Origin of the sequence: Noviherbaspirillum album (assembly GCF_035916955.1) — a bacterium.
GTDB classification, from domain to species: Bacteria; Pseudomonadota; Gammaproteobacteria; order Burkholderiales; family Burkholderiaceae_D; genus Noviherbaspirillum; species Noviherbaspirillum album.
On record NZ_JAWIIV010000043.1, the window covers coordinates 612 to 46829 of the forward strand.

The following is a 46218-nucleotide window of genomic DNA, read 5'->3' on the forward strand; positions in this document are numbered from 1 at the left end:
GGCGACCGTACACCCATTCGCAAGCCGCTCTAAATGCTTGGCGCTGCGGTTTACCTTAAAGACGCTTTCCCTCAGGAAAGCGTAATGAACATGCAAGCCGGCGAAGGCATTGCCGCACTCGCGGGAGCACTCCCGTCGTCAGGAATTCACCGCCACGCCGGGAAAGAAGGTTTCCGCCAGCTCCCTGAGCACTATCGCGTTGTCATCGCCGTCGATGGCGGCATGGGCTGCCTGCAAATAGTCCTGCACCTTGCGCCGCGCGCTGCGCACGCCGATGCGGGCAACGATATTGGTGCCGTCGTCGCCCGCATCCTTGATGTCGTCGAGCATCTGGAACGCCAGGCCGAGATTGGTCGTGAATCGCATCACCTTGTCTTCCTGCTCCGGCGATGCATGGCTGACCAGGCAGCCGGCCTTCGCCGCGGCCTGGAACAGGATGCCGGTCTTGAGCTGATGCATGTCGGCGATGGCGGCCGGATTGGGTATGTCGCCCTTGGATTTCAGGTCGATGTACTGGCCCAGCGACAGCCCATTGGGGCCGACCGTGGTGCACAGCAGCTGGATCAGCTTGAGCCTGAGTTCTCCCGCCAGCCTGTCCTGCGAGGCAACGATGCACTGGCTCTGCGTCAGCAGCGATACCGCCGCCAATATCGTCAGGCTCTCGCCGAATTCGATATGGGTGCAGAGGCGGCTGCGTCGCTCGCGGTCGTCATCCATGCATGGAAGATCGTCGAGGATGAGCGAGGCGCAATGGATCATTTCAATCGAGCAGGCGATCGGCATCGCGTCCTCATGCGCTCCGCCCAGGAAGTCGGCCACGGCCAGCGTCAGCAATGGCCGGATGCGTTTGCCCGGAGCGAGCACGCTGTAGCGCATCGCGGCATTGACCGGCGACGGATGCGCGGACCCAAGGAGTTCATCAAGACGTGAGTTGATCAGCAACCGGGACTCCGTCACCCAGTCATGTCCGGCGCTGACAGGCAGATCGTTGGCTAACATAGATGCAGGGACTGCTTATCGAAGTTGGGCATGTCGGTTTTCCTCCTGTCATCCATGCTGAAACTGATACTAATGGGCACGGGTTCCATGGTTTGCTTCTGTTTTGCCTCTGTTGCAAAGATCCGCAAAGAACCCGATCTACGGTCGGCGCCTGCGAGGCGCATCTGCAGCGGACGGTGCCTTGTCCGTAGCGCGGAAGCCGGGGCGAGCGTCAGCGGCTGTAGTCGCCTGCGGCGCCAAGATCGTTCGGATCGCCGCCGCGGCTGGCATCGCGGTTCTTTTCAACCTCGACGGCATGGGCCGGATCGACGAAACCGGTGGCATTGCCGGTACCTGTGCCGCGCCCGGTGGATTCCTGTTCCGGAACCGCGGGCGTATCGATCATCGGTTGTTTCGCATCCTGCTTCTGCTGGCTTTTGTCGGTTTGCATCTGGTATTCCTCATGTTCATTTGCATGTATCAGGGTATTGCGGCGAACTGCTCTCGCAACCCGGACTGTTAGTCGCCCGCCGGTTCGCGCGACGGAGGCATCGTGGCCATTGCTGTCCAGATACCGCATATCGCTGCATGCGCCACAGGACATATGCGATTTAGACATCAAGGATGAAAAAGGTTTGTTGTTCAGGACAAATCATGAACAAATTTGCGCGAAAAGGACTGACGGCAATCAAGTTTATTTCTCCGGACCTGAACAAAAACTCCTCTGCTTAACTATAATCCCCCGCTGAACCGCACTCCCGATCCAAGTCATACAAGCCCAGCCCCGCTCCTTGACCATGCCCGCGATAGCGGCCTTGCCGGATCCGTTCAAATTTCAGTAAGAAGAACAATGCATTGCGACACTTGCAATATTTCTTGATTACATTGCAAGACTGTGGTTTTTCGATCAAAATCGCTTCACTTAATGCAAGACAACACTGCTGATGACGACTGACGACCGTACGAAGCTCATCTCCCAGCTGCTGGCCCTGGAATCGCCGGAAACGAGGGCTCCGGACGCCGTCGAAGAGCGCTCCGTCTGGCTTTGGGATAGATTAGCTAATCACTTAACACCGCTTATCGGACAGATGGGGTTTGAATCCTTGTATGCTCGCGCTGTTCATTTTTCGCAATCCGAATGCCAAGGTCTGTCCGCCTTCACCCTTGGACAAGAAACTGACTTTCTTCAGAAACTCAGGGAGGATATTCGGGGTCTGGAACATGACACTGCTGAACGGTGCACCACGATTTTGCTTAACAAATTCATCGAACTGGTGACTGCAATGATCGGTGAGGCGTTGATGGGGCATATCCTGCGGTCCGCCTGGGACGAATACAGCGCCCGGTACGGCACGAGGGGAGTTTCAGAATGACTAAAAAAGTAGCGCTTGAAAAATTGCCCACCGGCGTTCCCGGCCTGGATATCCTGCTGGCGGGCGGAATCGCCAAGTATTCATTCAATGTGATTACCGGCGCCCCGGGCAGCGGCAAGACGACGCTGGCGCACCAGATGATGTTTGCGCTGGCCAATTCAAAGCGCAAGGCCCTGTTCTTCACCGTCATGGGTGAGCCGCCGTTGAAGATGCTGCGCTACCAGCAGCAATATTCGTTCTTCGATCTTGAAAAGGTCGGTCCGTCCATTCGCTATTTCAATCTGGCCGAGGACTTGCAGCGAGAAGGATTCGACGGCGTGCTGGAGCGCATTCTCAAGGAAGTGCGCGACTTCGAGCCGGAACTGATCTTTGTCGATTCCTTCAAGTCGGTGGTGCAGGCAACCAAGGAAAGCGTGCAAAGCACGGCCAGCCTTCAGTATTTCGTGCAGCGCCTCGGCGTGCACCTAGCCACCTGGCAGGCAACCACTTTTCTGCTCGGTGAATATGCCGATGCGGCGCAGGAAGAAAATCCCATCTTCACCGTTGCCGACGGCATCATCCACCTGTGCCAGGCTTTTGAGCAGGACGAAATGGTGCGCAAGATAAGCGTGGTCAAGATGCGCGGCATCGCGCATCAGACCGGCCTGCACCGGTTCCGGATGAGCGGCGATGGCCTGCGCGTGTTTCCGCGCCTGCTCGGCGGCATCGTTGCAAGCAAGCATGACCCGCAAGGCATGCGCGGCCGTTCCCACCGGCCCACGGTGCGCCTGTCCACCGGCTGCAGCGGCCTGGACGCCATGCTGGACGGCGGACTGCCCGAGGGCTATTCCTCGATCGTCATGGGTCCGCCAGGCTGCGGCAAGACAGTTCTGGGGACCTCGTTCCTGGCTGCAGGCGCCCGGATCGGCGAGCACGGCATCATCGTGTCGTTCGAGCATACCTTGTCGCCGTCTTTCAACGCTCCGCTGGATGCGCTGATCGAACAGGGCAGCGTCACCGAAGTCAGCCTGACCGCAATCGACCTCACCGTCGAAGAACTGGTCGCTGCCCTCCTCGACGAGGTGGAACGCACCGGAGCGAAGCGCATCGTGATCGACTCGCTGTCCGCGCTGGAACTGGTGATCGCGCCGCAGTACAGGCCGCACATGCTGGAATCGCTGTACCGGATGCTGACCCACCTGCACGCGCGCGGCATTACCGTCATGATGATCAGGCATTTGGCGAACATGTCGGAATCCCTGTTTTCATCAGGTGATTTCATCGTCGACGCCATCATTGCCATGCGCTATACCGAAATCGACTACAAGCTGGTCAAGCTGATTTCCGTACCCAAGCTGCGCGGCAGCCGCCACAGTGCGGACGTGCGCAAATTCACGACCAACGAGGACGGCATCGAATTGGGGGATAGCCTCTGACATTGCAACAAAGCGCAGCGCCGTAACGGAATTTCGCAACAGGAAGCCGCACCGTGGACAAGCAATGAAAAAAGAAACGCATTCCAGCTCGCAGGACGATGTGCGGGTCAGGCAGGCAATTGACAGGGTAGTGGAAGCCGTTCGCGGCGGGCATAGCGGCAGTGAGGAAATACAGGACCTGCTGTCGCTGGTATCGCAATTGCGGGAAGCGAATCAGAACCTGGTGCTCGCCGCGGTGAAGGCGCAAGTGCTGCAGGAGACCGCCGAAACACGCAACCGCCAGCAGAACGAATTCCTGGCGATGCTCGCGCATGAACTGCGCAATCCTATCGCGCCCATCAGCAATGCCGCCAGCCTGCTGGAAAAGATGACGTCCGCCCATCCGCTGCTGCCGAAGATCCAGGGCGTCATCAGCCGCCAGGTCACCCATATGGCGCGGCTGATCGACGACCTGCTGGACGCGTCGCGCATCACCAGCGGCAAGGTCAGCCTCGAAAGATCCAGGATCACGGTGAATGACATCCTGAACCGGGCGCTGGAAGTCGTGCGTTCCACCATCGACCAGCGGCACCAGCAGCTGCTGGCCGAGCCGCTGGAAAACGATGTGATGGTCGAAGGCGACCTGATCCGCCTCGCGCAGGCGATGAGCAACATCCTCGTCAATGCCTCCAAGTTCACGCCGGAAGGGGGCAAGGTCACCGTGCTGCTGAAGCGGCATGGCGATGCCGTGCATTTCGTGGTCCGCGACAGCGGAATCGGCATTGAATCGGAACTGCTGCCGCATATCTTCGAACTGTTCAGGCAGGGACCGCGCACGCTGGCCCGCAGCGAAGGCGGGCTAGGCATCGGGCTGTCGGTGACCAAGGCACTGGTCGAGATGCATGGCGGCAGGATCGCCGCGCACAGCATGGGCCGCGACATGGGCAGCGAGTTCGAGATTGTGCTGCCCGTCGCGCAGGATGCGCCGCAGGGAACTGCTGGAGAAGACCCCGCACCGCTCGCCGCACCGGCTGCCTGCTGCCGCATCCTCCTGATCGAGGACAACCCCGACACCAGCGCCACGCTGCAGCTGCTGCTGGAGCTCAGCGGGCATCGCGTCACCGTCGCACCCGACGGGCTCAGCGGCGTGTCGCTGGCGAAGACCAACACCTACGATGTCATCCTCTGCGATATCGGACTGCCCGGCCTGAACGGCTATGGCGTGATCAGGCAGGTCAGGCAGCTTGAGGCAACACATCAGCCCTATGCGATTGCCATTTCCGGATACGGCCAGCCGGAAGACCGCGCCCGCGCCATCGGCGCCGGTTTCAATGAATACCTGGTCAAGCCGGTGAAGACGGACACCGTGCTCGGGCTGATTGCCACGCAAGGCGCGGCAGCCTGAAGCGGCACCGCGGACAAACAACTGCCGTCCCGATTGCGTTTCATCCATTCCATGAATGACGCTCTACATCTGCTCGGCCTTGCTTAACCGCGGCTGTTTGCGGCCATGGCAAGGAAAAAGCATTGCCGACGCGTGCTTAGAACCTGGCTCGCGCTCAGCCCTCGGCTATCGGGCCGCTATGGCGGGTCGCAAGCGTATCGTTGGCCTTCGGACTACCGGATAAATTTTCATCATCAATAAAGAGTTGACAAATCCAGGTGTTGTTTGTTTCAATACTTCAGCCTCTCAAAGGGAGTAGCTGACACAATTGCCCAAGTTCGCATTGTGTTGCGGTGCCGTCATTACGACGTTGGTGGGTTGGCAGCCATCGGCGTTCGGTGCCGTGTCTCGGGTTAAGAAAATGACCCGGGCAGCCAGACTGGCGAGGATCCCCGACAATTTGTTGCCCAAACGTTGCCGGTTTGGGTTGAGAGGCTCGTCACGATGACTTCCATCGGCACCCCCCTGTTGTGGACGCTCTTTACAGTGTTCGTACTGATCGCTCTCGCGATCGATTTTCTGGCGCTTAACCGTCAAGGCTCGCATACCGTCGGCATGCGGGAGGCAACCATCTGGTCGATACTCTGGGTGGCTGTGTCATTCCTGTTTGTCGGCTGGTTGTGGTGGTATCTCGGCGGTACCGCTCCCGATCCCCTTTCGCGGGATCTTGCAAACGCCAAGGCACTTGAATTCATTACCGGCTACCTGGTGGAGAAAGCGCTCGCGGTCGACAATATCTTTGTTTTCCTGATGATATTCACCTATTTCGCAGTACCGGCAGCATTCCAGAAGCGGGTTTTGATGATCGGCATTTTGGGCGCCCTGGTCCTGCGCGCAATCATGATTCTGATCGGCGCATGGTTGATCACCCAGTTCCACTGGATCATGTATGTATTCGGCGCCTTCTTGCTGTTCACCGGGATCAAGATGTGGTGGGCGGCGGGTCAGGAACCCGATCTCGGAAACAATCCTGCGCTGCGCTGGATTAACAGGCACATGAAGATCTCCCCGAACTACGACGGTGAAAAGTTCTTCACGATCGACAACGGCGTAAAAATGGCCACCCCGCTATTCGTGGTGATTCTTCTCATCGGCATCGTGGACGTGGTGTTCGCGGTGGATTCAATTCCCGCGATCTTTGCCATTACGACCGATCCGTTCATTGTTCTGACGTCGAACGTCTTTGCAATTCTCGGCCTGAGGGCGATGTATTTTCTATTGGCGGGCATGCATGAGCGCTTCCATCTGCTTTCGTACGGACTCGCGATCATCCTGGGCTTTATCGGCATCAAGATGCTGCTCATCGACATCTACAAGATTCCGATCGCCTGGTCCCTGGGCTTCACGATTACTACGCTCGTGGTCACCATGCTGCTGTCGCTGAAGATACCGCCAAGGCACGGCAAGACGGGAACAGCGTTTCCGTTTGCTCCCAAGCCGGAAGGCGGATCTGCCGGAGAAAGGTAAGGAAGATAAGAAAGGGAACGCAGTCCTTGGTGGTTCCGCATGCGGGACCACCAAGACTGAAGGAGTGACAGTTCTTTCGCGGCTCTTTCAGTTGTCCATCAATCTTAGAAAGTCGGCCGCCGCATTGCTCCAGGGCCGGCATGCCTTGGAGCGCTGTTCAAGGAATTCCCCCCATTCCGGGCGACTTTCAGCGCGGATAGGAGAAGCCGGTTCGAATATCCATCGGTACCAGGCGGCTGCCCTCGCGCACCATTAACCGCTGGGGCGGTTCGTCGCCTGCCAGTGCGCGCGGCGTGACGGGCAGTCCCTCGCCCTTGCGCAACAGTGGATCGCAGCGTTCGTAAACGTTGCGGCAGCCCGTGGCATTAAGGAGCGCCTGCACGACAGGCACCTTCCACAGGTCAACGCCTCCGGCATTGAACTGGCAAACCAGATAGCCTTGGATGCCGCCATAGCTGTGCACCAGGAGACCGGGCAAGCCGTCCTTTTCGCCGTCGATCAGCTGGACCAGCGCCTGCGGATCGGCGTTGCGCAGCGCATCGGCGCGGCGCAGCACGCCAGCCTTTACGCGCCGCTTTATCATCGCGTGGTCAACCGGCTCATCCTCGCGCAACGTCCAGACGCGGGCGGCAATTTGCGATTTGGCGTTATAGGCTGCGCGAGCCAGAAACAGGTGAGCCGACGATTGCACGATCGCCGTGGCGCCAGGTTTGTTGCGCTCCTGGGGCTTGCCGTCGACCTTTTCGATGGCGGAGACGTAAATCCACGGGTCGCCGGAAAGCAAACCTTTTTCCTTGCCCTGTTTGATGGTGATGATAAGCATGTGCGGCTTTCGTTTTCAGGAACGGGATGATACAGCAAGCCGCCGGCGCCTCGGGGCGCGAATCGCACCAGCTGCGTCCGCGAGCTATCGCTGGTAATTCAAATTCAATGCTCTAAAGCAGGCCCTCAGATCGAGGCAAGGATTGGTATTAGACATCAAGCATGCCCCGTGCTGCCAGCGCCTGAGCCTGTTCGATCAATGCACGCATCTTTGGCTGCGCTTGTGTTCGAACCGGAAAGTACAAGTACAAGCCGGTCGTCTTGGGCACGGAAGCGTCAAGCACCCGTACGAGACGGCCTTGGGCCAGGTCGGCCTCGATTTCGATATCGGGAAGATAGGCGCAGCCGAGTCCCTGGCGCGCAAATTCAGCGATCGCCGCGGTATCGTTGGCGATCAGGGCAGTATCGGTTTCGAGTTCATAAGCGCCGTCCGGGCTGGAGAACCGCCATGCATGCAGAAGACCGGAGCTGTTGAATCGGTATCGGATCGTCCGATGGCTTAGCAAGTCCTGCGGCACGCCGGGCACACCATGCCTTTCGAGATACTGCGGCGCTGCAACGACCGACCAGGTCATTTCCCGACTCAGGCGTACCGTGACCATGTCCTGCTCAATCGACTGCCCCAAACGAATGCCGGCGTCGTATCCCTCCGCCACCAAATCGATAACGCCATCGTTGAGCGACAAGTCGAGTGACACGTCCGGATAGTTCGTGCGCATGCTCGGCACCAATAACCGCGCAACCCGCAAGCCGAGTGCTCGCGGGGCGGTAATGCGAAGACGTCCTGCCGGGCGCTCACGGAATGGCTCGAGTGCGGCGAATGCCTCCTCGATCTGATCAACTGCCGGCTTGAGCGTGGCGAGCAGGCTGACACCGGGCTCCGTCAGCGACACGCTGCGCGTGGTGCGCCTGAACAGGACAACGCCATGACGGCGTTCGAGTGCCCGCACTCCCTTGCTGCAAGCGGTCGGGCTGATGGCCAGCTCTTGGGCAGCGAGGGAAAAACTGCGGTGTTTGGCAACAGCCAGGAAGATGCGGATCAGGTCGAGTGAAGTCATTGCATACGATTATGAACCAGAAGTTCATAAGGCATGTAGTCCAGCCCCATTTTTCTCACGAGTTCATCGCTTTAGACTGGCTATTCAACTTCTGGAGACCACAATGACTCATCTTCCTGTACCGATCGCCGCCTATCTCAGGGCCGCAAATGCCAATGACACAACCGCCCTCACCGCCTGCTTCACCGCTGATGCCGTCGTTCATGATGAAGCAAAGGAATATCGCGGTATCGAAGCCATCGTAGCCTGGAAGGCAGAAACCAGCGCCCACTACCGCCCGATCGTAGAAGCCCGGCATATCGAAGGCGCCGACCAGAACTATCGCCTGCGGGCTCTCGTGAGCGGCAATTTTCCGGGCAGTCCCGCCATGCTCTCTTACAACTTTCTACTGCGCGACGACCGGATCGCGGCCCTGGAGATCGGCGTATGAGCACACTGGAATTCCAAGGCAAGCGGGCCCTCGTGACAGGCGGAACCAAAGGCATGGGCGAGGCTATCGCACGCCTGCTGGCACAACGCGGCGCAACAGTGATATCCACCGCCCGCCAGTTGCCGGCAAATCCATTGGCCGGCGTCCGCTACCTGCAGGCCGACCTGGCCACCCTTGAAGGGACGAATACCGTCATTGATGCTGTCGAGCGCGAGATTGGCGGCCTGGATTTGCTGGTCAATAACGTAGGCGGTTCATCGGCACCGGGTGGCGGAGCGCTCGCGCTGACCGATGCCCTCTGGGAAGCTACCATCCAGAGCAACCTGATGTCGGCAGTCAGGCTCGACCGCGCTTTTTTGCCCGGAATGCTTGCCCAAGGAAATGGAGCCATCGTTCACATCACGTCCATTCAACGCCGCCTGCCGCTCCACGAGTCGACCGTGGCGTACGCCGCCGCAAAAGCCGCACTCGCGAACTACAGCAAGTCCCTTGCCAATGAATTCGGGCCGCACGGCATACGCGTGAATGCGGTGGCGCCGGGCTTTATCGAAACCACCGCGGCCACCGCACTGATCGAGCGCATGGCGACGCACCGAGACATCAGCTTTGATGAAGCGCGCGACGTGCTGATGGACTCGCTCGGTGGCATCCCGGTCAACCGGCCTGGCAGACCTGAGGAAGTGGCCGAGGTGGTGGCGTTTTTGCTGTCCACGCGCGCGGCGTTCGTTCAGGGTGCGGAATATGTTGTTGATGGAGGTACGCTTCCGAAGGTCTGAAGCGGGAGCGCAGTCCTATTCGGATGCAGGATCACCGCGCGGTGCGCTATGAAGCCAGCCCGCGGAGAAGGCTGCTGTCGCTTGCAATTGGCGCATCGGCCAGCCCCGGCGCCGTCTCGGGAACCGGCGGAAGCTGCGGACTTGTTTCTTGAAGCGCAGGCACTGCGTCTTCCCACTCCTGGCCCCAGCGTGTCGCTGCAATCGCTATGGCCCCGGGGTGGGTGAGTCTGGCTTTGAGTTCGGGGATGCGGCGCTTTCCAATTCGCCTGTCCGCAGCGAGCAAGATGTCCACGATCTGCCACCGGTCGGCGAAAGCGAAGCTGAGCAACTGGTCGGTTGGCGTGTCGATGTACTCGCGCAATAAACTCGATATCGACGATACGTCCGTGTCGTAAGGGTAGTACGTGGCGTTTTCGCTGAAGTCACGCGGGTAATCCCAGATCACGTCCTTGTCCAGCGTGCACCAGTAGCGGGGCAGGTCCGTGCAGCCGCTGGCCGATGCCATGCGGTATGCGCGGCACTGGATCTGCAGACGCAGCCCCTCGGCGAAAAGTTTGCCGACCTCACGCTGGAGTTTGCTCCATGGTTTCACATCCGCCTCCGATTTACCAAGCTGCGAACATGATAACCGCTGGCCTTTGCCACTGTCCTTACGCCAGCCGAAAATCATGCGGCGAGGCGAGGGACCCGCACCCTGACGCGGCTCCCTCGCCTCGCACGCCGTGCATTTACTTGGGCATTACAACCTTGTCGATGACGTGGATTACGCCGTTATCCGCAACGACATCCGTCTTTACGACATTGGCGTTGTTGACCCCGACTTTCCCGCCTTTCATGCTGACCGACAGGGGGCTGCCCTCTACTGTCTTGACGTTGCCGGCCTTTACGTCCGCGGCCATGACCTTGCCCGGTACGACGTGGTAGGTCAGCACCTTGGTCAATGCGGCCTTGTCCTTGAGCAGCGCATCGAGTTTCTCCTTCGGGATACTGGCAAACGCTTCGTCGGTTGGTGCAAACACGGTGAACGGGCCTGGTCCTTTCAGGGTGTCAGCCAATCCCGCAGCCTGTACCGCGGCGATCAGGGTATTGAATGACCCGGCCGACTTGGCAGTGTCCACAATGTCGGCGGCATGTGCGGCGCCAAATGCGAAGGCAATTGCGGTTCCCAACATAAACTGTTTCATTGCTAGCTCCTGTAGAACGTTAAATTAACCCGCCGCGCGGGGCGGCAGAATGGAAAATGCCTGACAAGAACCCGGAAGAATTGAACCGGGCATGCAGCAAATTTATGCTTTAAATAAGCACATGTCCATTGTTTGACCCAGTATAATTAAACATAATCGGTTCAATTACGGTTCATTCCATGAAAAAATCTGTCAGCACCGAAGAAAACACACCCGCTTCCGAAGATGGCCGTGCTGCCTACCGCAGCGGGGTGGCGGCGCGCCTGGCCGGCCTCTCCGCAGAAACTCTGCGCGTCTGGGAGCGCCGGTATGACTTGTCCGATACCGAACGCTCGACGAGCGGCCAACGCCTGTATTCGGCAGAGCAGGTGCGGCGGCTCGGCATGCTCAAGCAACTGGTGGATCAGGGCCATGCGATTGGCGTGCTGGCAAGGCTCTCGATTGAACAATTGCAGGAGTTGGCAGGACCCCGCGACGGGGAACTGCAGGCGGCGGGACCACTGAGAGTGGCGGTCATTGGTGAAGGCCTGGCGAGGCGAATCGCGGCCGGCGGTCGGGAGGGCGCGGGGCTCGAGGTTCAATGCAGCTGCGCCCGGCTTGAGCATGCCGCATCGCTGCCGCGCGATGCGGACGTGGAACTGCTGCTTGTCGAATTGTCCGAACTCGATGAAAGCGCGCTGCCGATGATTGCATCGGCACGCGAGGCATGCGCGGCCGCCGCGGTTGTTGTCCTTTACCGGTTCTGCGCGAGCGCGACCATCCGTGCATTGCGCGAACAAAATTGCCTGGTCGCACGCGTTCCTGCAGAACTGGGCGAACTGGCGCTGCTCTGTCGGGCGGCCCTTGCCGGCGAGCGCCTGCCGCCGCTGGAGCGGACCGATGTACCCGAGGTGCGTTTCAACGAGGATTTCCTGTCATCCATCACGGCAACCGGCAATCAGCTCGCCTGCGAATGCCCGCGCCACCTGGCCGACCTGCTACTGATGGTGGGGAGCTTCGAGCGCTACAGTGCCCAGTGTGCCTCGCGCAACGAGGACGATGCGCAACTGCACCAGGAACTGCGGAACGCCGCCGGCCGCGCACGCGCCATCCTGGAAACCGCCATGGAACGTTTGGCGCGCGCTGAGGGACTGCCGCTGCCGGGACTGCCGCAGGGAATGTAAAAGATCTTTGGTGTTAGCCGGCGGCGCTACGCGAATGACACCTGCGGCGCAAGAGGCTGCACTTCGGAAGGAGGCAGCGGCCTCGACACGAAATAGCCCTGGATCTCATCGCACTCCAGCGACTTGAGCACCCTGGCCTGCCCGATCGACTCCACGCCCTCGGCAACCACCTTCATGCCAAGCGAATGCGCCATGGTGATGATGGCGGTATAAAACACCGTTCCTTCCCGCGACTGTTCAAGCTGGGCAGTGAAGGCGCGGTCGACCTTGAGCACGTCGAAATCCATGCGCTGCAACTGCGACAGCGAGGAATATCCAGTGCCGAAATCATCGACGAGCAGCGTGATGCCCATGTTGCGTATGGCCCGGATTGCCGACGCCACGGTCTCGCTGTCGCCCATCATCGAGGACTCCGTCAATTCGACCTCGATCAGGCCAGGATCGATTCCGTGACGCGCAATGCAGCTTGCCAGCGTCTGTGCCGGGTCGGCATCCTGGAAGTGTAGGGCGGACACATTGACCGAGACAGGCACCACGTGCCGACCGTGCCTGGCCCAGAACGCCAGCTGTGCGCACACCTTGTCGATGACGCGCTCTCCCAGCCTGGCGATCAGACCCGCTTCCTCGGCAAGCGGGATGAATTCGCTCGGTTCGACCAGGCCCCGGGTCGGATGATGCCATCGCACCAGAGCCTCCATGCTGGTGGTGATTCCGTTGGCCATGGAGACGCGCGGCTGATAATGGACAACGAGCTGATCATGCTCGATGGCATATCGCAACTCCATCTCGTACTGATGGCGCGCTCGCAGGCGCTCGGAAAATTCGGCATCGAAAAAGCAATAGTTTCTTTTTCCCGATGTCTTGACCGAGTACATCGCCATGTCCGCATTGTTGAGCAGCACGGTAGCATCCGTGCCATCCTTCGGAAACACGCTGATGCCGATCGACACGCCAACTCCCACCACGCCCTTCGATATCCTGAACGCGGAGCGAAATGCGTTCAGGATGCGCTCCGCGACCTGGGCGGCATCGTCGGCATGCTCAAGCGGTTCAAGGATGACCAGAAACTCGTCGCCGCCTATGCGGGCTACCCTGTCATGCGGGCGCACCGCGTCTTCGAGCCGGCGCGCCACATTGCGCAGGATATCGTCCCCCGCGTCATGGCCCATGGTGTCGTTGACGGTTTTGAATCCGTCGAGATCGAGGAACAGCAAGGCAAGCATCGCCTTGTCCTGAGCCGCGCGTTCGACCGCCGCCGGCAGGAAGGTATTGAGCCAGTGGCGGTTCGGCAGGCCCGTCAGCGCATCTTCATTGCCGCGCTTTTCCAGTTCGGCTACGTGCGCTTTCATCTCGCTGATATCGCGCATGGTGATCGCAAGATCGTTTTCCGGCCGCGAAACGCGGATGTTGAGCCATTGGGGACCGTTCAGGCGCACCCTGTGCAGGTCGATATCGCCTTCAAAGAAACGTTGATTCATGGCCTTGGTCATCATCTTCATCGCCTGCTGTGCCGCTTCGCCCTGGTAGAGCGCGGATATCGTCGCGCCCAGCAAGGTGTTGCGGCGGATCCCTAGAAGCTGGGCGGCCCTGTCGTTGCAGTCAATGACCTGGAAGTCGGACAGCCGCATCCGTTCATCGTGGAGCGGCCGGGCGATGACGAAGCCTTCATTGCCGACTTCGGTTGCGGTCCGGTAGGTAGCCTGGACCATCTCTATCTGGTGCTTGCGCCAGGCAAGGTGCAAAGACACGCCCATGGCGATCAGGGTAATGAGTGCCAAGAGGCCGGTTCCCGCAAGGGCATTGCCAATGACGGCCTTGCGCCAGGCGTGGTACGGCGCCAGTACCGCTTCCTGGTCCAGTCCTGCCATCGTGATCATTCCATAGTCGAAGGTCGCCTGCCACCCGACATATCTGCTGCGGCCATCGACGAACCACTCCTTGCCATCGAGAAGGCGGCCACTCCTCCATTCATTCAGGACGGGCTTCTTCAGCATGGCCTGGCTCTCCTCGTCGGGCAGGAAGATCGTTTCGCCGATCCGTGCCAGCCTGACCTTCTCGTCCGCACTCAGGATGGCGAAGAAGCCGTGCGCTTTCAGTGTGATCTCGTCATAGGCGGACGTGAAGTAGTCAGGGGTGACCGATACCAGGACGATTCCTCTGAAGCTGCCATCTTCTCCCGACAGGCGGCGTGAAAAGGGAACCACCGGCGTCTTCGAAAAGTTGCCGATGCGAGCCGTTCCAATATGAAAGAGGTCTTCCTTTTCCATGTGGACGCGAAAATACGACTCATCAGCGATATTGACGCGCGCAGCGGACGGTATGGTGCTGCTCAGAAGGTTGCCGTTGCGATCGATCAGGCTTACGTAGAAACCCGATTCCGCCGATTGCAGGCGCGGGTGACGGAATTTCGAAGGTCGGAAATTTCCGTTGGAGGTTTCCCATCCATACTTGATGTAGAGCGTGAGCTGGTCGACGGCTTCCAGGCCGCGGAACAAGTGATTGGAATATGCCCTGCTCAGAATGCCGGCTTCATGGACCGCATTCGCTTCGGTCTCCGCGCGCTCCTTTTCGAGGTAACCCGACAGCACGATCCATCCGATCAGTGCGAGCACCAGCGACTTGGTCGGCCAGAACAGCAGCAGCCAGCGCTTGCGTTTCGCGAACCGCAGGTCGCCGAACACACCCTTCATGCGTACGATCGATGAATCCAACAGGTCGGAAAATGCCATGGGCCACTCCACTGGGCCAGAGGCATTACCTTACCAGCGCCTGCAATCCATCATTCCGAATTAGTGGCTTTGCTTGATTTTCCACAGAGCGCCTTATTTTTGCGCTGGCAATGCGAGGCAAGGTTGCCGCCGGAACCGAAGTGCGGAGCAGGAAGCCTGCCGGAACATGTAGCCCGCACCTTCATCTAATCAGTTCAAATTTCTTACCGTCACGATTATGTCTTCCCATCTCGGCCTGGTATGCATTACCCATTCGCAGGAAGTACGTTACCGCACCATCACACGCAAACGTCTGCTGCAACAGTCCTACGCGGTACAGCAGAAGCTGCTGGAGGAAATTTATCGCGACAACATTCAGCGGCTCGATACTGCCCTGCGCTATTGTGTGCAGGAAAGCATACGACTGTATCGAATGCCCTCCTCCCTGTTTCCATTTTCGGACGAGGATGTCGGCCGCGAAGTGCTCACGAAGCTGAGTGGTGTCGTCGGCCGCGTCGGCGAATGGGCAACCCGCAATAATATTCGCCTTGTGATGCACCCCGATCAGTTCGTGGTGCTCAGCTCCGATTCGGCCAACGTGGTGGAAAACAGCATCAAGATTTTGCAGATGCATGCCGACATCATGGATTTGCTGAACCAGCCGCGTTCACCCTGGGCACTGCTTGAGGTCCATGGCGGCAAATCGGCGCGCGCGCAGGCGTTGATCGAGCGCATCGGCCAACTGCCGGAAGCGATACGTTCCCGTCTCGGGCTCGAGAACGATGAATACGCATATGGCGCACAGGAAATCTACGAGATCTGCATGGCGAGCGGGCTGCCGATGGTCTTTGATGCGCACCATCATGTCATCAAGGAAGGCTTGTCGAGTTATGAAGATCCGAGCGTCGAGGAAATGCTGCTCAAGGCGCGCGAAACCTGGGCCGACCCGGCGCAGCAACTGGTACACATCTCCAATGGCCGTACCGCCTTCAATGACCGCAATCATTCCGACCTGATCGAGATACTGCCCTCGTCCTATGCGCAGGCTCCGTGGATAGAGATTGAAGCCAAGTTCAAGGAGCTGGCGATTCAGAAGATCCGGCAAGTGGGTTCGGCACGGCTTTGAAGATGTCCTCGTCCGGATGCCGCCGGGTAGGCGAGAGCCGGGCGTAGGAAGCTATTCCTCCCTGCAAGGTACGCCGGTCCCGGCCCAAGCGCAGTTCCATCGCAGGTTCGGCCTTGGCCAGCGGCACTTCGCTCCCGGTCAACCACAAGCGTTCGGCCAACAACTTCAGCGCGGTGGCTTCCCTGGCTAGATCGCGATGCGACTCCACGCCGAGCGCGCTCAATCTCATGGCATCCGCGCTCAACATGGTCGCAAGCTTTGTCAGGTGCTCGGCAAGGCTCTTCGTGCTAATCGTGTCCATGGCATTGTCCTCCTCATGAGCGGATCATGCCTTATTTCCAGCGACGCAGCGCGCGCCAAGAGCAATCTGCTCAAATTTTGAAAGCCGTTGCGGCAATAGCGCAACAGCTTCAAGCGCAACACTCTTGTCCTGCCTGCTGTGAATAAGGAAGATAGTTTCTTGAACAAACATTCTTAACGACAAGTTAAAAATTAAGCAGACATCTTCAACGAATGAGCGCAGACTGCTTCATTGCAGCAGCCCTTTATCTGCGGAGGAGAAATGGAGACAATCGTTATTCAAAGCAAGCACCGTCCCCCCTCGGATGACTCGCTGTCACGCCTGCTCGCATTGTCCAAGGATATCGACGAAGTGGAAAACCTCACCATGTGGTTTGGAATAGAAAATGAATCGGGCGAGGTATACCGCATAGTCGGAGTAGATGGAGTGGCAGACTATGTGAAGATCTTAAAGCAGCTGCGCGATGCAGGATACTGGATCGAATCCCTCGAGGCGGAAGTGCCGGGAGCCTTGCATGCGGTGGTGAAAGCGAAAGGCAAAATCCAGGCACGGTAAACCTTCATCGCCGCTATCGCCAAAGAAGATATGGCATTTATTCAGCCTTGCTGCCTTAGTCCGGAGGTTCCATGAAACACGGCAATCTTGCAACACTAATCTTCTGTGCGCTTCTGATCATTTCAGCCGTCGTCGGCAAATACCTTTTTCGCATTTGAAGCGATATGCTCGCCAAGTATCCGCGAACCGCTATCGGCGAACCGCTATCGATAAGCCGCTATTCTTCACGGTTACGCATGTTCCATGACAGGCTCGCCAAGCAATCCGGCAATGACACCTAATATCTCCGGATGGTGAACCATGCCGAAGTGGCTGACCCCGTTGACTTCGATGTTCCGATGCTGACCTGATTCCGGTCCGACGCATTTTTCCCAGCTGACAATGCCATCCGTCTGTGAATAAATCGACGTGGAGCGTACCGGCATGCCGGAGGATTCGCTTAGAGAGGATTCCCCCATCAGTCCGAATGGAGTCGCAAGAGTGATCACCTGGCGAATGCGAGACGGATGGCGATGGCCAAGTTCCCGTGCGTATGCTCCGCCGAGGCTCCAGCCGACGATAGAGATCGGCGAATGATGCCGGTCATGCAGTTCTTCGACCTGCCTGCCAAGCATTCGCATCCACCCCTCGAGATCATGTCCATGGCCGCCATTGATGCCGTGCTTCCAGTCATAGACCGCATATCCCAAATCCCTCAAACGTGTACGCAGATCCAGCGTGGCCGCTCCACTGGCGGCGAGCCCCGGAATCACCAGAACCGGATGACCATCACCCTGCATCAGGGAGCCGGAAAAATTCATCTGCCCTGCCAGATAATTGCAAACCGCATGGTACGGCTCCAGCGCAAATAAGAACGGCGAAGCCGAAGTGCCATTATTTGGATAAAACATAGTTGTTCCTGACCAGAGAATTAAATGATTGACTGCCGTCTCCTTTCCAACTGTGCGTTCGGTTCACGCAATAAGGCGGGAGACTTCGGTGAAACGCATTGCGTCGCCGTCTCCTTCAATTCGTTTTTGCGTCACCTGTGTGCTTTTGAAGCGTATTTGTTTTTAAAGCCTGTGGCAGTTCATGCGAATGAAATCGGTGCTCTCATCAGGAGTCGCAGCATGCGCTTGCCGCGACTGGCCGGACGAATTTCAGGGTGTGGATTAGTGCGCCGTTTTAACGATGGTGCCCGGGCTGGCTCGCTCAGCCGGCGGCTTTGTTGCTGTAGCCAGCCTGTCGAGCGCTTCCTTTTGACGTTGTGCGGCTTTTGATGTTTCTTCGTTGGCGCGCTGTTCGACTTCCCTCACCATGGCTTCCGCGGTACGCGCCGATTCAGGAACGTGAGATTCCAGGGTCTTGGCCATGCCAGCCTGGGTTTCGGCAAAAATATTCTGCACATGCTGTTGATAGGCACGGATCTTTTCCGCAGCAGGCTGGGACTGGCCCGCTATGATCGAAAGCGCCTCCGTCGGATTTGCAGCACTCATCAGCTGCCGTGTATTGGACAGGGACTCTTCCATGAGCGTCGCGGCGACCTGAACATTGAGCTCGTTTATTTTTTGCATGCTGTCAAAGACGCGCCTGGACAGATCGCTCATGAAGGAAAACTGCGCATCGATTTGCATTCTTGCTGCGGGAGAGGGAGATTTCTGAATCATGCCAAACATAGTAATTCCTTTGCCTTCGTTATTCTGAATCGGGAGATTGCAGAATTGTTATTACCGGGGTAGGAGTCACTGCGGGAGGACTGCGTTCAATCTATTTGTGCATTGCGTCATTGTATAAAGCTATCAATTCCGGCAGTGACGATATGTGGACCCGTTAGTGGCGATTGGTGGATGAATGATGTCAACCAGGAAGTATGGAACGGTGGCGTGAGCGCTTCCGTTGCAGACTCGCGTACGCGCGCGATGACCTCTACTCCTGCTGCGGGAGCCTTGTTCATGGGCCTTTAGGTAGGGAAGAAGGGGTTCCCGTTTTTTCGGCCATTGCTTCCGACCATTGCTTTGGTTGCCGGAGCGACCGAATCAATTCAATTGAATTTTGCTGCGCCCTACAGGATCAGCACCGTCCATGGAAGCCGGTCCACCCGCATTCCGGTTTGCGCCGTGGCATAGATAAGCGCCGCAAATCAGAAACCGGCGCATCTGGTCGTCGGTAAGCCTTTCGGAAGCATCCGAAAGTGTCTCCGCATACATCGCTGCGACCGCCTGGGGATCAGCGTCCCGCGTCTCGATCCGCATCAGTAAAGACATAATCTGGTACTCGTCCATCACACCCTCCTGAAAGAGCAATTCAAGATTAGATGAGTGGGATTCCTATGGATATGTATGGTTCAAGACAAAAAAATCTGCGCCGAGGCGAGCAATGAGCTGCGGCGCGATGCCGGGGCACTATCAGGCTTCCGCAGCAGGTCCGCACCGAGTGGACGTGCATTGACCAATGATGATGCTTGTCCACCGGCCTAATTCCGGTGCTTTCACGGCTTGCCCATAGTCATTTGGTGATGGATGAATTTCGCAATCAGGAGAATTTGCAAGCCGGTGGCAAGACCCGCTTGCAACAGTTACTGAACGTCAATCAGGCACTGATGACGGTGTATGTGATGAAGGCGGCCTTCAAGGACTTGTGGGAACCCGGCGGCGGCAAGTCGTGGCGCCATGCCTGACGCACCTGGCTGGCCCAGGCACGGGAGAGCGGCATCGAGCCGTTACGTTGATTCGCCGATCGCCTGGCGCCTTAGTGACGCGACATCCTGGCTCGCATGCGCTGGCCCATGCATACCGGCCACCTCGAAGGCATCGATAACCGTCTCAAGGTCATGAAACACATGGCTTACGGATACCGCGACAGCAGCGACTTCTTCCTCAAGATCAAGGCCGCCTTCCCCGGAAATCCGTGAAGAACTTGAAAAAAGGCCGGGTCTGGAGACCCGGCCAATAAACCATGAACTAACTACATTTTTACAACGTGGACTTCATTACAGCTGCGACATCAGGTGCCGATGCGACCGCCGTCATTCTTTGTGATCACGATCGTGGCAGAACGCGGACGCTTGCCTGCGCCGTAACCAGCGTTCGAAGGCCACTGGCTGGTGTACTTTGACGGATCGGCGACATTGGCAGCAGCGGTGTTCTCGCCAGGATGCTGAATGTTGACAAACATCGCTTTGCCATCGGGTGTCTCCGCCAGACCAGTGATCTCCGAACCGACAGGCCCAACCAGGAAGCGCTTGAGCGTATCGGGTGTCGCGGCCTTGCCGACATAAGTGTCCACGGTCAGATTGGAGCCGTTCGAGCGCGGGTAGGTGAGAGTGACTTTCTTGCCATCACCGACCTGTCCCGGAATGCCGGCGACCATCATGCAATTGGTCACATCGGTGTACGCGCCGTCGTCGGTCTGGAACCAGCAGATGCCAGTCGCCGCGCTGAATGCGATGCCGTCCGGGCTGGAGAAGTCCTGATCCTCGGTCAGGCCGGACAGATTCACCGTTGCGGCCGCGGCCTTCGCTTCCGCACCGAACAGATAGACGTCCCAGTTGAACGATGTGGCAGTGCTGCCAGCGGCACCTTCACGCACGCGCAGGATATGGCCATTGACGTTGCCGCGCTGCGTCGAACTGCCCTTCATGTCGGTATAGGCGCGCGGATTGGCCGCGTCAGGAGCGGATTGGCTCGATCCAGACGGCTCTGCAACACGGTTGCTGTTGTTGGTCAGCGCGAAATAGATCTCGCCGTTCGCCGGGTTGGTCGAGCACCACTCGGGGCGATCCATCTTGGTTGCGCCGACGGCGTCTGCCGCAAGGCGGGCGTTGACGAAGACGTCGGCCTGATCAGCGAACTTGTAGCTGGCGTAGCCTGCGATGGCGGGGTTCGTGACCGACAGCTCGATCCACTGGCCGGTACCGTCCGCGTTGAACTTGGCGACATACAGCTTGCCGTTGTCAAGGTACTTGTCGCCAACGGCGAGACGATCGGACGCGGTCGCGTCGGCGGCCGACCATACCGCAGTGGATACAAACTTGAAGATGTACTCATTGCGGGAGTCATCGCCCATGTACACGGCGAGCGGCTGACCGGCCACGACCTTGCCGAACGCCGCGCTCTCATGCGCGAAGCGGCCCAGCGCGGTGCGCTTTTTAGCCAAACGCGTCTTGTCGTAGGCGTCCATCTCGACGATGTAGCCCATGCCGTTCATCTCGTTGCGGTAATCATCGCTGCCATCGGCCGAGGCGCCGGTCTTGCTGATGTCCCAACGCGCATACTTGTCGTCGGAGCCGCCGGTTTCCCAGCCGTGGCGAGTCGTGGCGCCCTGGCTGCGGCCGTAGCGCCTGAGCGAGGCGACGCTCTTGTCGTTGCCGCGCGCAGCGTCATCGGCGCTGCCGCGTGAGAAATATCCCGACCAGTTTTCCTCGCCGGACAGGAAGGTGTTCCACGGAGTCTTGCCAGTGCCGCAGTTGTTCAGCGTGCCACGTGTTTTGGTGCCGTTGGGAGAGTACTTGGTAACCATCAGTGCGTTGCCGCGTGCCGGGCCGCTGATGTCCATCTCGGTCAGCGGGGTGACGCGGCGATTGAACGCTGAATCCTTAATGTATTCCCATTTCGCGCCGTTTCTGCGCACTTCGACCACGGCTAGACCGTGGATGGCGACTTCCTTGTCGATCTCGGCTGCCGGACGGGGTAGCGTCATCGTGCCGCCGTTGGGATGCAGGAAGAACGACGAAAGCTTCTCATCGGTGGTCGCCTCGTGGTTGATCGCCAGCAGTCCGCGGTCGTTGCCGGAGAAAGTGGGCTTTCCGTCGGCGGTGAGACCGAAATACTCCATGCCGTCATGATGGTCACCGGCGCGGTTCTCGAAATCGCTGTCAGTACCGTCGTTTTTAAAAGCTGGCGTTGAACCTGTCAGCGGATCGCCCAATGCGTACAGTACGCTAGCGGTGTAGCCTGCTGGTACCACTACGGCGTCAGCGAGGCTCTTGGCTACTGGATTAAAGCCAAGCAGCTTTTCGGTCGGAGCACCCGGCACGGTCGGAGTGGTAGGCGCGGCGACCACGCCGCCGTCACCTGAACCGCCGCACGCGCTCAAGCCAATCGTGCCCAGCAGCGCGCCCGCAGCCGAGGCCACGCCGCCGCGCAGCAGTGAGCGTCGGCTCAGACGGGCGTTGAGGACCGTGCTGAAATGTTCATTGGAGGAATCGTTCGAGCTGATGTCGTCGTGGTCAATCGCAATGCGGGGAAGGTCAGTCGGCTTGTTCATTGGGCTATGTCCTATTGTCAGTTGGAAAAGACCCGCGAATGATAGGGACGCAGAATGACGTAGGTATGACAGAGTTATTTCATGACGATGACATGCTAGGCGCTGGGAGCCCGGCTTTCCCTGAAATCGGGTCAAAACGACCGCGGCGTCAGTGCAGGGATGGACCGTTGTTCATCCGTAAAAAAATGCCGGCTCGCCGTTTCGTACCTCCATCTGCCCGAAAATCCTCAAGATTGGATTTATGAAGTGGTTCTAATAGAGCGCCGTAGTTTTGGTTGTTTAACGTAAGGCTAGCTATGAATGAAAACGACCTTGATGGTAAAGCGTGAATTAAAATACATTCACAGAACGCTTACTTTTCTGAAGCTGGCAGAAAGTCACATTGCTGAAATGATTGCCTCGTAGAGTTTTCCGGGAAGTAAATTCTCAAGGAAAGCTCCCGTGGCCGAAATCGAAACCGAATCCGAAACCGAATCCGAATTCCGACACTTTTTTCCTAACGTGGCCTACTTTAGCAGCTTTGATGAGTTCGAAGCCTGGTTCACTGCTCAAGCTCAGCTTTATTCGTTGAACCACGCGCCTGCTATTTCGGAGCTTAAGAAGATAAAGCCAATTACGACTGAGACTACTGGCTGATCTCCTCCTGTTCCCGAGCCAGATTAGTAAGCAGTAGTGCAGATCTTGACGAATGTGAACAAGCTTTTAGGGAAAATTTTGTCATGCGAGGCGACGAATGTTTGCAGAAACTTTGCCGAGCTAGAATTTCTCCTTAATTATTAATTTCTCTTAAGGTCTGGTAACTCTCGTTAGTTACGGGAACAAACCGTGTCGCGTCGAGGTTGGAAAGCAATCTGGCTTTCCGCACACTTTCATGACCCAAAAATACATTCGTGATTTTCTGCTTATATAAGTCACAGAGCTGACCACGATATACGAACGGGTCGCGTGGAATAGGATCCGAGCGCCAGATCACCCGTACTTCCCGACTTCTCCCTGAATCCTCAACAGCAGCCGCCAGATTGGTGCTGCCAACGAACGCTGCATCCGCCTGCCCCTCAAGGACTCTGTTAACGGATTGGTCATGGCTTCCCGTGTACCCAATTTGGCTAAAGTGCGTCTCCAATCGCACGCCGAATGTCTTTGCAAATACGTGCTTCGGGATCAAGGCGCCGGATGTGCTTTCGGGATCAACCAACACGAGCCGCTTTCCGCGCAAAGAAGCGATATCGCGTATCTCGCTGTGCGCACGAACAACTAACAACGAAAAATAGAACGCGCCGGCCGGAGTGAATGCATTGGCCTTATGTGCATATGAGGCAAAGGCAGTCACCTGAGGATCGATACGATTTGCCTCCACATACGATGCGGGGCCGAGCCGAGCAATGTGAATTGCACCAGATACCAGCCCTTCAATTACGGCACCATACGAGTGAGGTGTATAGACTTCGACTGGGATACGGAGTGCGGCTCGCAGTTCTTCAAGAAGTGGCTGCAATTCAGCGACATCCCGCTGCACATTTCCCTGCGGGATCAGGGAAAAACGCAATTTTGTCGGTTTCTCGCAGTTGGTCGCATGACCATTCATACATGAGAACGCCAAAACGATGGGGGTCAAGCAGAGGAGGAGTCTTTGAGGCGATAAAATCATGAGGAGCGTTAGACGGTGAGGACCTGCTGTTGAAGCAGTGATTCAATATTTTCGGGCGCGGCCGGTCGATGCAAGTAGAATCCTTGTGCGTGGTTACAGCCAACTGCCTTCAGATGGACTAGCTGGTCCTTGCTCTCCACACCTTCCGCGACGACGATCAACCCCAGGTTATGGGCAAGCGTAATCATGGAGGCCACAATAATGGCGTCATTGGTGTCGTTGCGAAGATCGCGGACGAAAGAACGGTCAATCTTGATCGCACTGATTGGCAGCTGTTTTAGCCAGCTCAGATTGGAGAATCCCGTACCAAAATCGTCAAGGAACACGCGTATGCCAGCATTGGTCAACTGCCGCAGGTTGGCTTGCGCCGCTTCCGTGTCGTCGATGAGGCTACTCTCCGTAACCTCAACTTCAATCATGCATGGAGCGAGGCCATGATTCTCGATCGCGTGGATTAGGTGACGCGGGAGCTGGCTATCGCGCAGATGCTGCGCTGATATGTTGATCGCAACAGGCACTGTAGGGACTCCGTTTGCCCTCCACTTCGCGATCTGAGCACAGACCGCATTAATAACCCAATAGCCAATCGGGATGATGTAGTCATTTTGCTCGGCAAGCGGAATGAAATCGTTAGGGAAAATCAGGCCATGGACGGGATGCTCCCATCGAATCAAAGCTTCAAGACCGCCCAGGCGAAGGCCATCCAGTTCATACTTGGCCTGATAATGCAGACAGAATTCGTTGTCCTGTATTGCGCTCTTGAAGCGGCTCGTCAATTCGGATTCACGCACCGCCAAGGCGTTCAGGGAAGCATCATAAAAATGGAATCGGCCCTGCCCCTTCTTCTTGGCGATGTACATTGCCTGGTCGGCATGAGTAATCAGTTCCTGATAATTTTGACCGTCACGCGGGTAGAGCGCGATACCGATGCTGGGACTCGTCTCGACAAGCTTGCCATCCAAGGTGTACGGCTGCGACAGATCGTTGGCGAGCTTTGCAGCAACCTGATTTACATGTTCTTCGGAGCGCATCTCCGACAGCAGTACTGAGAATTCATCGCCGCCCAGGCGCGCGACCAGGTCGTAATCGCGCAATGAGTCGCGCAATCGTGCCGCGACCGCCTTAAGCAGAAGGTCGCCTACGGCGTGGCCAAGCTCATCGTTGATGCTTTTGAAGCGATCGAGATCAAGGAAAAGAAGCGCATATAGATTTCTGCTGCGCCTTGCACGTTTCAATTCATTGGTAGCAAGTTCGGTAAAGAATCGCCGGTTAGGTATGCCGGTGAGATAGTCATGCGACGCAAGTTCCATAGCGCGCAGCTTCTCTTTTTCCAGCAGGCCTATCAGTTTGACATTTTCCTGCTGGGAGACTGTCATCGCCTCATACAGCCGTTGCTGTCGCTTTAACCCGAATACCGCCCCTGTTGTAATAAGAAATACCAGGAAGGAAACAGCACTGGATGTTGCAACGTAGGTTTTGTGCTGTTCTTCGAGCTTTTTCAGAACGATCTCGGGATCGTAAGACACGGCGACAAGAACTGGATGTCTGTCTAATGTGCGAACCGACGTGAGCGAAAGGTCTGTCACGCCAGCGGAGGGCGCAACCCTCTGGAGAAGCGTTGATCCGGATAAACGCAGGGCAGATAGGGAGGATAGGCTACCGTCCCTTAGCACTGCCAGGACTCGGCCATCCTGGTGCATAATCTCAACACTGCCGCCTGCTCCCAGTTCTACGTCGCGATATTGCGTCAGAAAATAGCCAAGATCGATGATCGCTCCATAGTACCCGGCTGGCGTCTTGCCACTATCGAGCGGCACAAGAATTGGCAAGCGCCATGCATACCGTGCCGATACAGGCGGTTGGCCCACCAACATCCCATGCTTGTCTATGTTTGGTATCTTCATCGCATGCAACACCAAAGATTCGAGCTCGGGTTCCGAAACCTGTTTCGCCGACGAATACGCCAGAGAGCCGTCTGCCCTGAACAGGGCGGCCCGCACATAAGCGCCATCCTCTACAAGCTGCGGATTAAGGTATGGCCGGATTTGTCGATCACCGTCCAGAAGAAAATCAAGCCCGATGGTGGCGTACAAGGATGAGCGGTTAAGCAGTGCAGAGAAATTTGTAGCGATGATATTAACGATATTGTCCGCGCTGCTTTTTGCTGCCTGCAGAGCCACCTTCCTCTCATTCTCAACGCGGGTGGCGTGCATCGCCCACACCGAGAAGAACGCCGCTGCACCAATTATGAGCGCAACATGAACGAAGTGGTCTCGCTTCGATAAAAATTTACACCAGCGTGACGATAAGGAGGACAGGAGTTCGGACGCGAACATAAAGAACGTGGTGAGGCATCACGTGGAAAGTATTTTATTGCGCGATAGTATCAGCTTGAATTGACATTGTTGTGACATGTAGTACAGATAGCACAAACCGGTTTCATCCTCGTACATCCTCGGCGGCACCAGGCGGCCATTAGAGCGTTTTCGGCTTGACTGTACTGACGATGCCGGAACATTTGCCCGCAGTACTGCGTTGTGTCTACTTGCCATGGCCCCGCCATGTCGCGTCACCACGCCTTGTCCTACGGTCAAATCTTCTCGGCCTCGCCTAGTCCGGTCAAGCCGAAAACGCTCTAGTAACGCATGGAGCGCCAGTTCCTTATTCATTCGCGACTGCAGCGGCGAACGGAGAGATGCGTGTACTGGCACGATGCTTTTTGTCTAACCATCCAACGACACGTGTAGCCATTCATACTAGCTGCTGCGGAGACTTCCTGGAGCGCTACGTGGGTAATGAGATGGGCTCTTCGCTGGTCACAAGTCTTGGCCACATGCACCTTGTCGCTTGACCAACTTGCGGGCGTCATCGCCGACACAAGCTGTCCGTGACCGGAAGATCATGCTGGATTAAGCACGCCGCGGAGTTCGCAGCAAAGGAGTGCGTGATGCGCCCGGTGGTAGGAGACGTCACCAGCTTGTGTCAGGCGCCCTTCGGCCCCGGAGGGAAAAATGCGCGGATATCCCCTATTCGGTCCTGTCCCGCCACTTTCTGGTAGGCGGTCAGCAAGGGCCCAGGGTCGAGGTGCGGCACCGGCGTGAAGCGCTTGTCCCCAGCCTTGTTCAGATCCCAGTTCTCGAAGCCGCATAGCAGCGGGTCGACATCCAGGCTGATATAGTTGCGGCACACGAAAGGCCGGTGTTCATAGATCGAACAGGCGTCATCCACTAGGAAGGTACACGGCGTGTCGCGGCCAAAGTCGTGTATGCGCGGCGGCACGTAGTCAGGTCGCAGCTGCACCGCGGGACGGCCGATCGCGTGCCCTATCGCATCCGCCTCTGTCTGCGACATCATTACCCGCTGCTTGCAGCACGCGGAGCATCCCTGCTTGCACGCGGCATGTTCACCGGCGTACGAGCGCACCTCGGACACCAGTGCCTGGATGCGGATGATCTTGTTCCTGCGCGAACCGCTTTCCGCGAGCACGCGCTGCAGCTTTGCCATCAGTGCCGGCTCGGACGGCGCGAAGGCCTGATCTATCTGGCGCGTGACCGCCGGGACGCGCTCTTCCAGCGCAGCCTTGCGCGCATCGATCCGCGCGAATATGTCTTCCATGATTGCCTTCCCGTTTTTCCGGATCATGCCACGAACGCAGCCGCCGGACAATGCGCCGCAAGCGCGCTTGGCGTGTGGTCGTTATCCGAGGCGCCGAGCGGGTCTTCGATTTCATTCCCGCAGCGCGTCCGGCAACGCGTGCTTCGCAAACGAGGTCGGAAACGATCAGCCACGTACGCGGTCGATTTCCAGGTGGGTACCGAGCGTGCTAACTGCCTGTCAAGTGCTGGCGACTTCGATGGACGATTTGGACGTTGGCGAAGTCGGCATGCTGCGGCGCGGCGGCTTCCGGTTCATGCGCCTGAACGGATGGCGTGGGAAAATGGCATGAAGCCTAGGCTGATTGCGGAAAGACTAGATTACGCTATGGTGGCAAACGTTTTCGCAATGAAATTGCACCTTTCGGACCTGGTAGTCCGTGCCTGACCTGAGATTCGGGTCCGATCCCGCAGTGGCTGTTTGGAACACATCTCCGGCCTGAACGAAACAAAGAATAGGATCAGTAATGACGGTGCTCGTATCGGTAAAAATCAATGACGGCGTGGTGATGGCCACGGACAGCGCAAGTTCGTTTGCCAGCGGCATGATCTATAACAGTTCCCGCAAGATCGTGCATCTGCGGCAGGACATTCCGGTTGCCGCCATGGTGACGGGAGCCGGCGGCATTGGCAATGAATCCCTTGCCACCCTGCTCAAGGACCTGGGGCAGCGCTTCACCGGATCGGTGCCAGGATACTCCGATTGGATGATCGATCCCGCCGACTACGATATCGAACGCATTGCCGTGCGGCTCAGGCAATTCCTGTTCGAGGAGAAAGCCGTTCCGCACGGCGCCACTACGTGGACCAAGGTGCGGGTATGCGGTTACTCCTCGGGTCGTCCGCTGGCGGAGATCTGGGAGGTCAACATGATGGGTGAGCACTGTCCGCCCCCGTCGCGCATCCAAAGCGAGGAGGAATTCGGGCTGCGCTGGGACGGCGAATATGAAGCGCTCGACCGGCTGGTTTTCGGGCTGGGCACCAGGTTCAATGAATTTGCCGTCAAGCATGGCATGAATAGCGAAGACGCCGCCAGCCTTAGGGAGAAGGTCGTTCCGGAGCTGTACGAACTGCTGTTCATCGAGGCGATGCCGATGCAGGATGCCATCGAGCTCGCCCGTTACCTGGTCGAGACAACGATAGGCTTCGTCAAATTTTCGGTGTCGCGTCCCAAGGTGGTTGGCGGCCCGATCGAGATTGCCACGATCAGCAAGCACGAAGGATTTCAGTGGATACAGCGCAGGGAGCATTGACCGGCCGCTCAAGCGCAGGCAAGTGCATGGGCAAGTGCGCGGGCAGCATCGGCCCGCCCGGCAAACTCAATAGTCCGTCGTGATTGTCAAATGATGCGGTATCGCTCCGCAGGCGTCGCGATTCTGCCACAGCACGTTGACCATGGCCGGTTCGGATACGCCCAGATGCCGCGCCATCATCTGCATGCCAAGCACCGTCGCCGCGCGTACCGCGCGCTCCTCGGCGCTGCCGCGCAGCAGGAGCACATGGCCATCGATCTTCGCCGCCAGTTCCGCCGAATACCGCAAGACCCTGATCGAGCGCATGACACGCGGCATCTGGTAATTGGCTGCGACGCAGACATCGCATTCGACAGCCCGGCCCTGCTCGCCAAGATAGCTTGCAAGCCACATGACCGCCAGCTGCGCCCGCAGCAAGTAATTATCCTGGCCGAAGGAGACCGGAAACAGGTGGGCAAGCCGCTGCGCCTGGCCGGCACCCAGCGAGCCGCCGGCGGCGGCGTCCAGCAGTTCCGCGGCCGCCTGCTCCAGGCGGTCTTCCGCCAGCACTTCGCGCAGGAAATGGGCCCTGCGCTTGGGCAGTGAAATATCGCCGAAGAGTTCCACGACCGCATCGGGGTCTCCTGCGCCAAGCCGCCTGCGCAAACCCGAGGCGGTCGCTTCCTCGCCCCAGGCGTGATCAAACGCCGCCATCAGGCCGTTTGTGCCGCCTTCGCCGCGCCATTGATAGCGTGCCATGCCTTGCGGCGTCGGCGTCCAGAACATGAAGTTCAGGCTGTTGAACGCGATGCTGTAGGCCGCCGCCCCGGCAGCGGTCTTGCCGGCGGGGCGTTGGGGCAGTCCAATGCTCGTTCGGCCGAAGCGGTCGGCGCGCACCGGCAGGCGCTCGATCGCTTCTGCATCGATGGCGACGAGTTCGGGCTGGTAGTCGAGCCGGGCCTGGGCAATGAGGCATTCTTTCGCGCTGTGGTGGTTTGTCATCCTGGTCCGTAAACGTCAATGAAAAATCAATGAAACATTAACGGGCGGATTGCCCGGCACTACGCGACGCCATTCCTACAGCTTCGCTTCAGCCTTCAATTTCCTCACCTCGCCGACCAGAGCAACGAACGCTTTGGTGCATGGGGTGCCATTGGCCAGCATAGCCTGCGCCTGTTCATACTCGCCGAGATTGATTTGCCGCACCACCTTTTCCAGTTCCGCGTGAAAGGCGGCGTGGGCATCAACGCAGGGTCGGTAATGCTTGAGGAACTGGAAGCGGCGCTCTGCTTCGCCATGCAGCCAATTGCCGAGCAGGCAGGCATCGAGCTTGGCAACACCTTTCACATCCAGTTCATACTTGCCGTTGATGGCGGCCAGAAGCTTGGGCTTCATCTCCGCATCTTTTGCCAAGGCTTCTTCCAGATTCACATCATCCTCCGATGACTATTGGCCGCGATGCGCATTCCGCGTTCCGGCGCTTGTGCCGGACGGCGATGTCATGCATGCAAACCGTGCCGGCGGGTCTTACCGCGCCAGGGCGATTTCAAACAGCGCATCCTGTGCAGCCACGCCGCGGGCGAACGCCGGCGTGCGGACTACGCCGTCCTTTTCGTCGTCGCCTATTTCGAACCATTTGCCGCCGCTTGCTTTCCATTCGTCGTGTTCGTAAGTAGGCTGCACATCGAATGCATACCAGCAGCCGCTGGCGTCCATCGCCATGAAGCGTGCGACAAAATCGCTGGGGAAGTCTATCCCGGTCAGGCCGAGTTCGGCCGCGGTCTTAACGGGGATGGTGAGTGCCTGAGTATCTGCGGATGCCATAAAACTGTCTTTCATTGCTGATCAAATCATTGTGTTTCGCCCGTGCGAAGCCGGCACGACGCGAGCATCGCGGAGGTTATTTCTAACGGGCAATTCGATAATGGCAGATTTGGCGCGCGGATTCAATCCGCGAATGATTATCGCGGCAGGATTATTGCAGGCGGCGCGACACTGCCTGTGGCCTATTGCACGACCGGCAATAGGCAGCGCGGAGGAGGACGGGCGTTACTTGCCCTTTTCGCTTGGCGTCCTGACATGATCGCCGAGTACATCCTGCACATACAGCATGGTGATCAATACCGCGGCAACCGCCGCGAGCGGGGTAGCCAGCGCAACGCCCGCCATGCCGAGCAAGGCTCCCAGCAGTACCTGCGTGGCAATCGTCAATGCCGGCGGCAGCGACACGGTTCTCTTTTCGATCAGCGGCATCAGCAGATAGCCTTCCGCCAGCTGGATCGCCAGGAAGAGCAGCGCGACATAGCCGGCTTGCAGCGGGTCCTGCGTCAATGCAATCAGCACCGCCGGCACGCCGGCCATGATGGGGCCGACATAGGGAATGAAATCGAGCAGCCCGGCGATGATGCCAAGTACCAGCGCGAGCGGGATATCGAGCATCACCAGTCCTGCGGTCGTAACGACGCCGACGACCAGCATGGAGATAGCCTTGCCGGCCAGCCACTGGCCGAGAGTGCGGCCGAGTTCGTCGAATACCTGTCGGACGCGGGCACGCTTGCGCTGCGGCACCAGGGTGACGATTCCGTTGATGTACACGCCCGGCTGATAGGCGAGATAAATACCGACAAAGACAATGATGGCGATGTTGCCGACCACGCCGAGCAGGCCCGAGAAGAATAGGCCGGCACGCGGCAGCAGCGATGCCAGCTTCTCGGCCATCTGATCCGGCGGCGGCAGGCCGTCCATCAGCTGCGCCATCAGCGGTGCCTGCGACATCCGTTCCTGCAGGTTCTTGAGCGCCTGCGGGACCGTATTTGCCAGTTCGCCGGCCTGCTGCGATACCTGCGGCGCCATCAGCCAGCCCGCGCCGGCGAATACCAGCAGCAGCAGCGTCACGACCAGGCTAAGCGCCATCCAGTGCGGAAGATGCAGCCACTGCCGGACGCGGCGGCTTATGTCGAACAGCAGGATGGCAAAGAGAATGCAGGCAAACACCAGCATCAGGACGTCGGCGGCATACCAGACGATGCCGGCGACGGCTACGAACAGCAGGCTGACGGTATCGAACAGCACGGTGCGGTGCATGAAATGCCGGTCTTCGCGGCTGCTGTGGCCCCGCGGTTCTGCCTGCTGATCCGGCTGCGGCTGCGCCAGCTCCGCTGTCGGCGCAGATGACCGGAGTTCGTCGGTGGGTTTTGCGATGATCGCCTCCTTGCTTGGCACGGCTCATGCTGCTGCAGCCCTGCTTCCGCAAGTTTGGACATTGCGCCTCGCAATTGTTTCTCGCTGCAAAGTCAAGCTTTGCATTAGCTCAATTCCCGCACCGGAGCGGTAGAGCGTGAGCCGTTCAGTGGCAGTCCGGCACGTCCTGATCGAGGTACACCTCGAATGCGATGTGCCTGACCGCCTTGGCGACCAGATGATCCGGAAAGCGGCTGGTCGACCAATCCTTGGCGACGCGGGTGAGCGCCGCCGCCGTTTTGGTATCGCTCTTCGGCAAGATAAAGGCCAGCCGTGCGCGGGGTGCCGTGACTGGAAGGCGAGCCGAGAACTTCTTCCATTCCGGCAGCTTGATCAATTCTTCCAGCATGGTGTGATCATGCACGGCGGCATCGCAATCACCGGTGCGCACGGCCAGCAGCGAATCCGCCGGCGCTCGCTTGACGATCTCGACGGCGCCGTACTGCGCGGCCAGCGTACCCACATACAGACCGCCTTCCGACAGGCAGACCTTGCGGCCCTTGAGCTGCGCCCAGTTCTTGATATCGGTATCGGTGCGCATGATGGCCATCGGCGCGACGGCATAATCGAGCGGGATGACGTTCGCCGACCTGTGGACCGGGGCATCGTCGCGCACGGCAGCAAGCACGACATGCGCCTTGCCGGCATCGATCGCGGCCACGGCATTGTCCGGCGCGACGCGTACCGTCGACACCGGCAGGCGCAGGCGCTTGCCCAGCTCCTGCACCAGTGCGCCGTCGATGGCATCGGGCGTGCGGAACTTCATTCCGCCCTTGTATTCCGGCTCCACGTAGCCGATGCCCGCAATGAGCTGCTTGCGCTGCGCTGCCTCATCCATTCCGCTTCCCGCATGCGCCGCATGCATGCAGGCGCCTGCCGCCGCAAGCATGAACAGCTTGCTAAAAAGCTGGCGTGAGTCGTTCATGAAGAGGCGGCGGATTGCGGACATGGCATACCTTCGGAGTGTCGATGCATCAGACGTACTGGTAACGCAGGACGCGATGCTTCAGGTTCTCGAGCAGCAGCTGGTCGATCAGCGGCGCAAGGATGGCAATGGCCAGGATATTGGTCATTACGCCGACCATGTCGGCGGTCTCGCCCGCATACGACAGCGAGCGGCCGAGGCCCTTGCCGAAGCCAACAAGCATTTCCGCCGAGATCAGCGCGCGCCATGCATTGCCGAACGCCAGCTGCGCGCCGGTGATCAGTTCCGGCATCACTGCGGGCAGGTACACCCGCTTGAGCAGGTCCCAGCGCGATGCACCCATCACGCGCGCGGCCGACACATGCACATGCTGCACGCTCTCGGTTGCATTCATCACCGACAGCGCGGCCGGGAAAAAGGCGGCAATGGCCACGACCACGATGATGGGCAGGCTGCCGAAGCCCATCACGATGAGTAGCAGCGGAACCCAGGCAATCGAGGGAATCGACTGCAGGATGATGATGGCCGACTTCAGCACCTCGCGGAAAAAGAACAGTACCGCGCCCACTAGTCCGAAACCGATGCCAAGAAGCAGCGCCGAACCGTAACCGACGCCGAGGCGGCCGAGGCTGCCCCAGAGCGCCGCGCGGAAACTCTCCTGCTGGATGTCCTGCCACAGGCGCACGATGACGGTGTGCACGTCAGGCATCAAGAAGTCGGGCAGGAACCATGCGGCGACCTGCCATCCGAACAGGATGAAAACGACGGCAAGTACGAAAGCGACTTTTTTGCGGGTACCGGAGAGGCGAGTTCTATTGCTCATTATTGCTTTGAATGAAGATGGCCGGGAGATCCGGCCATCGTTAGGAGTACGTATGCTTGCTTGTTGCGGAAGCCTTGCTGCGTTACTGCCTCAGTGCTTCACCGCTTCAGCGCTTGACTATCAGAGCTTGCGATCCTTCTGCCAGCTCAGGTCGAGCACGCTGTTGACATCGAAGGGCTTGCCGTCGCGCGTCTTCAGCGAACCCTGCGCCTGCAGGATGTCGGCGATTTCCTGCATGCGCGCCTGTTCCTTCGCCGTCAGCACCGGACTGAAGGTCTGGCTCTTGATTGCATCGGTAATCACCGTTTCGCGCGGGATCTCGCCCTTCTTCAGGGTCTTGAGCGTCGGTTCGGAGATGAAGTAGCCGGCGATCAGCTTGGCGGCATCATTGGGCTTCTTCTGCAGCAGGTCGATGGCTTCACGCTGCGCATCAAGCGATTTCCAGACCGCATCCTTACGCTTCTTCAGCGTGTCGCCGGAGGTGATCACCACCATGCAGGGGAAAGGCCAGACTTCGCCGATCTCGTAGATCTGCTTGACCGGCGCGATCAGCTGCGCAATGCTGGCCTGCGGCTCGAACAGGAAGGCGGCATCGACGCGCTTGCCGACCAGGGACTGCACCGCCACCTGCGGGCTCACACCCATCACGTTGACATCATCGGTCTTGAGGCCGGCATCTCTCAGCACCACGCCCTTGAGCACCGTGTCGGCGGTGCTGCCCTCGGCCTGCGAAGCCAGCGTCTTGCCCTTGAGGTCGGAGACCTTGGCAATGCCGGCGTCCTCGCGCGCCAGGATCGCATGGTAGCCGTGCTGCGCGCCGCCGACCACTTTCAGATCCGCGCCCTTGGAAGCCCAGGCGACGGCATTGGTGAAGCCGAGCACGCCCGAATCGAGCTGACCGCCGACGATGGCCTTGATCAGATCGGTGCCGGACTTGAACTCGACCAGTTCCACGTCCAGGCCCTGCTTCTTGTAATAGCCCGCCTCCTGCGCAACGATGGCCTGCGCGTCGTCCATCACGCGCAGATATCCGACCTTGAATTTCTCCGCGGCCTGCGCCTGGCTTGCCAGCGCAAAGGCGACCAGCGTTGCACCGATCATTTTTGTCATTTTCATACTTTTCATACTTCTGCTCCTTCGAGTAATTTGGCCACATCGTCCTGTTCGGCATGAATGCCGAGCAGGCCCAGTATTTGACGGCGCATCGCGGCGAACTCGGAGAGGTCGTGCGTCTTTTCGCAATGCGTCAGATTGAATTCCTTCAACACCGTTGCCGGGCGATTGCTGAACACCAGGATGCGGTCGGCCAGGAACAGCGCCTCGTCGACATCGTGCGTCACCAGCAGCACGGTCGGCCGCGCTTCGCGGATCAGGTCGCGCAGCGAATCCTGCAGGGTCATGCGGGTCAGCGCATCGAGTGCGCCGAACGGCTCGTCCAGCAGCAAGACCTTGGGATGGGAAATGAAGGCGCGCGCCAGGGCCGCGCGCTGTCGCATGCCGCCGGAAACCTGGTGCGGATAGTAATCCTCGAAGCCCTTGAGATTGACTTTCTCCAGCCACTGAAAGGCCTGTTCGCGCGCCTTTTTCTTGTCAATTTTCTGGAACTCGAGTGCCAGCGCCACATTCTGCGCCAGCGTCAGCCAGGGATACAGCGCATTTTCCTGGAACATCAACGTGCGCTCGGGGTGCGGGCCGCGCACCGGCTCACTGTTTGCCAGGATATTGCCGCCGCTGGCCTTCTCCAGTCCTGCGGCGATGTGCAGCAGCGTCGATTTGCCGCAGCCGGAAGGTCCGACCAGCGCAACCAGCTGGCCCTCCTCGAATTCGCGGCTGAAATTTTCGATTACATGCAGGTCGCCGTACTGCTTGGAAATATTGTCAAAGGTTAGCTTCATTGGAATACTTTTCGGCTTCGAACCGTTAAAACATGGTGAACGCGTATAGACAAATATCAAACGCCTAAGGTCCGACGCATTATGCGAACGAGCATTTTAATTGCTTTTTTCTATAGCGTACTTTATTAGCCGGCATGAAACATCACAACAATTTTTAACTGCTTTGCTTATGCAATGAGGGCATAAGTCATTTAATTTTTCGACGTTTAGCCGAACATAGTCAAACTTGCAACGAGTTTGCTCAAGGCGATTTCCAGGCAAATGCGTTAATGTCTGCAACTTAATGCCCTCGCGGATGCTCTACGTAGCCTAATTTATAAGGTATTGGACCCGATGACACTGGCCGGCTTCATTCAGCAGTATGGATATCTCGCTCTCGCTCTCGGTGCCTTCCTGGAAGGAGAAGCCGTCGTCATCGCGGCCGGCCTGGCTGCCTATCATGGCCATCTTGCAATGCCTCTCGTCATTGCCATAGCGGCAACGGCAAGCTTTCTGGGCGACCAGCCCTATTTCTATGCGGGACGCCTGTACGGCTCTTCGCTACTGACACGATTCCCCTCGCTGTGCACGCGCAAGGAGCGCATCGACCACCTGATAGCGCGCCATCATGTGCTGCTGGTTCCTTCGCTGCGCTTCCTGTATGGCTTGCGTATTGTCGGCCTGGTAATGATTGGCATGAGCAGCATCGGCGTGGTGCCATTCCAGTTGCTCAACATGCTCAGTGCAATGGTGTGGGCAGTGGCCTTCACATTCATCGGCTACGCCACCGGACACGGCATCCATCTGCTCGGCGCGAGCTCGGATGTGACCCAGATCATCGTGATCACGACCGTGCTGCTAAGTTGCACGATTGCCTACGTGATCGTGCAACGCCGCAATAACGATCCTGATTAATAATCGTTTTGCCAGCAGGATGGCGCAGGCATCACCATGGCCAGGCGATTACGTCGCAGGTCAAGCGCCTTGCATGGCGGGCCGGCATCCGGCGAAATCCTGCCGACCCATCACCGCCTGCGTCTGCCGGTCCAGCGGAATCCATTGCTCAAGGCGCATGCCGCGCACAGGATGGTCGGCATCATGCTGCAGGACCGACTGCACCGTCTGGAAAGACAAGTCCCCGAAACGGGAGCGGAAATGAAAGCGGCACGGCGCTTCGTCCAGCTTGCCGGTGCTGCCGAAGCGCCGGGGCGCCGTGATGCCATAGCGGCGCGACAGGGATGACCAGATCGAATCGACGGCAGGCGATATCGCTTCATTGATCCAGGATTCCCGCTGCGCCTGCAGCGCCAGCGCCAAGGCCGCTTCCTTCGCATTGAGCATGGCGCTCAGCAAGCCGTCAGGGTCGATCACGGCGTCGAGCATATTCATTCCGGCGGCAACGCCGTCGAGCTTGCGCCAGTAGACGTTCATGACTTCGGAGGCCAACCATTTGCCGGCGGCATTCATGCCCGACATGATCCATGAACCGTTGAATACGACCAAAGGCATGGGACTGCTAGCCTCCAGCAGCAGGCGGACCGATTCCGGCAGGAATGACTGACGGGAGTCCGTCGCTGCACCACACCCGGTCTCCGCGGCAAAACCGGCGTGCAGCAGCGCCGCACGCAACAGTTCGGGATGCGCATCGACCGCGAGCATCCAGCCGACAATAAGTTCCTTGCTCGGCCGCGTGCGGCCGCTCTCGACGAAGGACACATGGCGCTGCGATACGCCGAGCGACAGCGACAGCTCCAGCTGCGACCAACCCTTTGCCTGCCTTGCCATCTTCAACAATTCACCTGCGCGCATCGTATTCTTCCTCCTGGCCGCACCGAGGGCTTCCGTGACCCTCGTGACTCTCATCATTCGTGTGCCGGCGGCCGACGCTTTTTCGAATCCGGTGGATGCGCAGACGTCATGGCAAATGCCGTGGCGACTGCATTGCCTTGCGCAATGCGGCCCGTGCAAGCAAGCGGGTGGAATCCAGCATCGGCAGCGGCGCATTCCCTTCATTCATGACCAGGGGAATTTCGGTGCAGCCGAGCACCAGTCCGTCGCACCCCTCATCGCGCATCCGGACGCCGACGCGCCTGAAGTATTCCGCGGCCTCGGGTTTGAATACGCCATTCACCAGCTCCTGCATGATGACGCGGTTCATCTCGTCGCGTTCGTCCGCCGTCGGCAATATGCATTCAAGGCCATGCCGCGCCAGCGCCTCGGGATAAACCGGGCTGTCCACCAGCCAGCGCGTTCCGGTCAGCCCGAGGCGCCGTAATCCGCGCCCGGCCGCCGCTTCGGCAACCACCTCCGCAATGTGCAGCCACGGCAGCGGCGATCTTTGCGCCACGTGATCGAATGCCTGATGGATCGTATTGTCCGGACATACCAGGAAGTCGGCACCCGCCGCTTCCAGCTTGCGAGCCGAAACCAGCATCATCTCGCCGACGGCCGCCAGATCCCCGCGCTCGAGCAACCTGACATATTCGGCCAGCGATGGCGTATGCATTGAAACCTCGGGATGGGCATGCTCCCCCATCAGGCGGGCGCCTTCGGTGCAGATCGTACGATAGCAAAGTGCGGCGCCTTCCGCAGAACAGCCGACGATACCTATGTGCAAGGCCATGTTTTCTCCGGACATGGTTAGAGTGAGCCCGAGCGGGTCCACGGGTAACGCTTTTCGATGGAGCAGATTAAATCAAACAGTCGTTCGGTATAATAAACAAGGGCATTTTGTTCGTCAAACAGAACGAAAGTTTTTTAAAAAGAACGCATGACACAGTCAGAAGCGGTATCGCCAACTGGTATCACGAGCATCATCGGAGCCGCGACGCGGCGGGAACGCGAACGTGCAGGCGTGTCGGTCAGCGAACTGGCGAAGCGCGCCGGAATCTCGAAATCCACGCTGTCGCAGATCGAGGCGGGCGCCGGTAATCCCAGCATCGAGACGCTGTGGGCTCTCAGCCTCACGCTCGGCATTCCGGTCAGCCGCCTGATTGAACCGCCACGCGCCCGCGTACAGGTGATTCGTGCCGGTGAAGGACCGTCCTCTTATTCGGAACAGGCGAACTACGCGGTGACGCTGCTCTCGTCCTGCCCGCCCGGATCCCGGCGCGACATTTACCGCGTGCAGGCACAGCCTGGCGAACCGCGCCGCTCCGAGCCGCATAGCGCAGGCGTCGTGGAACACCTGGTCCTGATGAGCGGCAGGGCGCGCGCAGGCCCCGCGAACGACACAGTCGAATTGCATGCCGGTGACTACATGACTTATCCGGCGGACGAACCGCATATCTTCGAAGCGCTGGAAAAGGAAACCACGGCGATCATCGTGGTGGAATATGTATGAGCCGCGAACGCAGCCACTGCAGCCCACGCCGTGCCTGGCGGGAGCGTGCTCCAAGGTGCGCTGCCGCTGAATCGGCATTCATTGCGCGGTACCGGTGCGGAGGCCTGCGAGCCGGAAGTTCCGATGCCGCCTCCTGTCACGGCATGAGGCCGGCATCGGCAGGTTAATTGGCCTGTTGAAGTTTTCGTTTACTGGGTCGGCTGCGCAGGCTGACCTTGCGAGGTCGGCTGGGGCGCGGGCGGCTGCGATGCAGGCGGCTGGGCCGGTGCGGCTGCGGTGGGCGCAGGCGCTTGCTGCGCCGGAGCGGAACCGCCGCCCGATGCCGATGAGCCCGACGAACCGCCGCCCGATGATTGCGTCAGCGATTGCCGTTCCGCCTGCGCGACCGACAGGTCGTGACTAGCCTTGGCTTCTTTTTCACAGGCCTTTTTCGCATCGCCGACCTGGTCGCCGCATTTGGCCTTGGCGATGTTGTACTGCGCCTCGGCCTTTGATTTCTCCATGTCAAGCCGTACTTTCGGCGTATCTCTTTCGCTTACCTTTGCCTGGGCTTGGGCGATCGTTTTCTGACCGTCGGCTTCCGCCTTGCAGATGGCCTTCGCATTGTCCTGAAGACTGTCGCACTTTTCCATGGCGGCCTTGTGCTGCTGGTCAATGCTGTCCTTTTGCTGCTGGCCCTGCTGTGCATGAACCAGCGCGGAACCGGCCAGGCTCAGCGAGGCGGCGATTAATGTGAGTTTCAGCTTCATGAAAATCCTCCTTCAAAAACGATGGAAAGGGAAGGCGGTCTGCAAGCGCCATGCCAATTTCCGGGATGCTTGCATGAGTATCGTTTCTTTACCAAGGCGGTGTATTCAAGCATGGGACACGCCAGGAACGGCCCATCCTTTGTCTATGTCAAAATAACTCAATCCCATTCGAAGCATTGAAAATTATCTGAGATATATCTCTAGCATCCAGGAACAAACATGGACAAGTGATTTTTTGTCTAAGTCAAAATGTTATTTTCATTTGACGAACATCAAGTGCGCCGCTGTGTACTTTCCTATCATTCGGCATGGCAGAGGCGAGAACATCCTGCTCCACCGTTCAAGGAGAATGACATGAGACGCGCAAAATACCTGGTTACAGTGCTGGCGACTGCATTTCTTACCGCCTGCGGCGGCAGCGATGGCGACGACGTGCCGGCCGCAACGACAACGGCAGCGGCCACGACCATTGACAAGGTAGCCCAGGATCGCGGCTTCAATGCCCTGCTGGCAGCGGCTACCAAGGCTGACCTTGGATCTGCCTTGTCCGATACCAATGCGCAGCTCACCGTGCTGGCGCCGACCGATACCGCCTTCAACAATCTTGCAACATCACTGGGATTTGCCAATGCCGCGGCCATGGTCAATGCGCTGCCCGCCGCGGCACTGAAAAACATTCTCAGCTACCACGTCCTGCCGGGCAACAAACCGGCATCCCAGCTTACCGCTGCCGCACAGCCCAGCCAGGCCACGCTGTACAGCTTTGAAGGACAGCCGGCGTCGGTTGCGGTCAGTACCGCTGGCGGGGTGAAGATCGGCGACGCGGTCCTGACCAATGCCAATGTCGTTGCCACCGATGTGGCCGCCAGCAATGGCGTGATCCATGCGATCGACAAGGTGCTGGTGCCGCCGGGCGTATTGAACATCGTGCAAATGGCGCAGCTCAATCCCGAACTGTCGTCGCTGGTTGGCGCGGTCACGCGCGCCAATTTGCAAGGCACGCTGACGGGTACCGGACCCTTCACCGTCTTTGCCCCCACTAATGCCGCCTTCGCCGCCGCACCCGCGGGTTTGAGCACGCAGCAGCTCACCACCGTGCTGACCTACCATGTGCTCGGCTCTCAAGTGCTGGCCGCGCAGATTCCGTTCGGCACGCCGGTCGCCACCGTGGCAAACCAGGCGATCACCTTCAACGCCGGCACGCCGCCGACAATCACCGACACCACATCGGCGCCTGCGCGCATTACCGCCACCAATGTACGTGCCAGCAACGGCGTGATTCACCTGATCGACAAGGTGCTGATACCTGCGTTGTAACTTCAGCTTAAACGGCAGCCGCAGCCTTCGCTGCAAATATGCAATGCAGGACGGCCATGGCGATATCGCGTCGCCGTGGCCGTCAATAGCAATGGGTTTTCAGCAAAAAACTTTGAAGCGAGAATTTAAGGGCACCCCGGCAGCATCAGGCATCCTCGTATTCGGCCAGCAAGGCATCCTGCCTTGCCTGAGTTGCCTGGGCAGCGACATGCAGCAGCCACACAGGTTTCAAATCGTGCGCCGGATGATGGGCGCGATGTTTGGAAAACCAGAATACATCCGACAGTTCCTCATCGTCATGGAATGAGGTGATGACAAGCTTGTCTTCCGGCACATCTTCATAATTGAAGGCTTCGAGGCAGGCATCTTCGACCGATTCCTTCCATGCCTCGCAGGCGCTGCCCCAAGCCATCAGATAGCGGCAGCCCTTCTCGACCAGCCAGCGGCTGACTTCCCATTGCCACATTTCCGACGTTTCGTCGTCGACGATGAGAATCGCCTTGAACGGTGGCTTGTCCTCCAGCGGAGGGAGTTCGCCCTCGGGTGGCAATTGGAGATAATGCGGGGAAGTGTTTTGCATGATGCTTGACTCGTGCGATTCATCGAAGGGCTTGCATGGATTGCGGCGTGATTGTACCGTCTTCCGTTTCTTCACGAGCTTCGTGGAGTTCCCTCTCTTCCCTTTCCCTGCGGACCTGGTGCGCATATCGCCTTGCCGCCGGCGGAACCGGTTGCCAATCGAACTGCCGGCCTATCGTGATATGAAAATCCGGTTCCGGCGGCAGGCCGAGTTCGGCGCGTATCCGCTGGAAATCTTCGCTGTAGACAGGCAGCGACCAGAATCCGAAATGCCGGCGCAGCTCCACGTCATATTCGATGTCCACCTCCATGCCCTCATGCCTGCCCCACAAATGCATGTTCGGTACAGGTTCTTCATGCCGCACGATGGTCACGTGCGTGCCGAAGATCGGGCGATTCAGGCGCAATGCCTGTCCGTAGCGGCGTTCGATGAACCATTGGTATAGCAGGTCGAGATCGTCATCGGGCAAGGTGGCCACCAGCGAGCGCTTGTCATAGGGCTTGCTGGAGCGTCTTGGCGGCAAGTCATAGGCAAGTCGTCCTCGTACGGTCAGGCGTCTCATCTCCGGTGCGGCCAGGGTTTGTCATGGCCGGAAATTTTGCATCCCGGTTCGACAAGCAGTTGCGTCTGACATTCACAGGTTCCGACTTTTCACGATCGCAGTAGCCCTGGCCTTGAGGCCGACGATGATCGATCGGACCTATTGCCCCTTATCCAAGGAAGAAAGCATCGCCTATGGGTAAAACCCGGCCAGGAGATTCCAGGCACCTGCAGACGATGTACTTTGGCGCACTAGAGCGTTTTCGGCTTGACCGGACTAGGCGAGGCCGAGAAGATTTGACCGTAGGACAAGGCGTGGTGACGCGACATGGCGGGGCCATGGCAAGGAGACACAACGCAGTACTGCGGGCAAATGTTCCGGCATCGTCAGTACAGTCAAGCCGAAAACGCTCTAGCGCCCCGTGGCCGACGTAATACAGTCAACTATGCCGGCAATCCCATGCTCAATTGGCCAGCAAACGACATCTATGAAGATTGTGATCTGGCGTACAACAAGCCGGCATTGCATGACATGCGATCCATTTGGATGGCGTCATCGACTTTGTCGAGCCCTGCCGCGCACGAAGACCTACCCCGCCATCACGTGCTGACCTCCATCAACCGGTATCACCGTACCTGAGAGCATTCTTGCGCCGTCGCCAACCAGATATGCCGCGTGCGCGCCAACGTCGTCAAGGCTTGCAAGGCGCTTCTGCGGCGCCTGCGCTGCAGCCCGCTCCAGCAATTCATCGAAACGGTCAAGACCGCTGGCGGCCCGCGTGCGCATCGGTCCGGGCGATATCGAATGGACACGGATGTCGCGTGGACCCAACTCGGCGGCAAGATACCGGGTCGTGCTTTCGAGCGCCGCCTTGACCGGTCCCATCAGGTTGCAATGCTCCACCACCCTTTCCGAGCCATAGAAGCTGACAGTCAGCAGGCACCCGCCCTGGCGCATCAATGGTTCTGCCAGCCGGGCAACCCGGATAAAGGAATGGCAAGAGACATCCATCGCCATCGCGAAGCCCGCAGCGGAACAATCCGTCATGCCTCCATGCAAATCATCCCAATTGCCAATATCAGATCGCACATCATTTTCCCAATGATGCCTATGTGGATCCCGAAGCGTGCATCGAACCACGCCAATGCAGGAAGACTCCTGGTGGCCGGCTTGGGAAAGCTGGCTTGCTGCCCTGTCGTCCGGGCAGAAGGAACCACCAGCCATGCCACCGTCCTTGTGCGAGGCGCTGGGCACATATGTCTGTCAGTCCTGAAGCGCCTGATTGCCAGGGACTTGACAAGCCCGGCGTGGAACAGCGTGCGAACGCCGAGCATCCCCATATGCTTGACGTTGACATCGTCATATCGTCGCTTGCTACCGATGCACATGTCGGAGTGTCGGCGTACACAAAGTTGAGTGAAGTTAAGCGAACACGGCGCTCTTTAATTGATCCTGACGGAAAATTCCGGCGGTTCCAGACCCTCGCATCAGGAATGTCTGGATAGGGACATTTTGACTTGAATCAATCAAATATTGAGAGCCGGCTCCTAACATGAGCTTCGATCGGCAATCAGTAAACGGTGCGAACGGCGCATCGAGAAGAGCCTTGGAAAGCGCTTTGTGTCCGCTCCGGATTCAAATGGATTCCAGCATATTCCTGCATTCCGACACCTGCTGATTCACGTTTTCCTTACAACCTCCTGGGAGCGCTGCCATGTCTTACCGTACGATCGCCGTTCATGTGAACGCATCCCGCCATGCCAAGGAACGCATTGCGCTGGCCGCACGCGTTGCCGCGGAAAACGACGCGCATCTGATTGGCGTTGCAGCAATCGGCTTGCCGCCGGTACTGTATTCCGAAGGTATGTTTCCCGGCGGGGCACCGGTGCTGGATGCCTGCCTGACGTACATGAAGGAGCATGCGGACCAGGCGCTTGCGGATTTCGAGCAAATCGCTGACCGCAATGGGGTGCGCAGCTTTGAAAAACGGATCATCGAGGACGAGGCAGGCGAAGCGATGTGCCTGCAGGCGCGCTACAGCGATCTCGTCATTGTCGGCCAATCGGATACGAGCGAAACCGTAGCCGGAGAACGCCAGGACGTCGCCGAATACACACTGCTCAACAGCGGCCGGCCCGTACTGATTGTTCCATACGCGAACGATAGCCGGGAATTCGGCGAGCGGGCCGTCATTGCATGGGACGGCAGCCTCGCGGCGGCTCGTGCAGTGAACGGCGCCCTTCCATTGCTGCGGGCCACGCGCCTGGTGCAAGTCGTGATTTACGATGCGGAGATATCGCTGCTTGCACACGGCGAGGAACCCGGCGCGGATATTGCTGCCTTCCTGGCACGACATGGAATCAATGTCGACGTCTCACGTCAGCGAACCACGCAGGATATCGATGTCGCCAATGCCCTGCTGTCACACGTCTCCGACTTCGGGGCCGGATTGATTGTCATGGGTGGCTACGGACGCTCCCGCCTGCGCGAAGTCCTCATGGGCGGGACGACCCGGACCGTGCTGCGGTCGATGACGGTGCCGGTGATGATCTCGCATTGAGCCGGTCCGGGCGATTGCAACCTCAGTGTCGCGATGCGGACACCAGACAATCGGTCCATCTCTTTTCCTGCTCGATGCACGCATGAGGGTCTATTGAAATAAGGAAGCCGGCGCGAGGGAAAGCGAGCAGTGTTGTCGCTCAAGCGGTTAAAGAACAGAATTGATTGGCGACGGACTTGACTTGCCTGTCGAGGCAGTCTAGTTGCCCTTTTTGATCGTATGCATCGTTTCGATTCCTGCCAACAGAATGTTCGCACAACGCAAAGACTAGAGCCTGTTATGAACTAATGAAATAGCAACAAGTCCATGGCGGCATGACTGCCAGAAAACCTTATCCAAGCGACGTGCAAGACGAAGAATGGGACTTCGTTGCACCTTGTTTATCGTTGCTGCCATTGGACGCAGCGCAACGTGATCATTCATTGCGTGAGGTGTTCAATGCCCTGCGCTGGCTGGTAAGAAGCTGTGCCCCATGGCGTATGTTGCCGCATGACGTTCCACCCTGGTACACCGTGTATCAACAGACACAGCGCTGGATCAAGGCAGGTTGCTTCGAATCGATTGCCCATGATCTGCGTTCACTACTACGCCTGGCTGCTGGACGCGACCCGGCACTGACGGCGACTATTCTCGATAGCAGAACGATTCAATCCACACCGGAAAGTGGTGCTCGTGCCGGTTATGACGGTGCAACACGTCGCAAAGGATCGAAGGTGCATGCGGCCGTCGATACCTTGGGTCATTGGCTGGCGCTGCATGTCACTCCAGCCACTGAACAGGATCGGGATCAGGTAGCCCAGCTCGCCAAGAGCGTACAGGAAGCGACAAACCTTAACGTCGAGATCGCATATGTCGATCAGGGCTATACCGGGCAAGCCGCGGCCGAGCAGGCACAGGGCTTCTGCATGGAGCACATGGTGGTCAAGCATACCGAGGCCAAGAAGGGCTTTGTGCTGCTACCACGGCGCTGGGTCGTTGAACGCAGCTTCGCTTGGGCCGCGCGATTTCGAAGATTGGCTCGCGACTATGAACGCATGGCACAGACGTTGGCCGGACTTCACTACGTCGCCTTCGTCTGCCTCATGCTCAGTAAAACAATGCCCATCTTCGGCTTTAGTTCATAACTGGCTCTAGGCCCGCGACTACTGATCATTGACGAGATTGGCTCCCTGCCGTTCAGCGGTAAGCAAGCCAGCCACTTCTTCCATATCGTCTCCAANCCCATCTTCGGCTTTAGTTCATAACTGGCTCTAGGCCCGCGACTACTGATCATTGACGAGATTGGCTCCCTGCCGTTCAGCGGTAAGCAAGCCAGCCACTTCTTCCATATCGTCTCCAAGGGATATGAACAGGGCGGTTCAATGATCCTGACCAGTAACCTGCCGTTTGCTCTATGAGATGACATCTTTGGATCGAATCCAACACTGACTGCGGCCATGCTCGACCGCCTTCTGCACCATGCCCAGATCGTACAGATCAAGGGGGGATAGTTACCGACTCAGGAAACAAAAGAAAGCCGGCTTCGTCGGCACCGCTGCCAAGTCAGTGGCTCAGAATTCGGCCGCGTAAAGGTCCGCAAAAGTGGCTCACTTTTACTCCGCGCTTGTCAACGGCATCAAGGCATCGCTTTCATTTTCCTTTGCCCCAAAGCAAACAGCCCTGCGTCCATGAGGAGGCAGGGCTGATGCGGTAGAACTAGCCTGACGATGA

General features: G+C 58.4%; 46 protein-coding genes and 3 pseudogenes. 20 read left to right on the forward strand and 29 right to left on the reverse strand.

The features are described from left to right. Nucleotides 1-138: 138 nt before the first annotated feature. Together RY831_RS28345 and RY831_RS28350 are read right to left on the reverse strand one after the other, a co-directional pair. A complete protein-coding gene (locus RY831_RS28345; protein WP_326509692.1) occupies nucleotides 139-999 on the reverse strand; it encodes a polyprenyl synthetase family protein in 861 nt (286 codons plus the stop codon). Between the two features lie 211 nt (nucleotides 1000-1210). After that, nucleotides 1211-1429, reverse strand: a complete 219-nt coding sequence (locus RY831_RS28350; protein WP_326509693.1) for a hypothetical protein — start codon at nucleotides 1427-1429, stop codon at nucleotides 1211-1213. A gap of 493 nt (nucleotides 1430-1922) precedes the next feature. On the opposite strand from RY831_RS28350, the gene RY831_RS28355 reads away from it, so the two are divergent. From RY831_RS28355 to RY831_RS28370, 4 genes are all read left to right on the forward strand, one after another. Beyond that, complete coding sequence (locus tag RY831_RS28355; protein WP_326509694.1) at nucleotides 1923-2351, forward strand: hypothetical protein; 429 nt, start codon at nucleotides 1923-1925, stop codon at nucleotides 2349-2351. Next, a complete protein-coding gene (locus RY831_RS28360; RefSeq protein WP_326509695.1) occupies nucleotides 2348-3766 on the forward strand; it encodes a DUF7125 family protein in 1419 nt (472 codons plus the stop codon). The genes RY831_RS28355 and RY831_RS28360 overlap by 4 nt, the downstream gene beginning before the upstream one ends. Before the next feature lie 64 nt (nucleotides 3767-3830). Further along, complete coding sequence (locus RY831_RS28365; RefSeq protein WP_326509696.1) at nucleotides 3831-5150, forward strand: hybrid sensor histidine kinase/response regulator; 1320 nt, start codon at nucleotides 3831-3833, stop codon at nucleotides 5148-5150. A 483-nt stretch (nucleotides 5151-5633) separates the two neighbouring features. Continuing rightward, nucleotides 5634-6656, forward strand: coding sequence for a TerC family protein (locus tag RY831_RS28370; protein ID WP_326509697.1), 1023 nt, complete (start codon nucleotides 5634-5636; stop codon nucleotides 6654-6656). Between the two features lie 187 nt (nucleotides 6657-6843). On the opposite strand, the gene RY831_RS28375 is transcribed toward RY831_RS28370, so the two are convergent. Both RY831_RS28375 and RY831_RS28380 read right to left on the reverse strand, forming a co-directional pair. Further along, nucleotides 6844-7479: a class I SAM-dependent rRNA methyltransferase gene (locus RY831_RS28375; protein WP_326509698.1), complete on the reverse strand. Its 636-nt coding sequence runs from the start codon at nucleotides 7477-7479 to the stop codon at nucleotides 6844-6846. A gap of 148 nt (nucleotides 7480-7627) precedes the next feature. Further along, nucleotides 7628-8536: a LysR family transcriptional regulator gene (locus RY831_RS28380; RefSeq protein ID WP_326509699.1), complete on the reverse strand. Its 909-nt coding sequence runs from the start codon at nucleotides 8534-8536 to the stop codon at nucleotides 7628-7630. Nucleotides 8537-8639: 103 nt separating this feature from the next. On the opposite strand from RY831_RS28380, the gene RY831_RS28385 reads away from it, so the two are divergent. Then, nucleotides 8640-8966 (forward strand): nuclear transport factor 2 family protein, encoded by a 327-nt coding sequence (locus tag RY831_RS28385; RefSeq protein WP_326509700.1) that lies wholly within the window; start codon nucleotides 8640-8642, stop codon nucleotides 8964-8966. Continuing rightward, complete coding sequence (locus RY831_RS28390) at nucleotides 8963-9742, forward strand: SDR family oxidoreductase (protein ID WP_326509701.1); 780 nt, start codon at nucleotides 8963-8965, stop codon at nucleotides 9740-9742. Before RY831_RS28385 ends, RY831_RS28390 begins: the two co-directional genes overlap by 4 nt. Nucleotides 9743-9788: 46 nt before the next feature. Here the strand turns inward: RY831_RS28390 and RY831_RS28395 are convergent, their stop codons facing one another. Together RY831_RS28395 and RY831_RS28400 are read right to left on the reverse strand one after the other, a co-directional pair. Continuing rightward, a complete protein-coding gene (locus RY831_RS28395) occupies nucleotides 9789-10412 on the reverse strand; it encodes a hypothetical protein (protein ID WP_326509702.1) in 624 nt (207 codons plus the stop codon). Between the two features lie 58 nt (nucleotides 10413-10470). Next, nucleotides 10471-10926, reverse strand: a complete 456-nt coding sequence (locus tag RY831_RS28400; protein ID WP_326509703.1) for a fasciclin domain-containing protein — start codon at nucleotides 10924-10926, stop codon at nucleotides 10471-10473. A 179-nt stretch (nucleotides 10927-11105) separates the two neighbouring features. Between RY831_RS28400 and RY831_RS28405 the strand changes: the two genes are divergently transcribed. Then, nucleotides 11106-12089, forward strand: coding sequence for a MerR family transcriptional regulator (locus tag RY831_RS28405; protein ID WP_326509704.1), 984 nt, complete (start codon nucleotides 11106-11108; stop codon nucleotides 12087-12089). Between the two features lie 26 nt (nucleotides 12090-12115). Here the strand turns inward: RY831_RS28405 and RY831_RS28410 are convergent, their stop codons facing one another. Beyond that, nucleotides 12116-14818 carry a bifunctional diguanylate cyclase/phosphodiesterase gene (locus RY831_RS28410; RefSeq protein WP_326509705.1) on the reverse strand — a complete coding sequence of 901 codons (2703 nt, stop codon included), beginning with the start codon at nucleotides 14816-14818 and terminating at the stop codon, nucleotides 12116-12118. A 217-nt stretch (nucleotides 14819-15035) separates the two neighbouring features. On the opposite strand from RY831_RS28410, the gene RY831_RS28415 reads away from it, so the two are divergent. Beyond that, complete coding sequence (locus RY831_RS28415; RefSeq protein ID WP_326509706.1) at nucleotides 15036-15923, forward strand: apurinic/apyrimidinic endonuclease family protein; 888 nt, start codon at nucleotides 15036-15038, stop codon at nucleotides 15921-15923. On the opposite strand, the gene RY831_RS28420 is transcribed toward RY831_RS28415, so the two are convergent. Then, complete coding sequence (locus RY831_RS28420; protein ID WP_326509707.1) at nucleotides 15871-16224, reverse strand: hypothetical protein; 354 nt, start codon at nucleotides 16222-16224, stop codon at nucleotides 15871-15873. The two genes, RY831_RS28415 and RY831_RS28420, sit on opposite strands and share 53 nt — an antisense overlap. 261 nt (nucleotides 16225-16485) lie before the next feature. Between RY831_RS28420 and RY831_RS28425 the strand changes: the two genes are divergently transcribed. Next, nucleotides 16486-16779, forward strand: coding sequence for a hypothetical protein (locus RY831_RS28425; protein WP_326509708.1), 294 nt, complete (start codon nucleotides 16486-16488; stop codon nucleotides 16777-16779). A 230-nt stretch (nucleotides 16780-17009) separates the two neighbouring features. On the opposite strand, the gene RY831_RS28430 is transcribed toward RY831_RS28425, so the two are convergent. The 3 genes from RY831_RS28430 to RY831_RS28440 form a co-directional block, all read right to left on the reverse strand. Then, a complete protein-coding gene (locus RY831_RS28430; protein WP_326509709.1) occupies nucleotides 17010-17669 on the reverse strand; it encodes an esterase/lipase family protein in 660 nt (219 codons plus the stop codon). A gap of 261 nt (nucleotides 17670-17930) precedes the next feature. Further along, nucleotides 17931-18434, reverse strand: coding sequence for a phasin family protein (locus tag RY831_RS28435; protein WP_326509710.1), 504 nt, complete (start codon nucleotides 18432-18434; stop codon nucleotides 17931-17933). 360 nt (nucleotides 18435-18794) lie between these two features. Continuing rightward, the gene (locus RY831_RS28440; protein WP_326509711.1) at nucleotides 18795-19040 is read right to left on the reverse strand and encodes a hypothetical protein; all 246 of its coding nucleotides are present in this window, start codon (nucleotides 19038-19040) and stop codon (nucleotides 18795-18797) included. 233 nt (nucleotides 19041-19273) lie between these two features. On the opposite strand from RY831_RS28440, the gene RY831_RS28445 reads away from it, so the two are divergent. Continuing rightward, nucleotides 19274-19435 (forward strand): DesA/ISL3 alpha bundle tail domain-containing protein, encoded by a 162-nt coding sequence (locus RY831_RS28445; protein WP_326509712.1) that lies wholly within the window; start codon nucleotides 19274-19276, stop codon nucleotides 19433-19435. A gap of 87 nt (nucleotides 19436-19522) precedes the next feature. After that, nucleotides 19523-19669, forward strand: coding sequence for a transposase (locus RY831_RS28450; protein WP_326509736.1), 147 nt, complete (start codon nucleotides 19523-19525; stop codon nucleotides 19667-19669). A 92-nt stretch (nucleotides 19670-19761) separates the two neighbouring features. Here the strand turns inward: RY831_RS28450 and RY831_RS28455 are convergent, their stop codons facing one another. Beyond that, nucleotides 19762-22023 (reverse strand): PhoX family protein, encoded by a 2262-nt coding sequence (locus RY831_RS28455; protein ID WP_326509713.1) that lies wholly within the window; start codon nucleotides 22021-22023, stop codon nucleotides 19762-19764. A gap of 441 nt (nucleotides 22024-22464) precedes the next feature. Between RY831_RS28455 and RY831_RS28460 the strand changes: the two genes are divergently transcribed. Beyond that, nucleotides 22465-22659: a hypothetical protein gene (locus RY831_RS28460; protein ID WP_326509714.1), complete on the forward strand. Its 195-nt coding sequence runs from the start codon at nucleotides 22465-22467 to the stop codon at nucleotides 22657-22659. A gap of 133 nt (nucleotides 22660-22792) precedes the next feature. Here the strand turns inward: RY831_RS28460 and RY831_RS28465 are convergent, their stop codons facing one another. The 3 genes from RY831_RS28465 to RY831_RS28475 all read right to left on the reverse strand — a co-directional run bounded on the left by RY831_RS28465 (nucleotide 22793) and on the right by RY831_RS28475 (nucleotide 27286). Then, nucleotides 22793-23671 (reverse strand): phosphate/phosphite/phosphonate ABC transporter substrate-binding protein, encoded by an 879-nt coding sequence (locus tag RY831_RS28465; protein WP_326509715.1) that lies wholly within the window; start codon nucleotides 23669-23671, stop codon nucleotides 22793-22795. Nucleotides 23672-23679: 8 nt separating this feature from the next. Continuing rightward, nucleotides 23680-26007: a bifunctional diguanylate cyclase/phosphodiesterase gene (locus tag RY831_RS28470; protein WP_326509716.1), complete on the reverse strand. Its 2328-nt coding sequence runs from the start codon at nucleotides 26005-26007 to the stop codon at nucleotides 23680-23682. A gap of 646 nt (nucleotides 26008-26653) precedes the next feature. Next, nucleotides 26654-27286, reverse strand: coding sequence for a YkgJ family cysteine cluster protein (locus RY831_RS28475; RefSeq protein WP_326509717.1), 633 nt, complete (start codon nucleotides 27284-27286; stop codon nucleotides 26654-26656). A gap of 505 nt (nucleotides 27287-27791) precedes the next feature. Between RY831_RS28475 and RY831_RS28480 the strand changes: the two genes are divergently transcribed. Further along, nucleotides 27792-28577 (forward strand): hypothetical protein, encoded by a 786-nt coding sequence (locus RY831_RS28480; protein WP_326509718.1) that lies wholly within the window; start codon nucleotides 27792-27794, stop codon nucleotides 28575-28577. A gap of 66 nt (nucleotides 28578-28643) precedes the next feature. Here RY831_RS28480 and RY831_RS28485 read toward each other — a convergent pair whose 3' ends face one another. The 8 genes from RY831_RS28485 to RY831_RS28520 all read right to left on the reverse strand — a co-directional run bounded on the left by RY831_RS28485 (nucleotide 28644) and on the right by RY831_RS28520 (nucleotide 35439). After that, nucleotides 28644-29558, reverse strand: coding sequence for a queuosine salvage family protein (locus RY831_RS28485; RefSeq protein WP_326509719.1), 915 nt, complete (start codon nucleotides 29556-29558; stop codon nucleotides 28644-28646). Between the two features lie 75 nt (nucleotides 29559-29633). Then, complete coding sequence (locus tag RY831_RS28490; RefSeq protein WP_326509720.1) at nucleotides 29634-29951, reverse strand: chemotaxis protein; 318 nt, start codon at nucleotides 29949-29951, stop codon at nucleotides 29634-29636. 132 nt (nucleotides 29952-30083) lie between these two features. Beyond that, nucleotides 30084-30380, reverse strand: a complete 297-nt coding sequence (locus RY831_RS28495) for a hypothetical protein (RefSeq protein WP_326509721.1) — start codon at nucleotides 30378-30380, stop codon at nucleotides 30084-30086. Between the two features lie 225 nt (nucleotides 30381-30605). Then, nucleotides 30606-31778 (reverse strand): AI-2E family transporter, encoded by a 1173-nt coding sequence (locus RY831_RS28500; RefSeq protein ID WP_326509722.1) that lies wholly within the window; start codon nucleotides 31776-31778, stop codon nucleotides 30606-30608. A gap of 124 nt (nucleotides 31779-31902) precedes the next feature. Continuing rightward, the gene (locus tag RY831_RS28505; RefSeq protein ID WP_326509723.1) at nucleotides 31903-32745 is read right to left on the reverse strand and encodes a type 2 periplasmic-binding domain-containing protein; all 843 of its coding nucleotides are present in this window, start codon (nucleotides 32743-32745) and stop codon (nucleotides 31903-31905) included. A gap of 25 nt (nucleotides 32746-32770) precedes the next feature. Next, complete coding sequence (locus RY831_RS28510) at nucleotides 32771-33544, reverse strand: ABC transporter permease (protein WP_326509724.1); 774 nt, start codon at nucleotides 33542-33544, stop codon at nucleotides 32771-32773. Nucleotides 33545-33664: 120 nt separating this feature from the next. Next, entirely contained in the window at nucleotides 33665-34660 is a 996-nt protein-coding gene (locus RY831_RS28515; RefSeq protein ID WP_326509737.1) for an ABC transporter substrate-binding protein, read from the reverse strand. A 5-nt stretch (nucleotides 34661-34665) separates the two neighbouring features. Next, nucleotides 34666-35439: an ABC transporter ATP-binding protein gene (locus RY831_RS28520; protein ID WP_326509725.1), complete on the reverse strand. Its 774-nt coding sequence runs from the start codon at nucleotides 35437-35439 to the stop codon at nucleotides 34666-34668. Nucleotides 35440-35772: 333 nt separating this feature from the next. On the opposite strand from RY831_RS28520, the gene RY831_RS28525 reads away from it, so the two are divergent. After that, nucleotides 35773-36333, forward strand: a complete 561-nt coding sequence (locus RY831_RS28525) for a DedA family protein (RefSeq protein ID WP_326509726.1) — start codon at nucleotides 35773-35775, stop codon at nucleotides 36331-36333. A 60-nt stretch (nucleotides 36334-36393) separates the two neighbouring features. Here the strand turns inward: RY831_RS28525 and RY831_RS28530 are convergent, their stop codons facing one another. Continuing rightward, complete coding sequence (locus RY831_RS28530; protein WP_326509727.1) at nucleotides 36394-37284, reverse strand: helix-turn-helix domain-containing protein; 891 nt, start codon at nucleotides 37282-37284, stop codon at nucleotides 36394-36396. Nucleotides 37285-37333: 49 nt separating this feature from the next. Next, nucleotides 37334-38041, reverse strand: coding sequence for an aspartate/glutamate racemase family protein (locus RY831_RS28535; RefSeq protein WP_326509728.1), 708 nt, complete (start codon nucleotides 38039-38041; stop codon nucleotides 37334-37336). Between the two features lie 147 nt (nucleotides 38042-38188). On the opposite strand from RY831_RS28535, the gene RY831_RS28540 reads away from it, so the two are divergent. Then, the gene (locus RY831_RS28540; protein ID WP_326509729.1) at nucleotides 38189-38761 is read left to right on the forward strand and encodes a helix-turn-helix domain-containing protein; all 573 of its coding nucleotides are present in this window, start codon (nucleotides 38189-38191) and stop codon (nucleotides 38759-38761) included. A 188-nt stretch (nucleotides 38762-38949) separates the two neighbouring features. On the opposite strand, the gene RY831_RS28545 is transcribed toward RY831_RS28540, so the two are convergent. After that, nucleotides 38950-39510 (reverse strand): hypothetical protein, encoded by a 561-nt coding sequence (locus tag RY831_RS28545; protein WP_326509730.1) that lies wholly within the window; start codon nucleotides 39508-39510, stop codon nucleotides 38950-38952. Between the two features lie 354 nt (nucleotides 39511-39864). On the opposite strand from RY831_RS28545, the gene RY831_RS28550 reads away from it, so the two are divergent. Continuing rightward, nucleotides 39865-40827, forward strand: coding sequence for a fasciclin domain-containing protein (locus RY831_RS28550; RefSeq protein ID WP_326509731.1), 963 nt, complete (start codon nucleotides 39865-39867; stop codon nucleotides 40825-40827). 145 nt (nucleotides 40828-40972) lie between these two features. Here the strand turns inward: RY831_RS28550 and RY831_RS28555 are convergent, their stop codons facing one another. The 3 genes and pseudogenes from RY831_RS28555 to RY831_RS28565 form a co-directional block, all read right to left on the reverse strand. Next, a complete protein-coding gene (locus RY831_RS28555) occupies nucleotides 40973-41407 on the reverse strand; it encodes a DUF7684 family protein (protein WP_326509732.1) in 435 nt (144 codons plus the stop codon). Between the two features lie 19 nt (nucleotides 41408-41426). Next, a complete protein-coding gene (locus RY831_RS28560; protein WP_326509733.1) occupies nucleotides 41427-41969 on the reverse strand; it encodes a hypothetical protein in 543 nt (180 codons plus the stop codon). A gap of 567 nt (nucleotides 41970-42536) precedes the next feature. After that, nucleotides 42537-43013 (reverse strand): annotated as a pseudogene (locus tag RY831_RS28565) (SDR family oxidoreductase); the annotation flags it as partial. A gap of 649 nt (nucleotides 43014-43662) precedes the next feature. Between RY831_RS28565 and RY831_RS28570 the strand changes: the two are divergent. The 4 genes and pseudogenes from RY831_RS28570 to RY831_RS28585 form a co-directional block, all read left to right on the forward strand. Next, nucleotides 43663-44508 (forward strand): universal stress protein, encoded by an 846-nt coding sequence (locus RY831_RS28570; RefSeq protein ID WP_326509734.1) that lies wholly within the window; start codon nucleotides 43663-43665, stop codon nucleotides 44506-44508. A gap of 314 nt (nucleotides 44509-44822) precedes the next feature. After that, a complete protein-coding gene (locus RY831_RS28575) occupies nucleotides 44823-45632 on the forward strand; it encodes an IS5 family transposase (protein ID WP_326509735.1) in 810 nt (269 codons plus the stop codon). Between the two features lie 6 nt (nucleotides 45633-45638). Then, nucleotides 45639-45725: pseudogene (locus RY831_RS28580) on the forward strand (AAA family ATPase); the annotation flags it as partial. A gap of 33 nt (nucleotides 45726-45758) precedes the next feature. Continuing rightward, nucleotides 45759-46077, forward strand: a pseudogene (locus RY831_RS28585) (ATP-binding protein); the annotation flags it as partial. Nucleotides 46078-46218 lie beyond the last annotated feature (141 nt).

Coding starts and splice junctions, on each gene's coding strand:
- RY831_RS28360 (WP_326509695.1), top strand. CDS start 2,348: ATGACTAAAAAAGTAGCGCTTGAAAAATTGCCCACCGGCGTTCCCGGC.
- RY831_RS28485 (WP_326509719.1), bottom strand. CDS start 29,558: ATGACAAACCACCACAGCGCGAAAGAATGCCTCATTGCCCAGGCCCGG.
- RY831_RS28505 (WP_326509723.1), bottom strand. CDS start 32,745: ATGTCCGCAATCCGCCGCCTCTTCATGAACGACTCACGCCAGCTTTTT.
- RY831_RS28550 (WP_326509731.1), top strand. CDS start 39,865: ATGAGACGCGCAAAATACCTGGTTACAGTGCTGGCGACTGCATTTCTT.
- RY831_RS28350 (WP_326509693.1), bottom strand. CDS start 1,429: ATGCAAACCGACAAAAGCCAGCAGAAGCAGGATGCGAAACAACCGATG.
- RY831_RS28465 (WP_326509715.1), bottom strand. CDS start 23,671: ATGATTTTATCGCCTCAAAGACTCCTCCTCTGCTTGACCCCCATCGTT.
- RY831_RS28430 (WP_326509709.1), bottom strand. CDS start 17,669: ATGTTTTATCCAAATAATGGCACTTCGGCTTCGCCGTTCTTATTTGCG.
- RY831_RS28525 (WP_326509726.1), top strand. CDS start 35,773: ATGACACTGGCCGGCTTCATTCAGCAGTATGGATATCTCGCTCTCGCT.
- RY831_RS28400 (WP_326509703.1), bottom strand. CDS start 10,926: ATGAAACAGTTTATGTTGGGAACCGCAATTGCCTTCGCATTTGGCGCC.
- RY831_RS28515 (WP_326509737.1), bottom strand. CDS start 34,660: ATGAAAATGACAAAAATGATCGGTGCAACGCTGGTCGCCTTTGCGCTG.
- RY831_RS28410 (WP_326509705.1), bottom strand. CDS start 14,818: ATGGCATTTTCCGACCTGTTGGATTCATCGATCGTACGCATGAAGGGT.
- RY831_RS28375 (WP_326509698.1), bottom strand. CDS start 7,479: ATGCTTATCATCACCATCAAACAGGGCAAGGAAAAAGGTTTGCTTTCC.
- RY831_RS28480 (WP_326509718.1), top strand. CDS start 27,792: ATGACGGTGCTCGTATCGGTAAAAATCAATGACGGCGTGGTGATGGCC.
- RY831_RS28425 (WP_326509708.1), top strand. CDS start 16,486: ATGGAGACAATCGTTATTCAAAGCAAGCACCGTCCCCCCTCGGATGAC.
- RY831_RS28510 (WP_326509724.1), bottom strand. CDS start 33,544: ATGAGCAATAGAACTCGCCTCTCCGGTACCCGCAAAAAAGTCGCTTTC.
- RY831_RS28470 (WP_326509716.1), bottom strand. CDS start 26,007: ATGTTCGCGTCCGAACTCCTGTCCTCCTTATCGTCACGCTGGTGTAAA.
- RY831_RS28530 (WP_326509727.1), bottom strand. CDS start 37,284: ATGATGAGAGTCACGAGGGTCACGGAAGCCCTCGGTGCGGCCAGGAGG.
- RY831_RS28440 (WP_326509711.1), bottom strand. CDS start 19,040: ATGGACGAGTACCAGATTATGTCTTTACTGATGCGGATCGAGACGCGG.
- RY831_RS28405 (WP_326509704.1), top strand. CDS start 11,106: ATGAAAAAATCTGTCAGCACCGAAGAAAACACACCCGCTTCCGAAGAT.
- RY831_RS28555 (WP_326509732.1), bottom strand. CDS start 41,407: ATGCAAAACACTTCCCCGCATTATCTCCAATTGCCACCCGAGGGCGAA.
- RY831_RS28560 (WP_326509733.1), bottom strand. CDS start 41,969: ATGAGACGCCTGACCGTACGAGGACGACTTGCCTATGACTTGCCGCCA.
- RY831_RS28495 (WP_326509721.1), bottom strand. CDS start 30,380: ATGGCATCCGCAGATACTCAGGCACTCACCATCCCCGTTAAGACCGCG.
- RY831_RS28490 (WP_326509720.1), bottom strand. CDS start 29,951: ATGAAGCCCAAGCTTCTGGCCGCCATCAACGGCAAGTATGAACTGGAT.
- RY831_RS28575 (WP_326509735.1), top strand. CDS start 44,823: ATGACTGCCAGAAAACCTTATCCAAGCGACGTGCAAGACGAAGAATGG.
- RY831_RS28545 (WP_326509730.1), bottom strand. CDS start 39,510: ATGAAGCTGAAACTCACATTAATCGCCGCCTCGCTGAGCCTGGCCGGT.
- RY831_RS28455 (WP_326509713.1), bottom strand. CDS start 22,023: ATGAACAAGCCGACTGACCTTCCCCGCATTGCGATTGACCACGACGAC.
- RY831_RS28415 (WP_326509706.1), top strand. CDS start 15,036: ATGTCTTCCCATCTCGGCCTGGTATGCATTACCCATTCGCAGGAAGTA.
- RY831_RS28365 (WP_326509696.1), top strand. CDS start 3,831: ATGAAAAAAGAAACGCATTCCAGCTCGCAGGACGATGTGCGGGTCAGG.
- RY831_RS28355 (WP_326509694.1), top strand. CDS start 1,923: ATGACGACTGACGACCGTACGAAGCTCATCTCCCAGCTGCTGGCCCTG.
- RY831_RS28385 (WP_326509700.1), top strand. CDS start 8,640: ATGACTCATCTTCCTGTACCGATCGCCGCCTATCTCAGGGCCGCAAAT.
- RY831_RS28420 (WP_326509707.1), bottom strand. CDS start 16,224: ATGGACACGATTAGCACGAAGAGCCTTGCCGAGCACCTGACAAAGCTT.
- RY831_RS28345 (WP_326509692.1), bottom strand. CDS start 999: ATGTTAGCCAACGATCTGCCTGTCAGCGCCGGACATGACTGGGTGACG.
- RY831_RS28540 (WP_326509729.1), top strand. CDS start 38,189: ATGACACAGTCAGAAGCGGTATCGCCAACTGGTATCACGAGCATCATC.
- RY831_RS28535 (WP_326509728.1), bottom strand. CDS start 38,041: ATGGCCTTGCACATAGGTATCGTCGGCTGTTCTGCGGAAGGCGCCGCA.
- RY831_RS28395 (WP_326509702.1), bottom strand. CDS start 10,412: ATGATTTTCGGCTGGCGTAAGGACAGTGGCAAAGGCCAGCGGTTATCA.
- RY831_RS28370 (WP_326509697.1), top strand. CDS start 5,634: ATGACTTCCATCGGCACCCCCCTGTTGTGGACGCTCTTTACAGTGTTC.
- RY831_RS28520 (WP_326509725.1), bottom strand. CDS start 35,439: ATGAAGCTAACCTTTGACAATATTTCCAAGCAGTACGGCGACCTGCAT.
- RY831_RS28445 (WP_326509712.1), top strand. CDS start 19,274: ATGGATGAATTTCGCAATCAGGAGAATTTGCAAGCCGGTGGCAAGACC.
- RY831_RS28390 (WP_326509701.1), top strand. CDS start 8,963: ATGAGCACACTGGAATTCCAAGGCAAGCGGGCCCTCGTGACAGGCGGA.
- RY831_RS28570 (WP_326509734.1), top strand. CDS start 43,663: ATGTCTTACCGTACGATCGCCGTTCATGTGAACGCATCCCGCCATGCC.
- RY831_RS28475 (WP_326509717.1), bottom strand. CDS start 27,286: ATGGAAGACATATTCGCGCGGATCGATGCGCGCAAGGCTGCGCTGGAA.
- RY831_RS28435 (WP_326509710.1), bottom strand. CDS start 18,434: ATGTTTGGCATGATTCAGAAATCTCCCTCTCCCGCAGCAAGAATGCAA.
- RY831_RS28380 (WP_326509699.1), bottom strand. CDS start 8,536: ATGACTTCACTCGACCTGATCCGCATCTTCCTGGCTGTTGCCAAACAC.